This is a genomic window from Azomonas macrocytogenes, from assembly GCF_014191985.1.
Taxonomy (GTDB): domain Bacteria; phylum Pseudomonadota; class Gammaproteobacteria; order Pseudomonadales; family Pseudomonadaceae; genus Azomonas; species Azomonas macrocytogenes.
Genome location: NZ_JACHXI010000004.1, coordinates 1 through 57,671, shown reverse-complemented (window position 1 = coordinate 57,671; position 57,671 = coordinate 1). Strand labels below are relative to the sequence as shown.

At 59.4% G+C, this 57,671-nt stretch carries 41 protein-coding genes (1 of these 41 running past the window's edge); 12 read left to right on the top strand and 29 right to left on the bottom strand.

The genetic code is table 11. The features are described from left to right. From FHR87_RS05535 to glnE, 11 genes are all read right to left on the bottom strand, one after another. A protein-coding gene (locus FHR87_RS05535) for a capsular polysaccharide export protein, LipB/KpsS family (protein WP_338021223.1) crosses the window boundary here: on the bottom strand, positions 1–483 show its beginning. The gene continues 645 nt to the left of window position 1, outside the view; only the first 483 of its 1,128 coding nucleotides appear in the window; it begins with the start codon at positions 481–483; the stop codon falls past the left edge of the window. 42 nt (positions 484–525) lie between these two features. Continuing rightward, on the bottom strand, positions 526–1,791 hold the full coding sequence (locus FHR87_RS05530; RefSeq protein WP_221189745.1) for a capsule biosynthesis protein: 1,266 nt from the start codon (positions 1,789–1,791) through the stop codon (positions 526–528). 30 nt (positions 1,792–1,821) lie between these two features. Beyond that, on the bottom strand, positions 1,822–3,576 hold the full coding sequence (locus FHR87_RS05525; protein ID WP_183165726.1) for a carbamoyltransferase C-terminal domain-containing protein: 1,755 nt from the start codon (positions 3,574–3,576) through the stop codon (positions 1,822–1,824). A gap of 161 nt (positions 3,577–3,737) precedes the next feature. Continuing rightward, a complete protein-coding gene (locus tag FHR87_RS05520; protein WP_183165725.1) occupies positions 3,738–5,180 on the bottom strand; it encodes a lipopolysaccharide kinase InaA family protein in 1,443 nt (480 codons plus the stop codon). 33 nt (positions 5,181–5,213) lie between these two features. Further along, positions 5,214–5,948 (bottom strand): lipopolysaccharide kinase InaA family protein, encoded by a 735-nt coding sequence (locus tag FHR87_RS05515; protein ID WP_183165915.1) that lies wholly within the window; start codon positions 5,946–5,948, stop codon positions 5,214–5,216. Then, positions 5,945–6,751: a lipopolysaccharide core heptose(I) kinase RfaP gene (gene rfaP / locus FHR87_RS05510; protein ID WP_183165724.1), complete on the bottom strand. Its 807-nt coding sequence runs from the start codon at positions 6,749–6,751 to the stop codon at positions 5,945–5,947. The genes FHR87_RS05515 and rfaP overlap by 4 nt, the downstream gene beginning before the upstream one ends. Positions 6,752–6,881: 130 nt before the next feature. After that, positions 6,882–8,003 carry a glycosyltransferase family 4 protein gene (locus tag FHR87_RS05505; protein WP_183165723.1) on the bottom strand — a complete coding sequence of 374 codons (1,122 nt, stop codon included), beginning with the start codon at positions 8,001–8,003 and terminating at the stop codon, positions 6,882–6,884. 106 nt (positions 8,004–8,109) lie between these two features. Beyond that, on the bottom strand, positions 8,110–9,111 hold the full coding sequence (waaC, locus tag FHR87_RS05500) for a lipopolysaccharide heptosyltransferase I (RefSeq protein ID WP_183165722.1): 1,002 nt from the start codon (positions 9,109–9,111) through the stop codon (positions 8,110–8,112). Next, positions 9,112–10,146 carry a lipopolysaccharide heptosyltransferase II gene (gene waaF / locus FHR87_RS05495; RefSeq protein ID WP_183165721.1) on the bottom strand — a complete coding sequence of 345 codons (1,035 nt, stop codon included), beginning with the start codon at positions 10,144–10,146 and terminating at the stop codon, positions 9,112–9,114. Positions 10,147–10,226: 80 nt separating this feature from the next. Further along, the gene (gene ilvE / locus FHR87_RS05490; RefSeq protein ID WP_183165720.1) at positions 10,227–11,150 is read right to left on the bottom strand and encodes a branched-chain-amino-acid transaminase; all 924 of its coding nucleotides are present in this window, start codon (positions 11,148–11,150) and stop codon (positions 10,227–10,229) included. 49 nt (positions 11,151–11,199) lie between these two features. Next, entirely contained in the window at positions 11,200–14,130 is a 2,931-nt protein-coding gene (gene glnE, locus FHR87_RS05485) for a bifunctional [glutamate--ammonia ligase]-adenylyl-L-tyrosine phosphorylase/[glutamate--ammonia-ligase] adenylyltransferase (RefSeq protein WP_183165719.1), read from the bottom strand. Between the two features lie 252 nt (positions 14,131–14,382). Here glnE and aceE point away from each other — a divergent pair, with 252 nt between their 5' ends. The 4 genes from aceE to msrA all read left to right on the top strand — a co-directional run bounded on the left by aceE (position 14,383) and on the right by msrA (position 22,786). Continuing rightward, positions 14,383–17,034, top strand: coding sequence for a pyruvate dehydrogenase (acetyl-transferring), homodimeric type (gene aceE / locus FHR87_RS05480; RefSeq protein ID WP_183165718.1), 2,652 nt, complete (start codon positions 14,383–14,385; stop codon positions 17,032–17,034). An 11-nt stretch (positions 17,035–17,045) separates the two neighbouring features. Continuing rightward, the gene (aceF, locus tag FHR87_RS05475; RefSeq protein WP_183165717.1) at positions 17,046–19,037 is read left to right on the top strand and encodes a dihydrolipoyllysine-residue acetyltransferase; all 1,992 of its coding nucleotides are present in this window, start codon (positions 17,046–17,048) and stop codon (positions 19,035–19,037) included. Positions 19,038–19,335: 298 nt separating this feature from the next. After that, a complete protein-coding gene (locus FHR87_RS05470; RefSeq protein WP_338021222.1) occupies positions 19,336–21,972 on the top strand; it encodes a putative bifunctional diguanylate cyclase/phosphodiesterase in 2,637 nt (878 codons plus the stop codon). A gap of 166 nt (positions 21,973–22,138) precedes the next feature. Next, positions 22,139–22,786 (top strand): peptide-methionine (S)-S-oxide reductase MsrA, encoded by a 648-nt coding sequence (gene msrA / locus FHR87_RS05465; protein WP_183165716.1) that lies wholly within the window; start codon positions 22,139–22,141, stop codon positions 22,784–22,786. Between the two features lie 20 nt (positions 22,787–22,806). On the opposite strand, the gene FHR87_RS05460 is transcribed toward msrA, so the two are convergent. Then, positions 22,807–23,322: a glycine cleavage system transcriptional repressor gene (locus FHR87_RS05460; RefSeq protein WP_183165715.1), complete on the bottom strand. Its 516-nt coding sequence runs from the start codon at positions 23,320–23,322 to the stop codon at positions 22,807–22,809. Positions 23,323–23,658: 336 nt separating this feature from the next. Here FHR87_RS05460 and FHR87_RS05455 point away from each other — a divergent pair, with 336 nt between their 5' ends. From FHR87_RS05455 to FHR87_RS05445, 3 genes are all read left to right on the top strand, one after another. After that, positions 23,659–25,836 carry a malate synthase G gene (locus tag FHR87_RS05455; protein ID WP_183165714.1) on the top strand — a complete coding sequence of 726 codons (2,178 nt, stop codon included), beginning with the start codon at positions 23,659–23,661 and terminating at the stop codon, positions 25,834–25,836. Positions 25,837–26,046: 210 nt separating this feature from the next. After that, positions 26,047–27,984 (top strand): putative nucleotidyltransferase substrate binding domain-containing protein, encoded by a 1,938-nt coding sequence (locus FHR87_RS05450; protein ID WP_183165713.1) that lies wholly within the window; start codon positions 26,047–26,049, stop codon positions 27,982–27,984. Next, on the top strand, positions 27,981–28,691 hold the full coding sequence (locus FHR87_RS05445; RefSeq protein ID WP_183165712.1) for a 3'-5' exonuclease: 711 nt from the start codon (positions 27,981–27,983) through the stop codon (positions 28,689–28,691). The genes FHR87_RS05450 and FHR87_RS05445 overlap by 4 nt, the downstream gene beginning before the upstream one ends. Before the next feature lie 9 nt (positions 28,692–28,700). Here FHR87_RS05445 and rloA2 read toward each other — a convergent pair whose 3' ends face one another. Further along, positions 28,701–29,231 (bottom strand): retropepsin-like aspartic peptidase RloA2, encoded by a 531-nt coding sequence (rloA2, locus tag FHR87_RS05440; protein ID WP_183165711.1) that lies wholly within the window; start codon positions 29,229–29,231, stop codon positions 28,701–28,703. 150 nt (positions 29,232–29,381) lie between these two features. Between rloA2 and FHR87_RS05435 the strand changes: the two genes are divergently transcribed. Further along, positions 29,382–30,275 carry an acyltransferase gene (locus tag FHR87_RS05435; protein WP_183165710.1) on the top strand — a complete coding sequence of 298 codons (894 nt, stop codon included), beginning with the start codon at positions 29,382–29,384 and terminating at the stop codon, positions 30,273–30,275. Between the two features lie 13 nt (positions 30,276–30,288). Continuing rightward, positions 30,289–32,514 (top strand): YccS family putative transporter, encoded by a 2,226-nt coding sequence (gene yccS / locus FHR87_RS05430; RefSeq protein ID WP_183165709.1) that lies wholly within the window; start codon positions 30,289–30,291, stop codon positions 32,512–32,514. 906 nt (positions 32,515–33,420) lie between these two features. Here the strand turns inward: yccS and FHR87_RS05425 are convergent. The 12 genes from FHR87_RS05425 to FHR87_RS05370 form a co-directional block, all read right to left on the bottom strand. Next, positions 33,421–33,699 (bottom strand): DUF3509 domain-containing protein, encoded by a 279-nt coding sequence (locus FHR87_RS05425; protein ID WP_183165708.1) that lies wholly within the window; start codon positions 33,697–33,699, stop codon positions 33,421–33,423. Positions 33,700–34,186: 487 nt separating this feature from the next. After that, on the bottom strand, positions 34,187–35,014 hold the full coding sequence (locus tag FHR87_RS05420) for an NADPH-dependent oxidoreductase (protein ID WP_183165707.1): 828 nt from the start codon (positions 35,012–35,014) through the stop codon (positions 34,187–34,189). A 139-nt stretch (positions 35,015–35,153) separates the two neighbouring features. Next, a complete protein-coding gene (locus FHR87_RS05415; protein ID WP_183165706.1) occupies positions 35,154–36,266 on the bottom strand; it encodes an LLM class flavin-dependent oxidoreductase in 1,113 nt (370 codons plus the stop codon). Positions 36,267–36,498: 232 nt separating this feature from the next. Next, positions 36,499–37,488, bottom strand: coding sequence for an ABC transporter substrate-binding protein (locus FHR87_RS05410; RefSeq protein WP_183165705.1), 990 nt, complete (start codon positions 37,486–37,488; stop codon positions 36,499–36,501). Next, complete coding sequence (locus tag FHR87_RS05405) at positions 37,478–39,904, bottom strand: TonB-dependent receptor plug domain-containing protein (RefSeq protein ID WP_246335802.1); 2,427 nt, start codon at positions 39,902–39,904, stop codon at positions 37,478–37,480. Before FHR87_RS05405 ends, FHR87_RS05410 begins: the two co-directional genes overlap by 11 nt. Before the next feature lie 548 nt (positions 39,905–40,452). After that, on the bottom strand, positions 40,453–41,250 hold the full coding sequence (locus FHR87_RS05400) for a class II aldolase/adducin family protein (RefSeq protein WP_183165703.1): 798 nt from the start codon (positions 41,248–41,250) through the stop codon (positions 40,453–40,455). Positions 41,251–41,875: 625 nt separating this feature from the next. Then, positions 41,876–42,253 (bottom strand): 4Fe-4S dicluster domain-containing protein, encoded by a 378-nt coding sequence (locus tag FHR87_RS05395; protein WP_183165702.1) that lies wholly within the window; start codon positions 42,251–42,253, stop codon positions 41,876–41,878. Continuing rightward, positions 42,246–43,808 carry an FAD-dependent oxidoreductase gene (locus FHR87_RS05390; protein WP_183165701.1) on the bottom strand — a complete coding sequence of 521 codons (1,563 nt, stop codon included), beginning with the start codon at positions 43,806–43,808 and terminating at the stop codon, positions 42,246–42,248. Before FHR87_RS05390 ends, FHR87_RS05395 begins: the two co-directional genes overlap by 8 nt. Continuing rightward, the gene (locus tag FHR87_RS05385; RefSeq protein ID WP_183165700.1) at positions 43,801–44,043 is read right to left on the bottom strand and encodes a type 2 periplasmic-binding domain-containing protein; all 243 of its coding nucleotides are present in this window, start codon (positions 44,041–44,043) and stop codon (positions 43,801–43,803) included. The genes FHR87_RS05390 and FHR87_RS05385 overlap by 8 nt, the downstream gene beginning before the upstream one ends. Positions 44,044–44,386: 343 nt before the next feature. After that, positions 44,387–45,220 (bottom strand): class II aldolase/adducin family protein, encoded by an 834-nt coding sequence (locus FHR87_RS05380; RefSeq protein ID WP_183165699.1) that lies wholly within the window; start codon positions 45,218–45,220, stop codon positions 44,387–44,389. Positions 45,221–45,896: 676 nt separating this feature from the next. After that, a complete protein-coding gene (locus tag FHR87_RS05375; RefSeq protein ID WP_183165698.1) occupies positions 45,897–46,835 on the bottom strand; it encodes a D-isomer specific 2-hydroxyacid dehydrogenase family protein in 939 nt (312 codons plus the stop codon). Beyond that, positions 46,832–48,037: an acyl-CoA dehydrogenase family protein gene (locus tag FHR87_RS05370; RefSeq protein ID WP_183165697.1), complete on the bottom strand. Its 1,206-nt coding sequence runs from the start codon at positions 48,035–48,037 to the stop codon at positions 46,832–46,834. The genes FHR87_RS05375 and FHR87_RS05370 overlap by 4 nt, the downstream gene beginning before the upstream one ends. Positions 48,038–48,554: 517 nt before the next feature. Here FHR87_RS05370 and FHR87_RS05365 point away from each other — a divergent pair. Next, a complete protein-coding gene (locus FHR87_RS05365; protein ID WP_183165696.1) occupies positions 48,555–48,929 on the top strand; it encodes a response regulator in 375 nt (124 codons plus the stop codon). 89 nt (positions 48,930–49,018) lie between these two features. Here the strand turns inward: FHR87_RS05365 and fba are convergent, their stop codons facing one another. The 4 genes from fba to tkt all read right to left on the bottom strand — a co-directional run bounded on the left by fba (position 49,019) and on the right by tkt (position 55,130). Then, positions 49,019–50,083, bottom strand: coding sequence for a class II fructose-bisphosphate aldolase (gene fba, locus FHR87_RS05360; RefSeq protein WP_183165695.1), 1,065 nt, complete (start codon positions 50,081–50,083; stop codon positions 49,019–49,021). A 680-nt stretch (positions 50,084–50,763) separates the two neighbouring features. Further along, a complete protein-coding gene (locus FHR87_RS05355) occupies positions 50,764–51,924 on the bottom strand; it encodes a phosphoglycerate kinase (protein WP_183165694.1) in 1,161 nt (386 codons plus the stop codon). A gap of 47 nt (positions 51,925–51,971) precedes the next feature. Beyond that, positions 51,972–53,030, bottom strand: a complete 1,059-nt coding sequence (gene epd, locus FHR87_RS05350; protein WP_183165693.1) for an erythrose-4-phosphate dehydrogenase — start codon at positions 53,028–53,030, stop codon at positions 51,972–51,974. Positions 53,031–53,129: 99 nt separating this feature from the next. After that, a complete protein-coding gene (gene tkt, locus FHR87_RS05345) occupies positions 53,130–55,130 on the bottom strand; it encodes a transketolase (RefSeq protein ID WP_183165692.1) in 2,001 nt (666 codons plus the stop codon). A 217-nt stretch (positions 55,131–55,347) separates the two neighbouring features. On the opposite strand from tkt, the gene FHR87_RS05340 reads away from it, so the two are divergent. Both FHR87_RS05340 and metK read left to right on the top strand, forming a co-directional pair. Next, positions 55,348–56,367 carry an ArsR/SmtB family transcription factor gene (locus FHR87_RS05340; protein ID WP_183165691.1) on the top strand — a complete coding sequence of 340 codons (1,020 nt, stop codon included), beginning with the start codon at positions 55,348–55,350 and terminating at the stop codon, positions 56,365–56,367. Continuing rightward, complete coding sequence (gene metK / locus FHR87_RS05335) at positions 56,364–57,554, top strand: methionine adenosyltransferase (protein ID WP_183165690.1); 1,191 nt, start codon at positions 56,364–56,366, stop codon at positions 57,552–57,554. The genes FHR87_RS05340 and metK overlap by 4 nt, the downstream gene beginning before the upstream one ends. Positions 57,555–57,671 lie beyond the last annotated feature (117 nt).

Below are 57,671 nucleotides of genomic sequence, written 5' to 3'. Positions count from 1 at the left end.
GGCATAGCGACGATAGAACGCCGCTTCACGCGGTACCGAATTTTCGTAGTTGACGCCACGTGGATCGAGGGTCGTGGTATCGGGCAGCAGTCCGTTCTCGAAAAAGAATGTTCCAGTGTGTTCAGGCAGCAACGACAGCAGAATCCTGCACAGCCGGTTCGAACCGTTCCAGACGACAACGGCATCGGGCCGGCTGCGCTCCAGCAGCGCCTGGATTCGCAGCCCGGCAATCAGCATCTCCAGGCGCAACAGCCAGCGATAGATGAATCCCTGGTATTTACCCTTGACCCTGCGCTCCTGGCATTTCTCCTCGACCAGAAGCCGCCAGTCGATGCGGGAAATCACCCATGCCAGCCTGCCGACAGCGGGAAAAGGCATTTGCCTGGGAACCATGATCTGGCCGTCCAGCGAAGTCTCATCGAGCAACCGCTGGAAATACTCGACCTGGTGCCTGGCCAGGCAGAAAAACAGAAATTTCTTCACGCGCGCATCATTTCCTTAGCGATAGTTCACAGCCGCTCATTTTCACCCAATGCCAACGGCTTGAAGCGTGACGCCGGTACAACTGCGGCCAGCCAGAAGCTGCTCCAGCAGTGCGACCGTTTGCCCAAGCCCATTGGCACCGCTGGCAAGGTGATATTCGGAAAACGCCGCCGCTCGCTCCAGACTGGCCGGATAATCGCGCTGGATCGCTTCGATACGCTGGCGCAGCAGCGCCACATCCTGAATGCATTCGCCAAAGAACCGACTCTGGTTGAAAATATCCGGCTCGCCGCTGGCATTTACATGAATCACCGGGCGACGGGCAAGGGCCGCCTCTATGACAGCGTTGGACATGATATTGATCACCATGGATGAATTTTTTATTGCCTCGGCAAGACTGTAGCCAGGCGGCAGTACCTGCAGATTGCCGAGCGCCGCTGCCGCCTGTTGCCAGAACGTGCCGCGGCTGCGCGGATGCAACTTGACCAGGACCCGATAGTCCGGGTTCTGTTCAGCCCATTCGCCGAGTAGCGCATAGGTCCGACAATAGCCCACCTCCTTTTCCTTGTCCGGCCCCACGCCGAGAATCAGCAGCGTCCGCAATTGCGGATCAGCCGGCGGCAAGTCGAAGTTCTGGTCGATCAGATACGAGCCGCTCAGCACCACGGTCGAGGTGCCAAAACGAAGTTTTCGCTCAGCCAAAGCCTCCAGCGAGCTCTGGCCGAAAAGAAAATAATAGTCGTAGTCGTTCATGCCGAGCCGCCTGGAGCTCTCTACCGTGGTGGCATGGGCCAGATGTACCAGAAGGCATTGGCGCCGATTGAGTGCCAGACGCAAAAAGGGCGAGTAGAAACTGCCGTTGCGATCATTCAGCAGAATCTTCGGCGCGTAGCGCTCGACCAGCCACTGGGCATGGGCAGCCTGGAGGAAATAGCGGGTCGGCACCGGCTGCGGCGGACGCCTGAGCAAGCGTTCGGCCAGAATCGTATCCGGCTTCTGCAACGCCGTATCTTCCACCCGATGGCCACGCTCACGCAGCGCTGCAAGTAACGCCTGCTTGCGCTGCAGACGCACGACCTTGGGCGACATCTGCAACAGTAGAAAATCGCAGGATTGCGCATCGACCGCGCGGGCCAGCCGGAGCCTGGCATACATGCCGAAGTACCAGTCGACCAGCGCATCCCGGGCAAACCGCAAAGCACTGCCGACGAGCCCATGGCGTGCACGCAGGATGCGCCAGCGATAGCGATCCAGCCCATGCGCCCTGGCGGCCCAGGCAGCGGCCGTCTCCTGACGCAAGGCCGACATCACTTGCCTGCTACGCAGCAGGGACGAAGATCAAGTTGACTCATACCAGTCACTTCCCTCTTTCACCACCAGGATATCTTCCATGATCAGGTAGCGCAGATCCGAGCCAAAGAACATATCCAGGGCATCGGTCGGCGAGCAAATCATGGGTTCGCCGCGCCGGTTGAGCGAGGTATTCAGGGAAACCCCGTTGCCGGTAAGGTTTTCCAGCTCCGCCATCAGGTCGTACCAGCGTGGATTGTGCCGGCGCTCGAGCACCTGGGCGCGGGAGGTACCGTCCTCGTGGACGACTTCCGGTACCCGGCTTTTCCATGCTTCATGCACCTCGAAGGTGAAAGTCATGTAGGGCGAGGGATGATCGACCTTGAGCATCTGCGGCGCGACGGTATCGAGCATCGACGGGCAGAACGGCCGCCAGCGTTCGCGGAACTTGATCTGCTCGTTGATACGGTCGGCCACGCCGGGCACGCTGGGACAACCGATGATCGAACGACCGCCGAGCGCGCGCGGACCAAATTCCATACGCCCCTGGAACCAGGCCACCGGATTGCCGTCGACCATGATCCGGGCGATACGCTGGACGACATCGTCGATCTGCCGCCAGGCCGGCTGGTGTGGGTGCCGGGCGCAGGCCGCGATGACGTCTTCGTTGGTGTAGGACGGGCCGAGGTAGACATGCTCCAGCTTCTCCACCGGCACACCGCGCTGGTGCGAAACGTAGGCGGCGGCACCAACGGCCGTGCCGGCATCGCCGGAAGCCGGCTGGACGAACAATTCCTTGACCTCGGGCCGGGCAATGATCTTCTGATTGAGCTTGACGTTCAGCGCACAACCACCGGAAAAGGCGATCTTGCCGGTCTCGCGAATGATATCGCCTAGGTAGTGATACATCATTTCCAGCGCCAGTTTCTCGAACAGCGCCTGCATGCTGGCCGCGTAATGCACGTAGGGCTCGTCGGCGATATCACCCTCGCGCTTGGGGCCGAGCCATTCGATCAGCCTGGGCGAGAAGTAGTAACCCTTGCCCTTTTCCTTGTAACGCCGCAAACCGATGACATTGGCATATTCGGTATTGATGACCAGCTCGCCGTTCTCGAAGCTGGCCAGGCGCGAAAAATCGTAGCGCTCCGCGTCGCCATAGGGTGCCATGCCCATGACCTTGAACTCGCCATCCAGCATTTCAAAACCAAGGTATTCGGTAAGCGCACCGTACAGCCCGCCCAGCGAGTCAGGGTCGTAGAACTCCTTGATCTTGTGGATCTGCCCGTTTTCGCCCCAGCCAAAGAACGTGGTGGCATATTCGCCCTTGCCGTCGATACCGAGAATCGCGGTCTTTTCCTTGAAGCCTGAGCAGTGATAAGCGCTGGCAGCATGTGCCAAGTGGTGCTCGACCGGCTCGATAGTCACTTTTTTCAAGTCAAAACCAAGCTGTTGCAGGCACCATTCGATACGTTTGCGATAACGATGGTAGCGCCGATTGCCCATGAGCAACGCGTCCAGCGCACGATCCGGGGCATACCAGTAGCGCCTGGCGTAGTGCCAGCGGTCCTTGCGCAGCAGGCTGATCGGTGCGAAGGGAATGGCCACCACATCGACATCGGCAGGCTTGATGCCGGCTCGTTCCAGACAGAATTTGGCGGACTCGTAAGGCATGCGGTTCTTGGCATGCTTGTCACGCACGAAGCGCTCTTCTTCGGCAGCGGCGACAAGCTTGCCGTCAATGTACAGGGCTGCGGAGGGGTCATGGCTCAAGGCGCCGGAAAGGCCGAGGACGATCAGTGACACGGGGTTGCCTCTTCGTGGAGCTGGAAGCTCGAAGCTTGAAGGCTTGAAGCTGCAGCGGTCTGTTCGTGGGGGCCTGCCTGGTTGATTCGATCAGTCAATTTCGTTCGGCACCCGAGGCTCCGATACTGCGTTGCCGCCAGGCAGGCTCTTGTCTTGCCGCGTCATGCGGTTCTGGGTAAGCGTTCATCCAGCAGACGGTGCAAGACACTATCGGCCGGCCAATTGCGCAGAAATCGCGCCCGATCCCGCCGGTAAGCGTTGGCAAAACTGCGGTGCAAGGTGTGCCGACGCATGGCATCAAGATCGATCAGCGACCAACGCCCGTCTGCCGTATCGCCATCCCACAGCAGGTTGTGTCCCTTGAGATCGCCATGGCTGATCCGCTCGCGGATCAACGCGGCGAACAGGCGATCCAGGGCGACCAACAGATACTCCGGCGGCGAGCTATCCAGGTACGGCGCAAAAAGCGCGAGTATATCTTGCCCGGCCAGGTAATCGGTAACCAGAAAGGCTTCCTTGCGCAGGCCGTACCAGCGCCGCTCGAGCAGCGCCAGCGGCCTTGGCGTGGCAATGCCGAGAAGGTCGAGCCGGTGCGCCTCGCGCCAGCTGTGCCAGGCGCGGCTGGGCCGCCAGAAGCGCTTGAGCCAGTGCGCGAAGCTCTTGATGTTGTAGCGTTTGACGATCAGCGGTCGGCCATCCAGCACGACCCGGGCCACCGTGGCGGCGCCGCCGGTCTTGTAAATATGCCCGGCGGCAACGAACTTATCCGGCGCCTGCAGCAGTGGCTCGATAGCAGGCAAGGCTTCGCGCAGCACCGCTCGCAAGCCCATCGGTCCGCGCCGCACACTGAACAGACTGCACTCGCGGCCGACTTTCTTCAGATAGTCGCGCAAACGACGACGACGCACCTTGGTGGTTTCTTCGAGCAAGGCATCCAGCGCCAGCACCTGTTCGCAGCTTTCATGCAAGTAATGCTGGGCGAGCAATTCCTCGATGAAGGGTTCGACAGCAGCCGGCAGTTGAGCAAAGAAAACCCCAAGGTTTTCCTCGACCCGCTCACACGACAACGGCTTGCCGAGCGTTTCGGCACGGACACCGCCGCCATCGATCAAGTACAGCTTGCCGGCCAGGCGCATCAGGTTATCCAGGTGCAGATCCTCCTGCCACAGGCCTCGTGCATGCAACCGGGCAATCGCCTGCAAGGCATCACCGATGATGCTTCGCTGTGCCGCGCTCAGGATCGGTTGCGCTTGCACCTGGTGCCAGGCATCGCCCAGCCCCTGTGCGCCGGCCAGATAATCGAACAGCAGCCAGGCGGCACCTTCCTCCGGCTCATAGCCTTCGGCCAGCAGTTCCGGGGTCGGCAGATGTTGTCCAAGCAACAACTGCGCGCCTTCGTATTCGCGCCGATAATGTCTTTCGGCCTGGGCCCCGACCAGCAGCTTGGCCAGTACCGCTCGCCCTTGCCATTCGGCCGCAGCCACATAGCGGCGCCCCGGCAATACGCGCAGCCACTGGCGCAGCAGCAAGGTTCCCGCGCCCACATCGATGCTCAGCGGCAACTCTGGCGAGCGTCCCGCATGCCGCAGCTCAGAAAGCCGCATGTTCGAACTCCGGCGGAACGTTGCTCACTCTGTTCATTCCCGCCCCTCGAAATAGTCCAGAACCTGCCTGATTTTTTTTCTGTCGGCAGGTTGCGTCCGTGTCCGGCGCTGATAGTGCAGATAGAAACGCAGCCGCTGGGTTCGGCTCAGTCGATATTTGGCTACCTTGTCCAGGCAGGCCAGGTCCTTGATGATGCGTCGACGCAGAAATGGCCCGAACCAGAAAGCGCCGGTCGGGCAATCGATCATGAACAGCTCGGCGGCTGGATTCACCAGCAGGTTGCGCCATTTCAGATCGTTATGGGCAAAGCGATGCTCGTGCATGATCCGCGTCGCCCGGGCCAGTTGACGGCTGATGCACTCGACCCAGGCCGGATCGGCCAGGCGCGGATCGGCGCGCTTGGCCATCGTCCCCATGTCCGTGGAATTCTCGATCTCGCGCGTGATCATCGCGCCGCGCCGGAACGCGCCACCGGCGTACTCCATCCCCCAGGCCACCAACGGCGCAGTAGCTATGCCCCACTGCTGGAAACGCTGGAGATTCTGCCATTCGGCCTTGACCCTGGGGCGGCCGATATAGCGCCGCAGGCCCTTGCCCGCCGCCCAGTAGCGCTTGACGTAGTAGCGGATACCGTCGCGCTCCAGGCGAATCACCTCCGACAAGGGGCTGCTGGTCAGCCTTTCGCCTTGCAGGGTGAAGACCCGCTCCAGGTTACCGAAATCCGCCTCTAGCGCGGCATAAGCGGGATCGAGCGTCCAGCTCATCAGAGTGCATCCCCATAACGCAGCTTGCGGGCGTACAGCTTGTCCGCCTTGCGCTCCAGCCAGTCCAGCAAATGTGCCTCCTCATCCAGGACCCGGCGTAGCGGGCGCTGAAAATAATTTTTGAGAAATCTCAGCCTGTCGCGCCGGGTCAGGCCGATATCCAGCGCGGAAAAATACAGGGCTGCCAGATCCTTGTCGCGCCAGCGCCGGGGCGTTGCGGCGCGGGTCTGGGCACGATGCAGGTCGATCAGTGACAGACGTACACTCTTTGCGGTCACGGGATGATCGAGATGCAAGAGGAAATGGCAGATATAGCAGTCCCGATGATTGACGCCGGCCCGATGCATCGTGCCAGTCATGTGTGCCACTTCAGCGATCAGCGCACGCTTGAGACCCGGCGGCGGCGGCGCTTGTTTCCAGTTGAGACTGAAATCTTCCAAGCTGACGGTCGGCGCCAGCTCTTCGGTGATGAGGAAGGAATGCTGCGTTGCCGGATTACCGCCACGCTCACCGAAAGCCACGGCAGTCATGGTCGGCACTCCGGCCTCGTGCAGACGCTGGATGGCTCGCCACTCCTGGCCAGCCCCCAATACCGGCAACTTGGCAGTAAGCAGGTTCTTGACGATTTCGCCCCAGCCGATGCCGCGGTGGATCTTGACAAAATAACCACGTCCGGCGACTTCGACGCGCAGGGTGCGGCGGGCCTCCAGCTCGCGGAAGACCTGACCTTGCAGGCGTTCGACCTCGGCGAAGGGGTCCTGATCGGCCCAGAGGGTTTTGAAGGGGTCGGCGAGGAACAGCTTCATGGTTCGTTGTTCCTGAGATTGAACAGACGACTGCGTGGAACCGATACGCTTGCCTCGTTTGAAACGACAGGTTTCGTCCACCACCGGGAAAGCGCATCGGCCCACCACCCGGACCAATCCAAAAAAGAACTCACCCCCAATCCCCCACAATCACATCCGCCGCTCGCTCCGGCATCGAATACAGGTCTGCCGTCTCCGCATAGGCCAACCCATTCTGCCCCCAGACCGCACGAACCGTAGCGTCCTCCAGCATCTCCGCCAGCGCGGCATCCAGCCGCTCCTGAGCGAAAGGGCTCGGCAACACCCGCCCACAATTGGCTTCCTTTATATAACGGGCATAACCGCAGACATCGGTGACCAGCACCGGCAGTCCGGCGACCAGGGCTTCCAGCAGTACGGTGCCAGTGTTCTCGTTGTAGGCCGGATGAACCAGCAGATCCGCCCCCAGCAAAAAGCGCGGGATATCGTCGCGGCCCTTGAGGATCTGCACCTGCTCGCCCAGCCCCAGTGCCTTGATTTGCATCAGGAAAGGCTTGGGATCGTCCTGGCCGATGGCGATCAGGCGCGTGCGTATCTTCAAGCCCTGCGGCAATGCGGCAAGTGCCTTCAGGCTGCGATCGAGCCCTTTGGTCTTGAAACCCGAACCGATTTGTACCAGTAGCAGATCATCAGTACCCAGGCCGAATTCGGCCCGGAATCCCTCGCGGATTGCAGCGGCATCCGGTGGTGCACGACGGTCGAGGGCGATACCAGGCGGGAGCAGATGAAAGCGCTCGGCCGGGGTGCCGTAGTGCTTGGCGAACAAGGGCTGCTGCACTTCTGAAATCATCAGGATGCGCGTCTTGGCAGATGGTGCAAACACCGCACGCTCATACTCGGCGAAATGCCTGTAGCGGCCCAGCCGTCGATACAGCGGGTTGCGCAAGGTCTGCGCCTTGTCCTCGAAACAGGGATCGGCGGCGTAATAGACATCCAGGCCGGGCATCTTGTTGAAACCAACCACCCGATCCAGCGGGCGCTGCTGCAGATCGTGCTCGACCCAGGCGGTGAAGCGCTTGTAGCGGGTATGGTTGAACAGGGCCTTGACCGGCACGATCAGCACCTCGAAACCTGCCGGGATCTCGCCCTGCCAGCTCATGGTATAGACGCGAATGGAATGGCCACGTTGCTGGCATTGCAGGGCAATCCGCATGAAATCGCGTTGCAGGCCACCGAAAGGAAAATATTTATAGAGGATAAAAGCCAGACGCATCAGCTCTCCTGCCGATCAGGCTGCCATGTTCGATAGCCAGAACCGCAGCCCATGCAGAGGTCGATCATTACCTTGCCTGGACAGGCTGCGGGAAGCCGTGCGCGCATCAGGCAAGTTCCAGCGCTTGCAAAAGGGTGCCGAGCTCGTGAAAGACGTGCTCGGGCAGCAGATCCGCGAAGCACGGCTTGTCGCGGTCGCCCTTGCCGGCATCCGGACCGGTGGCGCGGAGATGGACTTGCGAGTGCCCGTAGGTACCCACTTTTTCCGGCAGCGTCGGGCCGTAGAGTGAAACGGTCGGCACATCCAACGCGGCGGCAAGATGCCCGAGGCCGGTATCCACCGCCACACAAGCCTGCGCGCCGGCGATGATCCTGGCGATGCCGGCCAGATTCAGCCGCGGCAGTACCGACACGCCGGCCAGTCCCCTGGCGATACGTTCGGCACGCGCTTTCTCGGCAGCATTGCCCCAGGGCAAGCGAACTTTCCTGCCGCTTGCAACGAGCCGTTCCGCCAACTCGCGCCAATACGGTTCCGGCCAGTGCTTACTGGCCCAGGTGGTACCGTGCAGGAACAGCAGATAAGGCTGTCGTTCGTGGACAGCCAGTTGCTCGCGATCCAGCCCGTAGTCGCCCATTGCGCCGGGAAGCGGATAGCCGAGCGCCTGGGCGAACAGTCCGCGCGTCCGCTCGATGGCATGCAAGCCCGGCGCGACCGAATAGGTGCGATCGTAGAACCGACTGGCCAGCGGCTCGCGGGCCGAGGTGCGGGAAAATCCAGCCACGGGAGCCTTGACGTAGCGGGTCAGCCAGGCGCTTTTCAACAGTCCCTGGGCATCGATCACCAGATCGTAGTTACCTTCGCGAAGCGCCGTCTTGCAGCGCGCCCACTCGCCGGAAAGCCACGTTTGCACTGGCTGTTTGCGCCAACGGCGGATCGCCACCGGAATGACTCGCGCTATCGCAGGATGCCAGGCGGGAATTTCGGCGAACCCCTCCTCCACCACCCAGTCGAAGCGAATGTCCGGCAGAGCCTGTGTCGCATCGGTCAAGGCCGGCAGGGTATGGATCACATCACCCATGGAGGATGTCTTGATCAGCAGGACGCGCACTCAGCGAACCTCGAGTGGTTGTGGCAGCAGGCGCTCCAGCGCCGCGGCCACGGCCTCGGGCTGCAGTTCCTGCAAGCAGTTGTAATGCCCGAAGCGACAGGTGCGCTCGAAGCAGGGGCTGCACTCCAGGCCCAAGCGGACGATTTCCACCTGCTCGGCCAGGGGTGGTGTGAAGCCTGGCGAAGTGGAGCCGTATACCGCCACCAGGGGGCGCTGCAAGGCAGCAGCGACATGCATTAGCCCGGAGTCATTGGATACCACTGCGTCGGCACAGGAAAGTAGATCAATGGCTTCGGCCAGACTGGTTTCGCCAGCCAGGTTGCAGGATTGCACGCGCCGTTCGGGGCTCAGCAAGCCACGGATCTCTTCACCGACCGGATGGTCGTTCTTCGAACCGAACAGCCAGACCTGCCAACCTTCGGCCAGCTTGCCTTCGGCAACCCTGGCGTAGTGGCGGGCCGGCCAGCGCTTGGCCTCGCCAAATTCCGCCCCGGGACAGAGCGCCAGCACCGGACGGTCCAGCTTCAGGGTGAAACGGGCCAGCGCCGCCTTGCGGCTGGCCGGGCTGACCTGCAGGTGCGGGCGAGGATAAGGCTTGGGCAAGTCGGTATCAGGCGCGAAAGCCAGCGCCATGAAGCGCTCGATCATCAACGGGTACTTCGTCTTGTCCAGAATCCGCAGATCGTTGAGCAGGCCGTAGCGCATCTCGCCACGCCAACCGGTGCGCCGGGGAATGCCAGCCAGGAAGGGCACCAGCGCTGACTTCAGCGAGTTGGGCAGGAGGATCGCCTGGTCATAGCGGCCTTTGAGACTTCGGGCGATAGTGTGCCGCAAGGTCAGATCCAGCACGCCGTGCCCGAGCGGGAAGTCGATGGCCGCGCGCACCTCGGGCATACGCTCGAGAATCGGTCGGCTCCAGGCTGGCGCCAGTACATCGATGGCGCAATCCGGATAACGCTGCCTGAGGCAGGTGAACAGGGTCTGCGCCATCACCATGTCGCCGACCCAGCTGGGACCAATGATCAGAATATTCATAAGGCTGCAGGTTGCAGGTTGCCGGGCTGCAAGGGAAAACGGCACGAACCGCCTGTCGCTTGCAGCCTGAGGCCTGCCGCCTATTTCACCAAGGTCCGCCACTCCGGATGCGCTTCGGTCCTGCCGCTGACCAGGTCGAAGTAGGCTTTTTGCAATTTCTCGGTCACCGGGCCACGGCGGCCTGCACCGATCGCACGACCGTCGACTTCACGGATGGGGGTAACTTCAGCCGCCGTGCCGGTAAAGAAGGCTTCGTCAGCGATATAGACCTCATCGCGGGTGATGCGCTTCTCGACCACCTTGATGCCCAGCTCGGCAGCGAGGGTCAGCACGCTGTTGCGTGTAATGCCGTTGAGGCATGCGGTGACTTCCGGGGTGTAGATCACTCCACTCTTGATGATGAAGATGTTCTCGCCGGAGCCTTCGGCGACATAGCCTTCCGGATCGAGCATCAGCGCTTCGTCGGCACCGCCGGAAATCGCTTCCTGCAGGGCCAGCATGGAGTTGATGTAGGCACCGTTGGACTTGGCGCGGGTCATGCTGATGTTGACATGATGGCGGGTGAAGGAACTGGTGCGTACCTTGATGCCCTGCTCCAGCGCTTCGTCGCCCATGTAGGCGCCCCAATGCCAGGCGGCGACGATCACATGTACCTTCAGGCCAGTGGCGCGCAGGCCCATGCCTTCGGACCCGTAGAACACCATCGGGCGGATATAGGCGCTGGCCAGGTCGTTCTCGCGTACGGCGGTACGAGTCGCCTCGTTGATCTCGTCCTTGGTGAACGGGATCTTCATATTCATGATGTGCGCCGAATCGAACAGGCGGTCGGTGTGCGCCTGCAGACGGAAGATCGCTGTGCCGGCCGGAGTCTCATAGGCACGCACACCTTCGAACACGCCCATGCCGTAATGCAGGGTGTGGGTCAATACATGGGTGGTCGCATCGCGCCACTGCACCAGTTCACCGTCATACCAGATGACGCCATCGCGGTCGGCCATCGACATCTTGCCAGCTCCTCAGAACTTCATTTATGCCAGGTTAACGCCTGGGGTTTCAAAAAAGCCCCAGTTCGCGCCAGATGCGCATGACCGCCTGGCGCTCGTCATGGAATCGGTCACCACTCACCACTCCAGACTGCTTCTGCAGTGACAGCCGATGGGCAGCAATGCGGTAGGCCTTGTAAGCCTCTTGCAGCAGCCGAACCTCGGTGCCAGACAACAGCCCAGTCTGCGCCAGGCCGTCGAGGATGCGGATATTGTCGGTATGGCGTAGCAGCTCGGGATAACGGTGCGACCACGCCAGGACGGCATATTGCACCATAAATTCGATATCCACGATACCACCGGCATCATGCTTGAGATCGAAGCGCTCCTGCGCCGAGAACGCCTTGCCGGCAGTACCTGCGGCAGTGCTTCTGGTGCCCAGGTTCGCGCGCATCCGGGCCCGCATTTCACTCACGTCGACACGCAACGTCTGTAGATCGCGCGCGCGCCCGAGCACGGCACCGCGAACGCGTAGGAACTCCCGCGCCAGGCGCGGGCAACCGGACAATGGCCGAGCCCGCACCAGTGCTTGATGCTCCCAGGTCCAGGCATCCCGGGATTGATAATGTTCATAGGCGGTCATCGAACTGACCAACAACCCTGCCGCACCGGATGGACGCAGGCGCATATCCACCTCGTAGAGCCTGCCGGACGCCGTTTGCGTGCTCAGCAGATGGATCATGCGCTGCCCCAGACGAATGAAGAATTGCGCACTGTCGATCAGTTTGATGCCATCGGTTTCCGACCCCGGTTCGCCATTGTGGATGAACACCAGATCCAGGTCTGACTCATGACCAAGCTCAATACCACCGACCTTGCCGTAACCAAGCACCAGAAAGCCCGGATCGCATGGACTGCCATCGCTGCAGCGGGGCTGCCCGTAGCGTGCCACCAGTTGTCGCCAGGCCAGCGCCAGGACCTGCTCGAGAATCGCCTCGGCCAGCCAGGTCAGGTAATCGCTGACCTTCATCAGCGGCAAGGTACCGACGATTTCCGAGACGGCCACACGCAGACGATGCGCCTGTTTGAAGCGCCGCAGGGTTTCCATCTGCTGCTCCAGGTCGTCCTCGGGCAGGCGCAGCAAGAGTCCGTTCAACTCATAGGCCAGCTCTGCCGCTGCCGGCGGGTTATACAGACGCTTGGCATCCAGCAACTCATCGAGCAGCACGGGAAAACGCGTGATTTGCTCGGCAATCCAGGCACTGGCGCCACATAAACTCAGCAACCGGCGCAGGGCTGCACGATTTTCCAGGAGCAGCACGATATAGCGCGAACGCCTGGCAATCCCCTCGACCAACGGCAACACGCGCACCAGCACCTGATCGGGCTCGCTCTGCTCGGCAATCGCCAGCAACATGCAGGGCATGAAGATATCCAGCCGCTCGCGACCCAGTACCTGCATGCCGCGTACCTGGGCGCTGTCGCGCAACGTACACAGACGCTGCCAGGCACTTTCGGCATCCCTGAAACCGGCCTGCTGCAGGCGCGGCAATACGGCGGTCTCGGTCCAGTTTTCACACCAGAGCGCCCGCCATTCGGCAACGCCTGGTTCACTCCAGCCTACGGCAGGCTTGGTAATCAAGCGTTGGAAATGCTTGTCGATACGTTCACGCCAGAACGCCAGTTGCTCGCAGAACGCCGTCCAGTCAGCACAGCCCAGCATGCAGGCGACCCTGGCGCGATCCGCTTCGCCATGCGGCAACGTATGGGTCTGTCGATCGGCAATCGCCTGCAACGCATGTTCGACGTAGCGCAGGAAGCGATAACCGTCGGCGAGCTCGGCGACCACGGAGCGCCGCAGGTAACCATGCTGCCGCAGCGTTGTCAGTACATCGAGCAACGCCCGCTGCTGCAGAGCCGGGTCATAGCCGCCGTGAATCAACTGGAACACCTGGGCAATGAATTCCACTTCGCGAATACCGCCGCCACCCAGCTTGATATTCTCGGCCAACCCCTTGCGCTGGACCTCGAACTGGATCAGCCGCTTCATCTCGCGCAGCGATTCGATGGCAGAAAAATCTAGGTAGCGGCGATAGACAAAAGGCTGGAGCATCTGCAGCAAGGCATCGCTGGCCTGCTGGTCGCCACTGACCACCCGCGCCTTGATCAGCGCGTAGCGTTCCCAGTCACGCCCGTGCTCCCGGTAATATTCGTCCAACGCCGCAAAACTGAACGCCAGCGCGCCCGAAGCGCCGTATGGCCGCAACCGCATGTCCACGCGGAACACGAAACCATCGATAGTCACCGCATCCAGCACCTTGATCAGGCGCTGTCCCAGGCGAATGAAAAAAGTCTGGTTATCCAGCGTGCGGCTCGCCCCCACCGTCTCCCCGCGCTGTGGAAAAGCGAAGATCAGATCGACATCCGAGGAAAGATTCAGCTCGAAGGCACCCAGCTTGCCCATGCCGAGAATCACCATGCGCTGGGGCTGACCGTCCTGCCCAAGCGGCGTGCCGTATAACGTGCACAGGCGCGGATACAACCACTGGCAAGCCTGATCGATGCAACTGTCAGCCAGCGCGGAAAGATCCCGGCAGGTTTCGATCAGATCGGCCTGGCGATTCAGATCGCGCCAGACAATCCGCACCTGATGGAGATTGCGGAAATCGCGCAGGATACGCATCAACTCCGCCTCGTCATCGCAGCCCTGGAGCCTCGCCTGCAAATCCGCAGCGATTTCGCCAGGTGCAAGCGAGCGCTCCAGAATCTTGCGCTCGAGCAGTTCCGCCAGAATCCAGGGGCATCGATCAAGCTGGACAACAACGAAGTCACTACACGCGCAAACCCGCGCCAACGCTTGCTGCCGCGCCTGCGGCCACGTCGCGGGCAACAGTGCTTCGCAGTCCGGCGAAGCGTCCCGGGCACGAGACAAAATTTCCGTGCCGCGCCGCGCCAAAGGCAGCAGCAAGTCAGGCAGAACGGGCAGTTGCGGCAGATTCATGGACACCCCTCGAAATCCCTCCAGCCCCTGACTGGAGTGCATTACAACGACGCGGACATGGCCAGGGGAAATCGCCGCGAGTGTAGCCGAGCCACGAAAATTTGCCTGGAGGGGCTGAAAGCAAGATGGTTTTGTAGTAAAACTACAGAGCTGGCCACCCGCCGGCCCTATCAAGAACATGAGCGCCCGACCCACAAAGTCGGAACGAATCAGGCAACCGATTCCGGAAGCCTTAATGCCCTGGAGCAAGCCATGCAAGACCTCGATCCCGTCGAAACACAGGAATGGCTGGACGCCCTCGAGTCCGTTCTCGGTAATGAAGGAGAAGAACGGGCCCACTATTTATTGACCCGGATAAGCGAACTGGCAACTCGTAGCGGCACGCCATTGCCCTACGCGATCACTACGCCCTACCGCAATACCATCCCGGTTACCCATGAAGCCCGCATGCCCGGCGACCTGTTCATGGAGCGGCGTATCCGCTCGCTGGTTCGCTGGAACGCGCTGGCCATGGTCATGCGGACCAACCTCAAGGATTCGAGCCTGGGCGGACACATCTCCAGCTTCGCTTCCAGTGCCACACTGTACGACATCGGTTTCAACTACTTCTTCCAGGCACCAACGGAAGAACATGGCGGCGACCTGATCTTCTTCCAGGGCCACGCAGCTCCTGGCGTCTACGCCCGTGCCTTCCTCGAAGGCCGCATCGACGAAGACCAGATGACCAACTTCCGCCGGGAAGTGGACGGCCAGGGTCTTTCCTCCTATCCGCACCCCTGGCTGATGCCGGATTTCTGGCAATTCCCCACCGTCTCCATGGGTCTCGGCCCGATCCAGGCCATCTACCAGGCCCGCTTCATGAAGTATCTGGAGCACCGTGGCTATATCCCGGCCGGCAAGCAGAAGGTCTGGTGCTTCATGGGCGACGGCGAGAGCGACGAGCCGGAATCCCTGGGTGCCATCGCCCTGGCCGGACGCGAGAACCTGGACAACCTGATCTTCGTGGTCAACTGCAACCTGCAGCGTCTGGACGGCCCGGTACGCGGCAACGGCAAGATCATCCAGGAACTCGAAGGCGTGTTCCGCGGCGCCGACTGGAATGTCGTCAAGGTCGTCTGGGGCCGCATGTGGGACCCCTTGTTCGCCAAGGACAATGACGGTCTGCTGCAAGCCCGCATGGACGAAGTGGTCGACGGCGACTACCAGAACTACAAGGCCAAGGACGGTGCTTTCGTTCGCGAGCACTTCTTCGGCGCCCGTCCCGAGTTGCAGGAACTGGTCAAGGATCTGTCCGACGACGAGATCTGGAAGCTCAACCGTGGTGGCCACGATCCGTTCAAGGTCTATGCGGCCTACCACAAGGCGATCCACGACAACGGCGGCCAGCCGACCGTGATCCTGGCCAAGACCATCAAGGGCTACGGCACTGGCGCTGGCGAGGCACAGAACATCGCCCACAACGTCAAGAAAGTGGATATCGACAGCCTGAAGAAATTCCGCGACCGCTTCGATATCCCGATCAAGGACGAGGACCTGGAAAGCCTGCCGTTCTATCGTCCGGACGCAGATAGCGCAGAGATGAAATACCTGCTGGAGCGCCGCAAGTCGCTCGGCGGCTTCGTACCGCAGCGGCGGGCCAAGAGCATCAGCATCCCGACTCCACCGCTGGAGACCCTCAAGGCCATTCTCGACGGTTCCGGCGACCGTGAAATCTCCACCACTATGGCCTTTGTCCGGGTGCTGTCGCAGCTGGTCAAGGACAAGGAGCTCGGCCCTCGCATCGTACCGATCGTCCCTGACGAAGCGCGTACCTTCGGTATGGAAGGCATGTTCCGCCAGTTGGGTATCTACTCCGCTGCCGGCCAGCTGTACGAGCCGGTCGACAAAGATCAGGTGATGTTCTACCGCGAGGACAAGAAAGGCCAGATCCTCGAAGAAGGCATCAACGAAGCCGGCGCCATGTCCAGCTGGATCGCTGCTGCTACCTCCTACAGCACGCACAACCAGCCGATGCTGCCGTTCTACGTGTTCTACTCGATGTTCGGCTTCCAGCGGATCGGCGACCTGGCCTGGGCCTCTGGCGACAGCCGTGCCCGCGGCTTCCTGATCGGCGGCACCGCCGGCCGGACCTCGCTCAACGGTGAAGGACTGCAGCACGAAGATGGCCACAGCCACATTCTGGCCTCGACCATCCCTAACTGTCGTACCTACGATCCGACCTATGGCTACGAGCTGGCCGTGATCATCCGCGATGGCATTCGCCAGATGACCGAAGAGCAGAAGGATATCTTCTACTACATTACCGTGATGAACGAAGCCTACACCCAGCCGGCCATGCCGGAAGGTGTCGAGGAAGGCATCATCAAGGGCATGTACCTGCTCGAAGACGACAAGCGCGACGCTGCTCATCACGTACAACTGCTGGGTTGCGGCACCATCCTGCGTGAAGTTCGCGAAGCAGCGAAGATCCTGCGCGAGGACTACGGTATCGCTGCCCATGTCTGGAGCGTACCGAGCTTCAACGAACTGCGCCGCGATGGTCTGGCCGTCGAGCGCTGGAACCGCCTGCATCCATCCGAGAAGCCAAAGCAGACCTATGTCGAGCAATGCCTCTCCGGTCGTCAGGGCCCGGTCGTCGCCTCTACCGACTACATGAAGCTGCTCGCCGAGCAGATTCGCCAGTGGGTTCCGAGCCGCGAGTACAAAGTCCTCGGCACCGACGGCTTCGGCCGCAGCGACAGCCGCGACCAGTTGCGCCACTTCTTCGAGGTGGATCGCAAATGGGTCGTGCTCGCCGCTCTGGAAGCACTGGTTGACCGTGGTGATCTGGAAGCCAAGGTTCTGGGCGAGGCGATCACCCGCTTCGGCATCGACCCTGACAAGACCAACCCCCTGGACTGCTGAGGAGACGCACCATGAGTGAAGTGATACGCGTACCCGATATCGGCAGCGGCGAAGGCCAGGTCATCGAGCTGTTCGTCAAGGTCGGCGACAGCATCGAAGCCGATCAGAGTCTGCTGACCCTCGAGTCGGACAAGGCCAGCATGGAAATTCCCGCGCCCAAGGCCGGCGTGGTGAAGAGCCTGAAAGTAAAGATCGGTGATCGCCTGAAAGAAGGTGACGAGATCCTGGAGCTGGAAGTCGCAGGCGCAGCCAAGGAGTCCGCTCCGGCAGCCAAGCCTGAGTCCACACAGGAACCTGAAGCCAAACCGGCCCCGGCTGCGGAAAAACCCGCACAGGGCGCTGGCAAGTCAGTCAGCCAGGAAGTCCATGTCCCCGACATTGGTTCCGACGGCAAGGTCAAGGTCATCGAGCTGTACGTCAAGGCCGGCGACAAGATCGAAGCCGACCAGAGCCTGCTGACCCTCGAGTCGGACAAGGCCAGCATGGAAATCCCCTCGCCCGCCGCCGGTGTGGTGGAGAGTGTGGCCATCAAGCTGAACGACGAGGTCGGCACTGGCGATCTGATTCTGGTCCTCAAGACCGAAGGCGCTGCGTCTGCAGCCGAGCCCAAGGCCGAGAAGGCTGCAGCGCCCTCTGCAGCACCCGTCGAGGAAGAGGACGAAGCCGATGACGTCGGCGAGGAAAAAAGCCTGGAAGTCCATGTCCCGGATATCGGCTCCGACGGCAAGGTCAAGGTCATCGAGCTGTACGTCAAGGCCGGCGATAGCATCGAAGCCGACCAGAGCCTGCTGACCCTCGAGTCGGACAAGGCCAGCATGGAAATCCCTTCGCCCGCCGCCGGTGTGGTGGAGAGTGTGGCCATCAAGCTGAACGACGAGGTCGGTACTGGCGACCTGATCCTGGTGCTCAAGACCAAGGGCTCTGCGCCCAAGTCCGGGAAGAAGGCAGCCAAGCCGGCGACAGACGAGAGAGGCCCGCAGACGCCGGCCGAACCGGCTGTTGCAGCGACTCCGGCCGAAGCCGACCGCCGTCCTGCCCCGACCGCCAAGAGCGAGAACCCGACCCCGGCCGGCGCACCAAGCCGTAGCGGCGCCAAAGTGCATGCCGGTCCGGCTGTGCGCATGCTGGCTCGCGAACTGGGTGTCGATCTGGGTACTGTCTCAGCTACCGGACCGAAAGGGCGCATCCTCAAGGAAGACGTGCAGAACTACGTCAAGAGCGTACTGCAACAAGGTAAGGTGCAGGGTGCCGGTGCCAGTGGCGGTGCGGGAATTCCGCCAGTACCGGCAGTGGACTTCAGCAAGTTCGGTGAAATCGAAGAAGTCCCGATGACCCGTCTGATGCAGGTTGGCGCCACCAACCTGCATCGCAGCTGGCTGAACGTGCCACACGTGACTCAATTCGAGTCGGCCGACATCACCGAGATGGAAGCTTTCCGTGTGTCGCAGAAAGGAGCGGCGGAAAAGGCTGGCGTCAAGCTGACCGTGCTGCCAATCCTGCTCAAGGCTTGCGCCCATCTGCTGAAAGAGCTGCCGGAGTTCAACAGCTCCCTGGCTCCTAGCGGTACAGCAGTGATCCGCAAGAAGTACGTGCACATCGGCTTTGCCGTGGATACGCCGGATGGCCTGCTGGTTCCGGTACTGCGCAACGTCGACCAGAAGAGCCTGCTGCAACTGGCAGCTGAAGCCGCCGAGCTGGCGGAAAAAGCGCGCAGCAAGAAACTGTCGCCCGATGCCATGCAAGGTGCCTGCTTCACCATCTCCAGTCTCGGCCATATTGGCGGTACCGGCTTCACGCCGATCGTCAATGCACCGGAAGTGGCGATCCTGGGGGTCTCCAAGGCCACCACGCAGCCAGTCTGGGATGGCAAGGCTTTCCAGCCGCGCCTGATGCTGCCGTTGTCGCTTTCCTACGATCACCGCGTAATCAACGGAGCCGTAGCAGCACGCTTCACCAAGCGGCTTTCCGACCTGCTGGCCGATATCCGGACGCTGCTTCTCTGACGCAGCGATCAAGGTAGAAAAGCTGGAAAAAACAAGAACCCCGCCTATGGCGGGGTTTTTGTCTCTTACTCCGTGAAAATGTGGCACAGACGATATAAACCACCGGATACAGCCACACACAAAGGTGGTACAAAGTAAGCGCTGGATATCCGCCGCATGGACAGGGATCAAGCCTGAAGGCTATAGCGACGTAGACCGAACGGTCGAATACCGTTGCAAGTCAGCCCGAGCTAATAAAAATCACCTAACAGGCCGATAACCAGACCGGACGCCCTCCCAAATCTACCGGTCGAAGAATGTGGACAATAACCACTCGCTAAAAAATTCAGCCGATGCCAGCGCGGCAAAAGCAACCTCGCTACCCACCCCCGCACAGCTCGGTATGCTGCGCTTCGAGCGCTTGAGCGACCCGAGCTGGACCCTGCTTTATCTCGATCCGGGCTGTGAAGGGCAGCTCGGTCTGGCCGCCAACGATCTGTGCTCATCGACTGGTTTCCCGTATGCCAGGCTGATGGAGCCGGCAGCACGCCCTCGACTGCATGAAGAACTCCTGGCGCAACTAACCAGAAATGGCGGCAACTACCGAATCCGCTATCGCCTGCATATGGCTGAGCGTACGTTCGATGTACTGGAAACCGGTGAATACTATCAACAGCATGGTCAGGAGCTGCTACGCGGTTATCTACTGATCTGCGAGCCCCGGGAAGATGACAACGAAATATCTTCGCCCCTGGTGAAAGAATATCTGCAGTTGCTCGCCCGTTTGCGTGCGCAGCAGGATTTGCTTGCCAAGCTCGCGACCCATCGCTACGGCGCCAAGCCCTTGCAGGAAGCGGCTGAGCTGATTACCGAGGCGGCCTGTGCCATCTATGCAGTGAGCTATGGCAGTGTCTGGATGATCGAAGACACCACGTTCAAGCCCGTTACCCAGTTCAAGCAGGGAAGCGGCACCGTCACCGCTCTGGAGGATTTCGATTCGCTACCCTACCCTCGCTATATCCATGCATTGCATGGCGAACGGGTAATCGACGCGTACGATGCCCGGAACGATTTGCGCACGTACGAGCTGGCCGAGTATTTCAAGTCGCGTGGCGTGGTATCCCTGCTCGAGGCGGGCATCCACACCGATGGCGAACTGGTTGGCGTCCTGCGCCTGGAGCATACCGGCGAGAATCGCCAATGGCAGATGGATGAAATCGCCTTTGCCGGCGAACTGGCCGACCACATTGGCCAGGCCATGCTCAATCACCAGCGACTCGATGCCATCCACTCGCTGCACCTGTTTCAGCGTGCGGTAGAACAAGCCTCGAGCGCCTGCCTGCTGCTGGATCGCGACGGTCGGATCAAATATGTAAACCCCAGTTTCACCGCCATTACCCAATACACAAGCGAGGAAGCACTGGGTCGCAATATTGCGAAACTCCCGGTCCTGGAAGACATCGATGGCATTTTGCGCGATACCCGAACGGCGCTGGCTCATAACAGCAGTTGGCAAGGCGAATTCCGTGGCAGGCGCAAGAACCTGATTCCCTACTGGGGGCACCTGTCGGTTTCCAAGGTATTGGACAGCAACCGGCGCCTGAGCAATTACGTGGTCATCTACGAAGACGTTACCGAAAACAAACTGGCCCAACAGCGAATCGAGCGCCTGGCCTATACCGATAATCTTACCGGGCTGGCCAACCGTACCTGTTTCATCCAGACCCTGGAAAAACGCTTCAACAATGGCGATGCTCCCAACCTGATGCTGTTGCTGGTGGATATCGATAACTTCAAACGCATCAACGACAGCCTGGGCCATCGTATCGGTGACAAGCTGCTGGTCAAGCTCGCCCGCCGGCTGATCAATATGTTCGAGACCCGTGGCCTGGTATCGCGCTTTGCCAGCAACGAATTCGCCATCCTGCTCGACGACCAGGACCAGGAAAGCGGCCGACATCTGGCCCGACAAATCCTGGATATCCTGGACAAACCGTTGTATATCGACGGCCAGTTGATCAGCATCAGTGGATCGGCCGGGCTGGCCTGCGCACCGCAGCACGGCCTGGATCCGCAGACTTTGATGAAGCATGCCGGGCTGGCATTGCACAAGGCCAAGGCCAATGGCAAGAATCAGCTACAGACCTTCATCACTACGCTGAATGCCGAAGCGGATTTTCGCCTATTCCTGGAGAACAGCCTGCGGCGTGCCTTGGTACAGGAAGAGCTGGAGCTGTTCTACCAACCCAAAGTATGCCTGCACACCGGCAAGCTGCTGGGACTCGAAGCCTTGCTGCGCTGGAGGAACCCAGAAAAAGGCATGATCCAGCCCAGCCACTTCATCAGCGTGGCCGAAGAAACCGGGTTGATCATTCCTATCGGCAAGTGGGCGGCGCGCCAGGCGTGCCGTATGGGCAAGCAGCTTGCCGAGCAGGGCATAAGCGATCTACATATTGCAATCAACCTATCCTCTCGACAGTTTGCCGACCCGAGCCTGGTCGCGTCTCTGGCTGACATCCTTGCGGAGGAGCAACTGCCTCCCCAGCGCCTGGAGCTGGAATTGACCGAAAGTCTGCTATTGGATGCGACCGAGGAGACTCACCAGCAACTCAATGAACTCAAAGCAATGGGGCTGACCCTGGCGATGGATGACTTCGGCACCGGTTATTCATCATTGAGTTACCTGAAGAAATTCCCCATCGATGTGATCAAGATCGACCGTAGCTTCATCAAGGATATTCCCGACAGCGAAGACGATATGGAAATCACCTCAGCCGTGATCGCCATGGCGCACAACCTCAAGCTCAAGGTCGTCGCCGAAGGGATCGAAACCAGCCAGCAACTGGCTTTCCTGCGCCGCCAACACTGTGATATCGGCCAGGGTTACCTGTTCGACAGGCCCATTCCCAGCCAACAGTTGGTCGAAAGGCTGCGCCGTTATTTGCGCAAACCTTGAAGCACAATGGCCATATCCAGCCCTGGAATATTCGGTAAACCCCTGTTTCCATCTCCTGGCTCCTGTCCGGTGACAAGGCGAAGACCCGCCTTTCGTCCAGCCTGCCGAAACACTTGCAGCCCCCCATCGTCTACTGCTCCAGCCCCTATCGAAAACGAGGTGCCCCATGTTTCTGCGTTCGCATACTCCCGTTCATAAACAGGCCTTACCTACTGCCGAGCAGGCCTTGCCGGGCCGCGCCACGCCGCTGGCCGTACCGGCGGCTCACCATGTCAATGGCAACCCGCTGCAAGGCCCCATCCCGACGGGAATGCAACAGGCCGTATTCGGTATGGGCTGCTTCTGGGGTGCGGAACGCCGCTTCTGGCAGCAACCGGGCGTCTGGAGTACGGCCGTCGGTTATGCCGGCGGGCATACGCCGAATCCGACCTACGATGAGGTTTGCTCCGGCCTGACCGGTCATGCAGAAGTGGTGCTGGTCGTATTCGATCCACGGATCGTCGAGTATTCGGGGCTCCTGAAAGTCTTCTGGGAAGCCCATGATCCAACTCAGGGCATGCGCCAGGGTAACGATCTGGGCACTCAATATCGTTCGGTCATCTACTGCAGCAATGCCGATCAACTGGAGCAGGCCCGGGCCAGTCGTGCACACTTCCAGGCCGGTCTGGAGCAGGCCGGCTATGGCCCGATCACTACGGAAATCGCCGAAGCGCCGCTGTTTTATTATGCCGAGCCTTATCACCAGCAGTATCTGGCGAAGAACCCCGACGGCTATTGCGGGCTGGGTGGAACCGGAGTCTGCCTGCCGGCCTGAAACCACCACCGAGGCGGGAATCAGTCGGCAGGCACCTGCAACTCGACCATCAACTCATCAGCCAGGGTTTCCAGATGCTCGCGCAGGTTCGGCAACGATAGCTCCGCCGGAACCGCCAACCGGGCCTCGGCATGGAATAACAGCTCGTTGCTCATTGGCGCCGGCGCTACCCATGTGTCCAGCTCGTCCAGGTTGATGCCCTCCTCGACCAGCAAGCGGGTAATGTCGCGGACGATACCGGGCCTGTCGTTACCGATCAGCCGCAACAGAACCTCTCGCGTATCACGCGCGATTTCGGCGGTACTGTTCGCGACCTGCACACGAATACCCTGGCGCTGCAGATCCTGCAACGCCAGCACCAAGACCTGTAAAGAGGTTTCGGGAACAGCAATCCGCAAAATACCGGCGAACTGGCCGGCCATTCTCGACATCCGGCTATCTAGCCAGTTGCCGCCATGTGTGGCGACACACTGGGCGATGGATTCGACCAGCCCGGGCTGGTCTCTGGCAATGATGGTTACGACCAGATTTTCCATGTGGCTATCCTCGGTTGCGCGTAGTACCCACTACGAATGTATATAGAACAACCACCACGCCTTAACGATCCAACTTGCTCGGGATTGAGTAGCATGAGGACGATGAGATATTCCCGGAATGGTCTTCGGGCTTGCTCTGATGATTATGTAGTGTTAAAAAACCATAACTACAAAAAATAATCCAACTCGCAGTAAGCCAATGAACTGCTGGAATCCATGCTGCAACCGGCACGGGGCTTCGTTCGACAGCCCGCCACCAACGAACGTCGGTTCTGCAGCCATTCAAGGCCTGCCTGTCAGGCAGGTCCGTCAAGTTGACACAGAGGAAGTCAAGCAATGACTGAGCGCGTTCAAGTCGGTGGCCTGCAGGTCGCCAAGGTCCTGTACGACTTCGTGAACAACGAAGCCATTCCCGGTACTGGCGTGTCCACCGAAGCCTTCTGGAATGGTGCTGCCGGCATCATCCACGAGCTGGCACCGAAAAACCGCACCCTGCTGGCCAAGCGCGACGAAATCCAGGCCAGCATTGATGCCTGGCATCAGGCTCGTGCCGGGCAGGTTCACGAAGCGGATGCCTACAAGATCTTCCTGCAGGAGATCGGCTACCTGCAGCCGGAAGCGGAAGACTTCAAGATTTCCACGGAAAACGTGGACGACGAGGTTGCCCGCCTGGCCGGCCCGCAACTGGTGGTGCCGGTCATGAACGCGCGCTTTGCCCTGAATGCCGCCAATGCACGCTGGGGCTCGCTCTACGACGCTCTGTACGGGACCGATGTCATTCCCGAAGAGGAAGGCGCAGCACGCGGAACGAGTTACAACGAAATCCGTGGGGCCAAGGTCATTGCCTTCGGCCGCCGCTTCCTTGATCGTGCAACACCACTGGAGGGTACTCAATACGAAGACGTTGTCGGCTATCGTATCGAAAACGGCGAACTGATCGCCGCCCTGGCCAGTGGCGCAACCACTAACCTGCAGAATCCGAGCCAGTTGGTCGGCTACCGAGGCGATGCTGCAGCGCCCACAGCCATCCTGCTCAGGCACAACGGCCTGCACATCGAATTGCAGATCGACCGTGGCAGCCTGATCGGCAAGAACGACCCTGCCGGCGTCAAGGACATCGTGCTGGAATCCGCGCTGACTACCATCATGGACTGCGAAGATTCCGTGGCGGCCGTCGATGCCGACGACAAGGTGGAGGTCTATCGCAACTGGCTGGGCTTGATGAAGGGAACCCTGACCGAGGAGGTCACCAAGGGCAGCAAGAGCTTCATCCGCGAGATGAATCCCGACCGCATCTACACAGCCGCAGCCGGTGGCGAACTGGTCCTGCATGGCCGTGCCCTGCTGTTCGTGCGCAACGTAGGCCATCTGATGACCAACGACGCGATCCTCGACAAGGATGGCAACGAAGTGCCGGAAGGCATCCTGGATGCGCTGATCACCAGTCTGGCTGCCCTTCATGATCTCAAGGGCAATACCAGCCGCAAGAACAGCCGCACCGGCTCGATCTACATCGTCAAACCCAAGATGCACGGCCCGGAGGAAGTGGCATTCACCAACGAACTGTTCCTGCGTGTCGAAAATGCACTCGGCCTGCCGAACAATACCCTGAAAGTCGGCATCATGGACGAGGAGCGCCGCACCACGGTCAACCTCAAAGCCTGCATCAAGGCTGCTCGCGAGCGCGTCGTATTCATCAATACCGGCTTTCTCGACCGTACCGGCGACGAAATCCATACCTCCATGGAAGCCGGTCCGATGATCCGCAAGGGCGCCATGAAAAACGCCGCCTGGATCAAGGCCTACGAGAACTGGAACGTGGATGTCGGCCTGACTACCGGCCTGCCGGGACGAGCACAGATCGGCAAAGGCATGTGGGCGATGCCGGACCTGATGGCCGACATGCTCGAACAGAAGATCGCCCATCCGCAGGCTGGTGCCAATACTGCCTGGGTGCCCTCGCCGACCGCTGCCACCCTGCATGCCCTGCACTACCACAAGGTCGATGTCTTTGCCCGCCAGATCGAACTGAGTCGACGCGGCCATGCCTCGCTGGACGATATCCTCAGTATCCCGCTGGTGACTGAGCTCGACTGGAGCGAGAAGGATATCCAGCAGGAACTGGACAATAACGCGCAGGGTATCCTGGGCTACGTGGTCCGCTGGGTCGAACAGGGCGTAGGCTGCTCCAAGGTGCCCGACATCAACGACATCGCCCTGATGGAGGACCGCGCCACGCTGCGTATTTCCAGCCAGCACATCGCCAACTGGCTGCGCCACGGCGTGTGTACCACCGAACAGGTCATGGAAACCCTCAAGCGCATGGCAGCGGTGGTGGACCGGCAGAATGTGGACGACCCGCTATACCGACCGATGGCTCCGAATTTCGACGACAGTATCGCCTTCCAGGCTGCCGTCGAACTGGTGATCGACGGTCCTCGTCAGCCCAATGGCTATACCGAGCCGGTATTGCACCGTCGGCGCCGTGAATTCAAGGCAAAGAACGGCTTGTAATCGCTGCCCCCTTTATTGCTGCAATGGCCGTCTCCTTGGTGGGACGGCTTTTTTTATCTCGATGCTTCGGTGAATCAGGTTACCTGTCTGATCTATATGCATCCCGGACTACGCGTCTCGGACAGAATGTCTCATATAGACTTACGTACAATGGGCTCTCGGAGGATGCACAGACACCATTACCCTCAGTGACCACTCGGAACCGTAGCCATGAGCAAAGCCGATGTTTTCGCCAAGGCCGGTAAGACGGCGGTTCTGCAGAACATCCATGGCACCATGGAATTCCTGCGAAAATTCCCCCCGTTCAACCAGATGGAGAATGCCCATCTGGCCTATCTGGTCGAAAACTGCCACCTGCGCTTCTACGCTGCCGAGGAAACCATCGTCGCACCCGAGAATGGTGTGGTTCAGTACTTCTATATCGTCAAGCAGGGGCGCGTTTATGGCGAACGCTCCGCCAGCGATACGCACGGTGCCAGATCGACCTTCGAAATAACCGCAGGCGAATGCTTCCCCATGGCAGCCCTGCTCGGCGAACGCGCCACGCGTACCGCACACCTGGCCTCCGAGGACACCTTCTGCCTGGTGCTCGGCAAGCCAGCCTTCGCCAAGCTCATCGCCTTGTCCGAACCCTTGCGTGACTTCGCCATACGTGGCGTCAGCAGCTTGCTGGACCAAGTCAACCAGCAGGTACAACGACGCGCCGTGGAAAGCCTCGGCGAACAGTATTCGCTGGATACCCGCCTGGGTGACCTGGCACTCCTGCAACCCGTTTTCTGCCTGCCGTCGATGCCGCTCAATCGGGCTGTCCACCTGATGAACGAGCAGCATGTCGGCAGCGTGGTGATGGTCGATACCGAACTGCATCCACTGGGCATTTTCACCCTGCGCGACCTGCGTCGGGTGATCGCCTCAGGAATCGACGACCTGACCCAGCCGATTGCCCGCTTCATGACCCAGCAGCCCTTCTACCTGCCACCGGATGCCAGTGCGTTCGATGCGGCCATCGCCATGACCGAACGCCATATCGCCCACGTCTGCGTGGTGGAGAACGGCCGGCTGCGCGGCGTGATCTCCGAGCGCGATCTGTTCTCCCTGCAGCGGGTGGATCTGGTACACCTGGCCCAGACTATCCGCCATGCCAGCCGGCTCGACATGCTGGCCGGGATGCGTATCCAGATCCGCCAATTGGTGGATAACATGCTGGCCCACGGTGCCTCCTCGACCCAGGTCACGCATATCGTCACACTCCTGAACGATCACACCGTGGCGCGGGTCATCGAGTTGGCCATCGAGGATATGGGCGATCCAGGGGTGCCCTTCACCTGGCTGTGCTTCGGCAGCGAAGGACGTTGCGAGCAGACCCTGTATACCGATCAGGACAATGGCATCCTCTTCGAGGCGCAAGATCCCGATGAAACGGCCCGCATCCGTGGCAAGCTACTGCCGCTGGCTGAGCGGATCAATCTGGATCTGGCGCAATGCGGCTTCTCATTGTGCAAAGGCAAGATCATGGCGGGCAATCCGGAAATGTGCCTGTCGCGCCAAGAATGGTCACGCCGCTTTCAATCATTCATCCTCGACTCGACTCCAGAGCACCTGCTCGGCAGCACCATATTCTTCGATCTGCGCGTAGTCTGGGGACCGACCGATGGCTGCGAGCAGTTGCGCCGCGAGCTACTCGAACAGATCGAGGAACAGACCCTGTTCCAGCGCCTGATGGCCGAGAATGCCTTGCGGCACCGTCCTCCGGCAGGGCGTTTCCGCGACTTCGTCGTCTCCCGCAAAGGCAACGACAAAACCCCTACGCTCGATCTGAAAAAAGAAGGTCTGACGCCCTTTGTGGACGGCGCGCGCCTGCTTGCCCTGGCCAACGGGATCGAAGCCACCAATACCCAGGAACGCCTGCGGCAACTGATCGAGGCCGGAATCGTCGACGCCAAGGACGGCTCCGCCTATGAAGAAGCCTATCAATTCATCCAGCAGACCCGCATGGAACAGCATCAGCAGCAGGCACGCGAGCAACTGCCTTATTCCAACCGGCTGGACCCGGACACTCTCAATCATCTGGACCGGCGCATCCTGCGCGAATCCTTTCGCCAGGCACAACGCCTGCAGGCCAGCCTGGCCTTGCGCTACCATTTATGAAGCTGTTCCGGTTCGGGTTGGGCAGCAGTTCAAAGCTGGAGCCGCGTCAGCAGGAACGACTGCAGGCACTGCGCCGATTACAGCCACTGTCGGATTGCCGACTGGCCGACGGACGTTTTGTAGTGGTTGATTTGGAAACTACAGGGCTCAATCTCCGCCGCGATCAGGTGATCTCCATCGGTGCCGTGGTCATCGAGAACAGCGCCATCGATTTCAGCCAGATGTTCGAACGGACCCTATATCGCGAACGCATCAAGATCAGCGCAAGTATCCTGATCCATGGCATCGCCCCCAGCGAACTGGCGACCGGCAGCGATCCGGTCGAAGCGCTGTTGGATTTCATGGAATTTGTCGGCGAAAGCCCGCTGTTGGCCTTTCACGCCGGCTTCGATCAGCGCATGTTGCTGCGCGCCCTGCGCGAAAGCCTCGCTTACCGCATGCCACATGCATTCTTCGATGTCGCCGAGATCGCTCCGCTGCTCCGGCCCGAGGCGAATCTGCGCAACGCGGGCCTGGACGACTGGGTCGGGTATTTCGCCCTGCATGTACTGCAACGCCACAATGCCAGTGCCGATGCCATGGCCACCGCCGAGCTCGGCCTGATCCTGCTCAAGCTGGCTCACCGCCAGGGTATCGAGACCCTGGCCCAACTCGAACAGCGCCTCAATGGCTGGCGTCGCACCCAGCAGCCGCAGCATTCGCTGTAGCGCGATAGCTCAGCAGTCAGGCCGACCAGCGGTGTATTTACGCGAGGGATCGATGGCGCCGTCCAGTTTGTCGATAGCCTGCGCCCCGATCAGCAACGGGTAACGGAAGTGCGACCGATCAGCCAGGTTGACCTCAATCATGCGCTGGTGGTCACCGATGCAGAGCTGCATCTCGATCACCGGTCGCTTCGCTGAATTCTGGCTGCGCTCCTCTTCTTCGTCATCGACATCCTGCTCTTCATTGCGCGCCTTGATTCGGCTGACCCGCACCAGGCGATGCTCATAGAGCGTATCGTCAGCGCCATCCATCGCCAGGCGGAAACGTACCCACTTCTCGCCATCGCGCTCGAAACGTTTGATGTCGCGCGCGGAAAGCGAAGCGGTCATGGCTCCTGTATCCATCTTCGCCCTGAGCGTCTTGCCAAGTTCATCCAGGTGAATGTATTCGTAGCGGCCATAAATGGTGGGCTCGGGTTCGGCAGCGAACACCGAACAGGAAAGCAAGGCCAGCAGGCCCAGGGAAGGCAGGACACGACTCAAGATTGACTCCTGAAGCTTTTCGAAAAGATATGCATGCGACCGGAACACACCGTTCGGGTTCGGCTTCCAGCGCGGTCAGCAACAACCGACCAAAGCAAGGCAGCCAAGCCTTGGTATCATGCCCTTGCGTGACGTTTCATGGGAGTTTTCATGCGCCACTTGGTCATCGGTATCACCACCTCTGTGCTACTTCTGTTCAATACGCTGCTGGCATTCGTGCCGATACTGCTACTGGGGCTGCTCAAGCTACTCCCCTGGCGCCCCCTGCAGGACTGCTGCTCCCGTGGCATAACCTGGCTGGCAGAAGCCTGGGCGGCCATCAATAACCGGGGGCTCGATTTTTTCGTACCGACCGTCTGGGATATCCGCAACCCGGGTAACCTGCGCCGCGATGCCTCTTACCTGATTATCAGCAATCACCAGTCCTGGGTCGATATTCCTGCCCTGATGCGGGTGTTCAACCGCAAGACGCCCTACTTCAAGTTCTTCCTGAAAAAAGAGCTGATCTGGGTGCCCCTTCTCGGGCTGGCCTTCTGGGCGCTGGATTATCCGTTCATGAAGCGTTACTCCAAGGCCTTTCTCGAAAAACACCCGCATATGCAAGGCAAGGATCTGGAAATAACTCGCCGTGCCTGCGAGAAATTCAGGAACCAGCCGGTTGCCGTAGTCAATTATCTGGAAGGCACACGCTTTACCGCCGCCAAGCATGCGCAGCAGAATTCGCCCTATCGTCATTTGCTCAAGCCCAAGGCCGGTGGTGTAGCGTTTGTATTCGGTATTCTGGGGAAACAGCTTGACTCCATTCTCGATGTCACGGTGGTTTATCCTGACGAACGCGTCCCTGGATTCTGGGAGTTGCTCAGCGGCCAGGTGCAACGTGTCATCATCGATATACAACCGCGTGAACTCGACCCCAGGCTGGCAGGAGGCGATTATCAGAGCGACCCGGATTTCCGCCGCGCCGTGCAAGACTGGGTAAGTCATCTCTGGCAGGAAAAGGATGCCCGCATCGAACGACTGCGGCGCGAAAATCCATCCCGGTAAAAGGCTTCGAAGCATGCCACTCACGTCCTATAGCCAATACTTGCGCCGCTTGTGGTCCCTGGAAAAATTCGGCTACAGCCTGCGCGTTACCATCGCCCTGGCCAGCACCATGGGACTGTGCTGGTATCTCGACCGGCCTTCGATGATCATCTCACTGTTTCTCGGCATCATCGCCAGCGCCCTGGCGGAAACCGACGATAACTGGATCGGCCGGCTCAATGCGCTGTTGGTCACTCTGCTGTGTTTCAGCATCGCGGCGGCATCGGTGCAACTGCTGTTCCCCTACCCGGTACTGTTTGCCACGGGCATGGCACTCTCGGCCTTTTCGCTGGTGATGCTGGGCTCAATCAGCGAACGCTATGCCACCATTGCCTCAGCCACGTTGATTCTCTCGGTCTACAGCATGATCTCGATGGATCAGCGTGGCGGCAGCGGAACACTGCCCCACGACACGCTCGCCTATTGGCACGATCCGCTGTTGCTGCTGGCCGGAGCCATCTGGTACGGCCTGCTTTCGATCATCTGGAGTGCGATCTTCACCCATCAACCGGTACAGCACAGCCTGGCCGGGATCTATCGTGAGCTGGCCCGCTATTTTCGCCTGAAGGCCGACCTGTTCGAACCCTATCACCGAACGGATATCGAAGAACGGCGCCTGGCTCTGGCGAGGCAGAACGGCCAGATCGTGGCGGCCCTGAACGTCGCCAAGGACACGCTGCTGCACCGCAAGGGCTATGTGCAGGCTGGCGGACCGATGAGTCATTACTACCGGTTGTACTTTCTCGCCCAGGATCTGCACGAACGCGTCACCTCATCGCACTATCCCTACCAGGCGCTCTCGGACACCTTTTTCCACAGCGACGTATTGTTTCGCTGCCAGCGCTTGCTGCGCCTGCAATCCAAAGCGTGCCTGGCACTGGCCGATGCCATCATCATGCAGCTGCCGTTCCGCTACGGCGAAGCCACCACCCAGGCGATGGGCGATCTGCATGCCTCGCTGGACTACCTGCAACAGCAGCACAAGCCAGCCTGGCGTCGTCTGTTGCGTTCCCTGTATGCCCTGGCCAGTAATCTGGAAACCGTGCAAACCCAGCTGACCGGCGCCAGCGATCCCAAGCTCGATGACAAGAAGCAGGACAACAGCCTGCGCGACCTGACGCCGAAATCGCTACGCGAGGCATTCAACCGCCTGCTGGCGCAATTCACGCCAACGTCGCTGCTGTTCCGGCACGCCTTGCGTATGGCCGCGGCCCTGCTCTGCGGCTATGTCGTACTGCACGCGATACACCCCAAGCAGGGCTACTGGATTCTGCTGACCACCGTATTCGTCTGCCAGCCCAACTACGGCGCGACACGCATCAAGCTGGTCAAGCGCGTGACCGGCACCGCGCTCGGACTGGTCGCCGGCTGGGGCTTGTTCGCCCTGTTTCCCGAACAGGAAATACAGGCGACTTTTGCCGTACTGGCCGGCATCATCTTCTTCATCACCCGCAGCACGCATTACACGCTGTCCACCGCCGCGATCACCCTGATGATCCTGTTCTGCTTCAATCAGACCGGCGACGGCTATGCACTGATCTGGCCGCGTCTGTTCGATACGCTGCTCGGCAGCCTGATTGCCGTGGCAGCAGTGTTCCTGATCCTGCCGGACTGGCAAGACAGGAATCTCAACCAGGTATACGCCAGGACCCTGAGCTGCAGCAGCGCCTATCTGCGCAAGATCATGAGCCAATACGATACCGGCAAAGATGACGACCTGGAGTACCGGGTCATCCGGCGTAACGCCCACAATGCCGATGCAGCGCTGTCGAAGACACTCTCGAACATGCTTCTGGAACCAGGGCACTTCCGCAAGGACGCCGAGGCCGGCTTCCGCTTCCTGACCCTCTCGCACACCTTGCTCAACTATCTGTCCGGGCTGGGCTCGCATCGCGCGACGCTACCGGACGATGCGACCGACGAAATGCTGGAAAAGGCCGCCGAACGCCTGGCCTGCAGCCTGGATGAACTGGCTGAAGCCCTGCGCCAGAACCAGCCGATCACCCTTCACAACGAAGAAGACGAAGCACTGGCCCAGCAGCTCGAACAAACGCCAGAGGAGATGGACGAGGGGCATCGCCTGGTGCAAATCCAATTGGGCTTGATCTGCCGGCAACTGGCCTCGCTGCGCAGCCTTTCCCAGCATTTGGTCAAACCACAAGGTGACACACCCGTGGCGACGGCAGCCACCACGGTATAGAAAGCAGGCAGCTTACTCCGGACCCGGAGTAAGCCGCGACCGATCCGGCAGTCACGGTGCAACAGGCAGGAAAAGTGCCGGACAGGCCGCAGGCTTCAGGGAACCTGCATGATTGACCTAAGAGCCTGCTCACGATTTCGCGAGCTAGAGCTAAACGGTGGCGAAAACGGCTGAGGAAGCGGAGTTTACGGGTGGTAAATGAGCATTCCGAAGCCGGTTTCAACGCCGTTTGGCCGACGCACAGCAGATCGTGAACAGGCTCTAACGAACGGTCCCGCTCTTATCGCCAGAGTGCGGTCCCTCCATGGTACCGGAACCGGGTTCTGCCGGTGGCACGGAGGAAGGCTCGACCGGTGCGGCAGGAGCTGCTGGCTGATGGGTAGACGGCGCAGGTGGGGGAACTTCGTCGGTATGATCTTCTGGACCGCAACCAGCCAGTAATAGGCCAAGAACGGCCGGAGCGAGATAAACAAAACGCATGATTGAACCTCCTTACAAAATAGGGCACCAGATACACCGGTGCATCTTGGAATACTGGCAAACCCCGATACCTTTAAATCGACCGAAATAACGCCAAAGAGTGCCTCTGCTTTGTTCTGGCAAACATTTCGCGATGCTCTGACAACCCAGGCTGACGCCAAGCCGGACCACATTCGGGAAGGGGATATGTGCAGCAAGCAATCCATGCGAACCACGCTTGTAGTACGCAAGAACCACGAAATTTCCAGAAAAACAGCTGACGGGTCATGCCGAAATCGTAGAAGACCTCCAGCCGATCATGCGGCTCGTCTCTTCTTTCTAATTGCGGGCAAGCAGATCGATATACCGCATCTGAACTTCTCTACTTACCCGACAGTCAAGAAGCGGGTAATACACTGAATAAAGGGAGTTTGCCGTGCAATCAGTCTACGCGTATTCGTATTTCGGCAAGGCTACCCTGCTTTGGCTTTGCAAATGAGCAATAGCTGGAGACGTACCTGCTTCCAGGGCCAAGTCGCGGCGGATCGAACTTACCAGCCACTCCAGTTGCAGGTGAGATTGCGCCTGGCCACGAGACAATGCGCGCCGGAGCACATCCTGGCCATCGGCATTGAGGGTTACCAATACACCGCCATCCGGACGAGCGACGGTAGCTACGTCGAATTCCGGAAAAGCGGTAGCAAGAAAATCCTGAGCAAGAGACATTCTATTTCTCCAAATGGTTTGTCACGCTGCGCACAGTAAGGAGCAGCCTTCGTGCCAAGCCAATATGAAAAATAAAATTTAAATAAATCATATGATTATGCAAAAAAGCAAAAGCCGGCATCGTGCAAAAAGCAATAATGGCCTGCTTTGTACATGCAATCTGCCAGAACTGAACGCCGAGAACCATCCCCCGCCGACCCGACCACCGAAGCGAATAGCCGCACCAGATATTGCATCCTATCCATGACATCTTCATGAAATAGCTCAGACTCACCAACCTGTCATTCTTTAATGGCGAGATTGCGAGAAACCAGCCGCTACTTTTCTGAATTTAGCGCCCACGATGGCAAAGTCTCGAATATGGAGAAACCGCCACACCCTCTGAGCGCTAGTTATGAATGGCCCCTTCAGCCCGTTCAAAGACTTTGGGATTTGCTTGTGCGGACCTACGGACCTACTGAGCAAAAACCTTGAAAAAGCCTGGTTTTCAGAGCAGATCGAACTGCTGCTCCTTGAGCACTTGCCCGATACGCTCCCGACCATGCAGGGCCGCGACCTTGTTCAAGCGTTGGAACGTCTGGCTGCTCCAATTGGCGCTGGCCAGGCCCTGCTGCTGGTAGAAGGCCGCGATACTTCGGTCATAGTCCTGAATCGACTGCGCCTCTGTCGCCGGGGCCGAATAGGTCTCCCGGTGCAAGACTACCGCCTGAGGCAAGCGCGGCTTGATGGCGGTCGGCTTATCGGGGTCAGGGTAGCCCACGGTCAGGCCGAAGACGGGATACACCAGAGGCGGCAGGTGCAGTTCCTCGATAACCTCGCGCAGGTTGTTGCGCAGAGCACCGATATAGACGGTTCCCAGCCCCAGGGACTCCGCTGCCACCACGGCGTTCTGGGCAGCCAGGGCCGCATCGACACTGCCCACCAGGAAACTGTCCAGGTAGCCAAGCGCTTGCAGTTCGACCCCTTGCTGATCCGCCTGGCGTTGGATTCGGGAGAAGTCCGCCAGCCATACCAGGAACAGCGGCGCCTGGCGGATATGTGTCTGGTTACCCGCCAGCGCTGCCAGCCGGGCCTTGCGCTCAGGGTCTTCAACGGCCAGCAGGCTCCAGGGTTGCAGATTGGAGGAGCTGGCAGCCGATTGCGCCGCCGCCAGCAGGGTTTCCAGCGTGTTATCCGGCAATGGCTTGTCGAGGTAGGCACGGACGCTACGGTGACTGAACAAAGCCGTAGTGATGGCATTGGTAATGACGGCGGGACGCGTTTCTGCCGCCAAGCCATAGCGTTGTTGCAAGAGATCGATTGCTGCTGTGGACATGTCTACCTCTCCTGTTGATCAACTGTCATTGCGTATGGGAATGCTGTTTGCGAAGTTTCAGGCACAGAAAAAGCCGGGGCCTGGAAGTAATCCAGTGCGCTGGATGCAGCGCAATCGGGGTGGCAATTGATGACACGCCCTAGCTGGCCAAGCTGGTTTTGGCGTTTTCCTGTTGCGCGACCAGGGCGCGGATGCGCGGCAGTAGCTCCTGGCCGTACTCGACAGCGTCGCGCAGCGGATCGAAGCCGCGAAACAGGAAGGTGGTGACGCCGATGTTGTAATAGTCCAGCGCCGCCTCGGCCACTTGATCCGGCGTTCCGACCAGCGAGGTGGAATTCCCCGCAGCACTGGTCAAGCCAGCGATTTCGGTCCACAGACGCTTGTCATGCACGCGTTTCTGGCGGGAGAAATCCACCAGCCGCTCGGAACCCACATTGGTTTTCGCACCCTCCTTGAAACGCCGCCAGCCCTCCGGCTGATTGACCTGTTGCCTGGCGTTTTCCAGGATGCGCTCGGCCCGTGCCCAGGCTTCCTGCTCGGTGGCGCCGAGGATCGGGCGCAGCGATAGACTGAAGCGAATGTGCTTCTCACGGCCATATTTGGCGGCAGCCCTGCGCACCGTGGCGATGCGTTGACGGATATCCTCGATCGGCTCGCCCCACATCATGTACACATCGGCATGTTTGGCCGCCGCTTCCACTGCAGCATCAGAGGCGCCGGAGAAAAAGATCGGGATATGCGGCTTCTGGAGTGGCTTGACCTGGGTCAGGTTGTCTTCGATGCGGTAATACTTGCCCTGATGGTCGAAGGGTGCTTCGCTGGTCCAGGTTTTCTTGAGCACGTCCAGGTATTCATCAGTGCGCCGGTAACGCTCGTCCTTGTCGGCAACGGACTCTCCATCGCGCTGCAAGTCGCCGCTGTCACCGCCGGTGATCACGTTGATCGAAGCGCGTCCCCCGCTCAACTGATCCAGCGTAGCGAACTGACGGGCGGCGAAGGTCGGTGCCTGGAAACCGGGGCGGTGGGCGACCAGCAGCCCCAGTCGACTGGTATGGGCCGCCGCATAGCTGGCCAATACCAGTGAATCGGGGGCACTGGTGTTCACCGCCAGCAATGCCTTGTCGAAACCACCGTATTCCTGGGCCTGAGCGAAGGCCTTGACGAAGGCCACGTCGACCTGCTGCGAACTGCGTGGCGCCAGCGATTCGCTGCCTTCCTGCGGACCGATGAAACCGATGAATTCCAAGCTCATTTCGTGTTCTCCCAATCAGTGTGGAAAGCCTGTGCTACGGCGAGGGTGTTTTGCAGAGCCACGGATGATGCTAGGAAAAAACCCCAGTACATGCAAAAACTTCATGGAAATATACATATAATATTTAATTTTTTTATAACCAATACAAATAGGTATGGGCCATGCTCGATAGCCTGATACTGGTCCAGAAGCCACCATTGCTAACCCATCCCGCCGATGTTCTGGAGGGTGTCTATGGCCAGAGATCCTTGACCCACAAAGGCGCCACATTCAGCCGCCCTTGCAATACGCCGGTCTCGTGAAACAGGTCCGCCACGGCCTGCTGGGAGGCGATGGCTGTGTCGTCCACCGGCCCCAGGCGAAAGGGCTCGCTCTGGGCGCGGAACTGGTCGAGAAACAGCGCGGCATCGATACCGGTGATCGCCGCGCTCTTCTTCGCCCATTGCTCCGGGTGGCTCTGCACCCAATCCCAGACACACTGTTCCTGGCCCAGGTAATCCTTTATGGCGGCGACTTTGCGCGGGTCGTCCAGGGCATCACTGCGCGCGGCGATGACATAATTCCCGGACAGGTAGCCCTGGGCGGTTTTGAGGATGCGTGCACCGGTCCTGGCCAGGGCAATCTGGATATGGATGCCATAGATGACCCAGGCGTCCAGTTGTCCGCTCTGAAACGCCGAGAAGCCATCCTGCGGGGTCAGTCCCACCGGATCGATATCGGCAAAGCTCAGGCTACGCTCCTTGAGCGCCTTGATCAGGAAATAGTGCGAGGTAGTCGAGCGCACGAAACCGACGCGCTTGCCTTTGAGCTCGGCCACGTCACTGACCCGGGAACCGTTGGGCACCAGGAACACCTGATTATTGACATCACCACGCAGCACGGCGATCAGCTTGATTGGCGTCTGGCTCTGAATGGCGAAGATCGGTGGAATTTCGCTCATGCTGCCGATATCCAGGCTGCCGCTGGCCAGGGCTTCGACGATCAAATTGCCGCCGGCCAGCTCGGCGTATTTGACCCGATAAGGGCCGGGCTCGATACCAGCCTCCTTGAAGAACGAAGGCGCCATGCCCTTGTAGGTACCAACGCCCAGTTGCAGGCCGGACAGATTGCCGGACGCTACCGGAGAGCCCCGGGCCGGACGGGCCAGCCAGCCGGTGGCCAACGCCAGGCTACCGACGATCAGGAATCGGCGCCGGGTGAATGCACGCTGCTCAATAGTCATAAGCCACCTTCGCGTACCAGAAACCGCCCCCCGGATGAAATGGCGGATAGCCATAGCGACTCAGGCCATTGCTGTTATAGATCGCATGCTTGTCGGGGTGGACATTGAAAAGATTGTTGGCACCCAGGCTCAGGACGACGTTATCGGTAGCGTTATAGGAAACGTCCAGGTCGGTGATCCATTTGGCGCTGAAAGAGCGATCCCCAGAAGGGTTGTTGGCGATCGTTTTGACCTTGCCATAGCGCGTGTGCCGAAGGTCGATGACAACATCCCGGATGGCCCAGTTGGCGCCTAGAATCCACTTGGTCTTCGGAGAAGCATCCGTCAGTTCGCCTTTGCGGGCACGACCAATCAGGTTGATACCCGAGCCGGCCAGTACCCCCGGGCTGTCTACGCTGTCCTCGATCGTGGTCTTGTTCCAGTTGAAGGCAGCACTCCAGCGCACGCCGCCGAACGCCCCGAAATCGGTGAAGTGATCGGCCACCAAGTCAAGGCCACGCGTCTTGGTATCGAACGCATTGGTATAGAAGTTCGTCCAGGTAGTCGGATCCTCGCCTACTGATTCGAGAATGTTCGATACCACCCCGCTGCCCGTTTCATAGATATTTTCGGTAAGGATGATGCGATCCTTGATATAGATGAGATAGGCATCGAGCGTGACACTGGTCCTGGGCGCCGGGCGCCAGGTGAAGCCCAGCCCGTAGTTGACTGCATCTTCGGAATCCAGCTTCTTGGCGCCCATGGCCTGGGCCAACCTGGCCGAAGGAGCCACCAGGCGGGTCCGGGCAGGAACAATATTGCCATCGTTATCCATTGCCACACGGTTATCCGCCATGGTGTAGCCTTGCTGGGTCAAGGAGGGTGCGCGGAATCCTGTACCGGCGGAGCCGCGAATGCTGAAAGTATCGGTGAGCTCATAGCGCGAGCTGAGCTTTACGTTGAAGGTGCTGTCCGTATCGTCGCTGTAATGTTCAAAACGTCCGGCAAGGCCGAGGTAAAACTTATCAGTCGGATCAAAACCCAGGTCGAAATAGCCAGACCAGACATTGCGCGACAGCTTCACTTCATCCTCTGGCGTGATAACCAGAACCGCCTGGGCACCGACTGCCGTCTGCGGGCCATAAGCCAGATACAACGGGTTCGGCGAACCATCAGCCAGCAGTTCCGGATATTTATAGGGTCCTATGGTGTAGGCTTTGTCGTTCCCGGCGATGGTTTTAAAGCGCTCCCAGCGGTGCTCAGCGCCAACCGATGCCTGCAGCTTGCCGAACGCACCGGCAAAGGCACGGGTGATATCCAGGTTGTTGGCCGCCTGGTCGAATTTCAGGGTCGCCAGGTGATCGAAGGTGGTCGGCGATTCCGGTCCGTAGGTCGGGTTGAGGGTGCGATGGCTGGAATGCTGGACCTTGTTGCGCCCGTAAGTGTTGCTGAAATCCCAATTCCATTGGCTTAGCTGGCCTTTGACCCCTACCAGAAACTGATAATCGGTGTCGCGCAAATTGTTCAGCGGGACGTAGCCTCCCGGGAACAGTTCCGGTATCGAGGCATTGCCGTTGGCCAAGCGCATCCAGTTGTTGACCTGGGATTTGCGGATCCCGTAGGTCGCGTTGGAGTAGACGCGGGTATTGTTGGTCAGGGCGAATTCGGTGTTGTAACCGAGGTTCCAGGCACGGATGCGGGGATCGCCGTTGCGGACGGCCTTCCGGTTCCAGTTGGCGTTCTGCGCATCATCGAAGAACGCCCGATAATCCTTGGCTGCCTTATCGTTAAAATCGGCGTCGGCGCGTTTACGGGCGTCAAAGAACAGGTGAAGGAAGCCATCGTCGCCCAGCTCGAAACCATGATCGCCTTCGAACTTCAGGGTTTCGCCTTCGCGGGAATAGAGCATGCCGTAGCTGGCCCCCACATGCCCGCCCTGCGACGAGGACTTGAGGATAATGTTAATCACCCCCGCCACCGCATCCGAGCCATACTGAGCGGCAGCGCCATCGCGCAGGACCTCGATGCGCTCCACCGCGCTGACCGGGATCATGTCGATATCGACGTAGTTGGCCCCACTGTTATTGACCCCACCCCGGGCCGGAATGGCACTCATGTGCCGACGCTTGCCGTTCACCAGCACCAGCGTATACGCGGGGCCCAGGCTACGGTTGCTGAGCGAGCGCTGTACCGAGTTGTAACCTGCATAATTGCTGTCGAAGTTGAACGATGGCAACAGCTTGGAAAGGGCTTCCGACAACTCCGCCCGGCCGCCGGCTTTGAGAATCTGGTCACTGGTAATGATATCGATCGGCGTGGGACTGTCGGTTACAGTACGTTGCCGTTCGCGAGTTTCGGGGGAAGAGGTGGAATATGACGTGACAGTATCCAGGCGGGTCTCGCCTTCAGACTGAGTTTGCGCATGGGCCTCGGACAATAAGCCAGTAGAAGCCAGTAAAAAATACCCTAGGCACACAGAGCATTTGATCTGTGGCGACCCTGACAGAGCGTCTGGCAAAACATCATGCTCTCGCCGTTTATTGAGTTTGATAACCTGCATTTTCTCCCCTTTTAGACAAAAGCCGGCCCTTGGCTTGATAAAAAACCATTGGCGTCGAAGTGGATTTATTTCGCTTGGCAATATAAGAGTGTTATTGAGGAGTTATATATATTTCCTTTATGGCTTTATTTCGTTGTACCGATCATGGGCAAAGTATTTATCTTCTTGCGCAAAGTTAAATACGCGCCAGTCTTTACACTTGATGGCAACTAAACATCTAAAAGTTAAAGTATCGGTGTTTATATTTTTCCAGAGAGGCCGGAACCCTGTTGGCCATCGGAAGGCAAGGAATAAAAGCCCTTGTCGACCCGTTTCCGCACCTCTACGGCATGCGGGAAAATGGCACCTTCGACGAACAACTCGTCGCTGCCCTGCAGTGCTTCCGCATCTCAACGGCGTTGTTGATCCGGCGTTCGAGCCGGCGCTCAGTTCTTATAAGCCGTACCTTGCCGGTCGAGTTGCCGAATCAAGGCATCCCAATGGCGAGCTATACCGGAGTGCCCACCGTCGGAAAACACCTCGGCCTGGCGCCGCACCTTATCGATGGCCTCCTGCGAAGCAAGCAACAAGTCGGCATTGCCCCCGGCCTGGGCCGCAACCTGGATGTTGCAGGCGTACTCCAGCCCATGTAACAGCCGAAAGGCATGCTCCACACTGGTTCCTCCCGTCAGCAGGCCGTGGTTACGCAGGATCAGCACATTGCTCTGCCCGAGGTTGGCGATCAGCCGTTCCTGTTCATCCAGGTCCAGGACTACGCCCTCATAGGTGTGGTAGGCCACCCGGCCATAGTAGGTCAGAGCGTGCTGGGACAAGGGCAGCAGGCCGCCTTTCTGCGCCGAAACAGCAGCACCGTCGCGGGTATGAGTGTGCAGGACGGCTCGCAGGTCGGGGCGAGCCCGGTGGATGGCACTGTGAATCACATAACCTGCCTGGTTGATGCCAAGGCCTAGTGGGTCATCGATGATGGTGCCGTCGATATCCACCTTGACCAGATTCGAAGCGGTGATTTCATCGAACAGCAACCCGAAGCCATTGATCAGGAAATGCTCCTCGGCGCCGGGCACACGAACGGAAAAATGCGTGTAGATATGATCCGTCCAGCGAAACAGGGCCGCCAGCCGGTAGGCCGCCGCCAGCTTGACACGAACGTCCCACTCTTCTGGGAAAACCTGCGGCCGTGCACAAGAACGGAGTGTGGCGATGTGATGAGTCAGTGCGCTCATGCTGATCCTCGGTTGTTTTACTGTTGGGTTTTTTGAAAAAGAACGGCGACACGGTAATGCGTAGTAGCGCTCGCTATGAAGGGCTGCCGGGCAGGTGCGGACAACGGATCGGGACGTGGAAAATCGCAGGGATGTACTGGAAGGTTCATGGACCGCTCCGTTGACAACAGGGATTCGAATGCGCAGCGGCTGGCAGAAGCATGCTGGACATCCAGAGTGCCTCCACCTTGTAAAGTGGTCGGTCTGTTAAAACCGTATTCGCATGATTTATCTGTGTAAAAGTCTTTTTAGCTATATACAAATATTTATTTTTTTAATTTTTAGCAATTGTAAATATGCAAAAAAATGATATTAACCAGAGCTGAACGTTTCTCGTGACACCGGCAGAAACGAACCGGCAACGGCGTTGAAAACCTGATACGAAGCGCAAAGAGAAAAGCCGTGCCGCCACCAAGCCACAACGCAAGGTCTGAGTTGTCGCCAAGACTGGTGGTCTTGGCAAGGACGGCAGGATCAAAGGCAAACGACCGCAGAGGGATCGACTGAAGACGTTATCCAGCCGTGAACAGGCTCTCAGCCGTTTTCGCCACCGTTTAGCTCTAGTCCGCGAATCGTGGACAGGTTCTCAGGTTTTCCCTTCGTCTACGGCATGCTTGAACGCTGCCTGAGCCACCGCAGCACGAGCAAACACCTGCTCCATCAGGTGGTGCTTGTTCTCATGGGTGTCTGCCCATTCATCCCAGCCGGAGTCCCGACGGAACTGTCCGAGCAACCCGGAGGCCCGCAGTTGCCGTTCATCCACCGCCACGCGCCGGTCGCAGTCCGGCGCCACGTAGATGGCGTCTTCCTTGCAATAAAGCTCGCACATAAAGCAGCTCTGGCAATCCTCCCGCCGGGCAATTTCCGGGGTGCCGTTGAACACCTGATCCAGAACGTTCATGGGGCATGCCTTGACGCATAGACCGCAAGCGTTGCAGCGGTCGCTGAGAATGACTTCAATCATGTACGGCCTCCTTTTCCAGGCGTGTCCAGAGCTGTTCGAGCCCACCTACCAGCAGGCGGCTTGCGAATGCGGGGTTGGTTTCGGGGAAATCCACACGCTGCTGCTGGCCGCGACTCTCCTCGCGATCCAATGCCGCCCGGTAGCACCAGCGAGCGGTGGCAGTCAGCGCGGCCGCTTCCCGGTTCTTCTGGATATCCGGGCCGGCAATACCCGCGCCGAGCGCAGTCCAGGTCCGCTCCAGTTGGTCGAGAGAGTCGCGTAGCTTGGGGCCGGTGCGGAAAATGTTCTTGTCGTAGGGGAGTATTTCCGCCTGTACGGCGGCAACGGCCTCGTGTGCGCTGATTTGCGCTCGGCCAGCGCCTCCCAGGCCGCTCCGGGCCGAGCCGTGTACCGGCTCCCTGTCCCGGCGGCCCTGGGTTTTCGCCAGTTGGGCGACAGCCCGCCCGGACCAACACCCCGAGGACAAAGCCCAGGCTGCGTTGATCGCACCGCCGCCACTGATGGCGCCGGCGACTCGCTCGCGGGTCGCCACATCGCCGGTCGCATACAGCCCCGGCACACCGGTCTCGCACTGGGCACCGACGATGCAAATGCCACCGATACCACGGATCGTCCCTTCCGCATGCAGGGTGATTTCGAAACGCTCCCGGTATGGGTCGGTGCCCCTGCGAGCAAACGAGACGGGCACGTTGGGCGAGATGCTCGCCAGGTCACGCCGGATATCCTCGGGTACCCGGCGCAACGAACAGTAGACCGGCCCTTTGAGCAGCTCGGCGGCAAGGCGGCGATCCATATGGGGTTCGAAGAAACTGATATCCAGTTCCCGGCCATCCGCATCGAAATAGTCGGCGAAAGTGTAGATCATGGTACGTGTGATGCTGGTATGAGCCTGGGCCACGCAGTACAGACTGGAGAATTCCATGCCTGAAAAGGCTGCCCCCAGTTCAGCCGCCATCAGGTGGCCGTCGCCGGTGTTGGTGTGGCTGCCCAACAGGCCGGAAAGGAAGGTGGTGCCGCCGGTTGCCAGGATTACCCCAGCGGCGCGTACCTCAAGCTGGCGGTGCGCTTGCCGCTGGTAGAGCCGGGCTCCGGCCACCGCACCGTCGGTGTGGCGCAGCAGCTCGACGGCCGGGCTCTGGTCGAGGATGCGCACCCCCAGATCCACGCATTGGCGACGCAGGGCACGCAGGTACTCGGGGCCGCGCAGACCACGGTAGTACTTGCTGCCATCAGCCTCGCTGTGGAAGCCGTAGTAACCCTCCAGGGTCGGCAATTGTTCCCAGGTCTCGGCCATGATGCGATGCATCCACTTTCGTTCGGCGAGGCCGAAGCGACTGAGCGCCTCACGCTTGTCGATGGCCGCTTCACGCTGTTCCGGTGCCACCCACCAGTGCCCCGGACCACTGGTAGCGGCGACGCCGCTGGTGCCACAATAGCCTTTATCGGCGAGTACCACCGCCGCGCCTTTGCGAGCGGCGGCGATAGCCGCCCAAGTGCCGGCCAGGCCGCCACCGATTACCAGCACATCGGTACTCAAGGTTTCGCGATCATTCATGAGAAGTACTCTTGGCAGGTTGAAAGTAGCCCGGCAGCAGGCCGTCGACAGCCCGTACCGGGCGGGTGACGATGCCTTCTTCGCGATAGGTGTCGGCGATGTCCTGCAACGTGGCGATATCCGCCGCGCCGATGGCCTCGACCGAGAAGCGGGCACCGGCGTTGGCCTGTTGACAGATTTCAGCGGCGATGCCAGTGACTCTTGCCTGGGCAGCTACGGACTTCGCAGGAGACATGACTGCTTTCAATAAAACTCATCGAAATAGTCAGAGCACTTGGATAAAACCCGGTATTGATATGGCGTTGACTATTCATAATTACTCATAACATCCTGTATTAAGTAAAAACGTTATCCAGCCATAAAGTTGGCTCCATGGTATGAATAGAATTTTCAATTAAACACTGAAACTTTCACTCAATCGGAAGTTGTATCCTGCACGCACTTTAGAACCCTGCTTTAAACAAGGAACAGAAACTTTTTCTTGAGAATTAACGTTGATAGTTTCATCATAGATAGTCCCCAGTACAACTTCACTCATTAGATCGAGCAAGAATCGCGACGAAACCGGTCCCCTCCTGCTATTCAAGAAAATCTGGCTCTTCGCGGATGATCCGATCCCACTGCGGGAGAAAGCTCAGCGTCTCGAATGCCTCATTGCCCAGTATTTCCGTACGCCTGGCGACCTCATGCTCGATTCGCCTTGGCGTGCCTGCGGCTTCGGCCAGCAGTTGTGCCTGGGCCGCGTTATCGAAGGCAAGATAGCGCCAGACGGCCGCTTCCACGCTGGCACCCACGGTCAGAAAGCCGTGATTTTGCAGAATGAGAGCCTTGTTGCGCGGGCCGAGGGCCTTGGCGATCTTTTTGCCTTCGGAGGCGTCCAGCACCACGCCATTGAATTCTGCAAAAAGTGAATGGCTTTCGTAAAAGGCGCAGGAGTCCTGGGTCAGAGGATCCAACAGGCGCCCCAGAGTCGACCAGGCCTTGCCGTAAGTGGAATGGGTGTGCGCCGCGGCAATCACATCCGGCCGGGCCTTGTGCAGTTCCGAGTGGATCGCGAAGGCGGCCTGGTTGAGATAGCCGTCACCTTCGACAATGTCCCCCTCGTGATTGACCAGAATCAGATCGGAAACCCGGATATGACCGAAGTAGACACCATGCGGGTTGACCCAGAAGCGATCACTGTGCTCCGGATCGCGCACGGTAATGTGCCCCGCGCCGCCATAGTCGTAGCCATGGCGAGCGAAAATCCTGAATGCGGCGGCCAGCCGCTGTTTGCGGTACAGGCGCTCCTCGGCCGGCGTGTGAGCACTGGCGGGTACGCTCCAGCGGTTCGGCTTGGCCGGGTTGCGTGGCAAGTCGTAGATCGATGGGCGTGGCAGATTACTGTGCAGTGGCGCGAGCTTGGCGTTCATGGCGGTTCTCATCGACGGAGTGGTTTTGAAAGGAATGTCCCGGGACGGCGCGGCGATGTCCAAATGGCTGGATAATTGGCCGCGAAGGATGGCTTTGGGCGCTGCCCGCAAGCGGGGATGTATTCGTTGAGGTTGGAGCGCAGACCGACACAAAACGGGGTAGCTTGCTGGGTAGAATCACCTACCAGATCAGCTCGCCGATGCCGAACCAGAGGATGAACAGCGGCACGGACAAGGCAGGAGCCTGTGACGCCCACTGGGCTGAAGTCGGGTCCGGAAGAGCAAGGGACAGTTGGCATTTCGAATTCCGTAGTCTTTGCAACTTATTATCGAGGTCTGGATCTCCTCCACCTGGTTGGGGTCGGTTTGAACTGAAATTACACATATATAAAAAATAAAAGAAAGGCTTTTTAGTTATATGTTAATTATGCATATTTATCATCAACAATAAGAATAAATATGCATTTTAATCATCAATAGAACACTGAAACTCTCACCACAGCCGCTCGGCCTGTTTGACGAGATTGCACTCAAACGGTATCACGCAGGCGTTTCATCACGCGCACAACACTGCTCGACAGCACACATAGGGCGACAGACTGTGATCGCTCGCCATGACGCTTCGATCTTGGCAGCCCAGTTCAGCAATACCGATGGCTGAGGCTGGAGACAGGTATCAGTAACCGCGGGCGATGTTCACGGAATTGAGCAATTGCCGTCCCGACTTGAAGCGTTCGAGGTTGTCGAGGAACAGGGCCGCGATATTTCGCTGGCTGTCCGTCGATACGGAAGAGGTATGCGGGGATATCCGCACGCGGGGATGGAAATAGAGCCAGTGCCCTTCCGGCAAGGGTTCCGGATCCGTGACATCAAGAGTCGCCAGGCGCAGACGGCCGGAGTCCAGCGCTTCCCGCAGGGCTTCCTGATCCAGCAGCCCGCCATGGGCGATATTGATCAGATGCTGACCTGACTTGGAGTGGCTGAGGACATCGCGGCCAACCAGATACTGTGTGGCGGCCGTCAAGGGTACAGCAATGACCAGATGATCCGAGCGCTCGGCCAGTTCACGGATATCCTTTGCCGACTCGACGCCTGGATGATCGATGGTCCGATTGTCCCTGCCCAGCGCCAGGACGTGGATATCCAGTGCCCTGGCCTTGTCCGCCAGGCATTGTCCAATCGAGCCGAAGCCCAGGATGCCCAAAGTGGTGCCCCTGACCGGGCTCAAGTGAGTGAACGACCATCGGGCATCCCGAACCCAGATATCCGGCAGATGCTTGGCAGCGGAAAAAATCGCCGCCAGTACGAATTCAGCAATGCTGTGAGACGCCGTCCCTCTGGCAGTGGTCACGCGCGGCACGGTAAAGAGCCAATCAGGATACGCATCGATTCCGGACGAAACCAACTGGATCCACTCCAGTTGGAAGGGCCATCCCGACGGCGGCTCGGGCATGGAAACACCGCGGACATTGATCGGCCGGACGATGAATGCTCTGGTGTCCGGCGGGATATCCGGCAATCCTTGCACCGCGACAAGCCGGTCGTTCGGCAAGCGTGCCTGAAGAAAGTCATTCGCCTCAGGGTCGAGTTGGCTGGCGATGGTAATTCTGCTCATGTGGCTGATCCTGCAGCCGCACCGAACGCACTCCTGCCAACACTGCCGAAGACCACATCATCCTGGGGTGTATGTACCCTGGCGCAGAGCACATCGCGGTAATGCCGCTCCAGCGGATACTTGCGCGAAAGGCCCGGATTGCCGACGGCCTCGACCGCCAGCTCGACGGCGCGGATCGCATTGCTAGTAGCCAGTTGCTTGATCTGCCCGGCGTGCGCGGCAGAAACATGCCCGGCAGCGGCCGACTCGAGCAGGTTGCGGTTGGCGAATAGCAGCGTATCGATACGCCCGACGGTTTCCTGAAAACGCGGCAGGCTGGCCAATGTCGCCCCCAGGTTGGACGGTTTGCGCTCCTGCAGCCAGGCAACCAGCCAGTCCCTGGCAGCCTGGGCCACGCCGTCATAGAGTGAAGACAGCAGAACGGCCATCCACAGGGCGCCTTCGGCATCGAACTCTGGCGTAGGTGCGCTCCAAGGGCTGACGCTGACGGCATGCTCGAGAGGCACCCGCACATCGCTGAACTCGACTTCATGGCTGCAAGTGGCACGCATGCCCAGATGATCCCAGTCCTCGATAATACGGATGCCAGGAGTGTCTTTGTGCACCAACCAGGCGCCGACAAGCGGGTCCGGATCGTCGCTGCGCGCCCAGACCAGGTACCAGGTGACACCAAAACTGCCAGTGGAGTAGATCTTGCTGCCGTTGATCAGCCAACCCTCGGCAGTGCGCCGAGCCAGAGTGCCGGGGAGCCCGCCGCGCGCAGGGGTACCCAGTTCGGGTTCGACGCGAAAGGCATTGATCAGCGCGCCATCGCGCACCGCCTCGTCGGCGAGACGCCGACGCAGATGCTCGGGCCAGCGCGTATTACGTTGCAGGCGATACTGGTGCAGATACTGCATCGCCAGGATCAGTGCAGTGGAAGGTTCGCCCTTGGCAACCGCCGAGATGACTTTGCGCGCCTCGTCCAGCCCTCCACCGCCGCCACCCACTGCCTGGGGGATGGTCAAGGCCAGCAGACCATGCTCATGCAGTCGGCGGAAATTTTCCGCCGGGAAAGCTCCGGAACGATCATAGTCGCCGGCGCTTTCGGAAAAGATCTGGGTAAGTTCATCCAGGATGACATCGAGGTTCGCCTGGAAACCAGTGACGGGCTTGCCGTCCGGCAGGCTTGAAAGGCGGGCTTGCGGCGCTGAAAGACTCATGGGCTACTCTGCTGCTTCCGGTTCGCGGTAGAAAATCAAAATCGAGCGTTGACACCGCTCTGGCGGCACTCGGACAAGACCGTATTCGCATGAGTCGTTTCTGTAAAAGGCTTTGTAGCTATAAGCAAATCATGCATTTTTATTATTATGATCAATCGCAACATGCAACATAAGAATATTAAGACTCGGGCGACCTCCTCTCTCCGGCAAGCTGATCCTCCCAAAGCACAACTGTCCGGATTGAGCATCCAACCGTACCAATAGCAGTCGGCCGGCATGCAGCTGCGCTTACGCAGGCTGCACTTGGCCACCACTCGAGGCAATGGCCAGCGATCAGCGCACATTTTCGAAGGAAGAGTGAGAAAACCATCTCATTAAACACTCGACGGGCTGTATGAAACTTGCCGAAAGAGGTTTGATCCAATGATCGGCTTGCAAGCGATGGCTATACGAGCGCCAACCAAATACCCAACGCACATCCTGAAACATTCGTAGAAAGGTTGAGAAATCATCAATCATGACGTCAGCATTCAAAGTCGTCCTCATCGTCGAAGACGAGCCGCATATCCTCAATCTGCTTTCCGACTATCTAGCCGACGAAGGCTATCAGGTCCTGGAAGCGGAAAACTCCAGCCGGGCATTTGAAATACTGGCAACCAAACCGCAGCTCGACCTGCTGGTAACCGATTACAACCTGCCGGATGGTATCTCCGGCGTGATGATCGCCGAGCCGGCCCTCAAACTCCGTCCCGATCTCAAGATCATTTTCATCAGTGGCTATCCGATCGAGATTTTCGAGAGCGGCAGTCCGGTAACCCGCTTGGCGCCGGTTCTGTCCAAGCCTTTCTCGCTCGATATGCTGCATAACGAAATCCAGCAATTACTGGATTGAACAGAAATATTCCGGTAGTACCATGATTTTCAGGTGTAAAAAAAGCGGAGCAGACCAGCCACCCCGCGTTTGAGTACGAACAAGCGGATTCAGTTGACCTTTGGATCCAGTTCGCCCTTGCCATAACGCACGAACATGGCCTCCAGCGAGAGCGGTTTGATCTTCGATGCATTGCCGGCGGTACCAAAAGCTTCATAACGGGCAATGCAGACATCGCGCATAGCCGTTACGGTCTTGGCCAGATATTTGCGCGGATCGAATTCGCTGCGGTTCTTCGCCATGAATTCACGGATGGCCCCCGTGGACGCCAGACGCAGATCGGTATCGATGTTGATCTTGCGTACGCCGTGCTTGATACCTTCGACGATTTCCTCGACGGGCACACCGTAGGTTTCCTTGATATCACCACCGTTCTCGTTGATGATTTTCAGCCACTCCTGCGGGACGGACGAAGATCCGTGCATCACCAGATGAGTATCCGGGATGCGCGCATGAATCTCCTTGATACGCTGGATCGACAAGGTATCGCCAGTCGGTGGCTTGCTGAACTTGTAGGCACCGTGGCTGGTACCAATGGCAATCGCCAGGGCATCGACCTTGGTGGCCTGGACGAAGCGCGCAGCCTCTTCCGGATCGGTCAGCAACTGGCTGTGATCCAGCGTGCCCTCGGCACCGACACCGTCTTCCTCGCCAGCCATGCCGGTTTCCAGACTGCCCAGACAGCCCAATTCGCCTTCGACGGAGACGCCACAGGCATGGGCAAAGGCCACTGTCTGCTGGGTCACTCGCACGTTGTAGTCGTAATCAGAAGGTGTCTTGCCGTCTTCCTTGAGCGAACCATCCATCATGACCGAAGAAAAGCCCAGTTGGATCGAGCGCTGACAGATATCCGGACTGGTGCCGTGATCCTGATGCATGACCAGGGGAATATGCGGAAACTCCTCAACCGCAGCCAGAATCAGGTGACGCAGAAAAGGCGCACCGGCATATTTACGAGCACCGGCGGAGGCCTGGACGATCACCGGAGAATCGGTCTTGTCAGCCGCTTCCATGATGGCGCGCATCTGCTCAAGGTTGTTGACGTTGAAAGCCGGCACGCCATAGCCGAATTCGGCGGCGTGATCGAGCAACTGGCGCATGCTGATGAGTGCCATGTTTTTCCTGTCTCCCGGTTAAGGACATATTATCGGTAAAGCCTGCCGCAGGGATCGAAGCCTTTCAAGCACCACACTGCATCGGCACAGCATTGTAGTAGCAGGCGCATGAATTGCTACCTGCCGCCTCCTGGGTCCAGCCCCCGACACCAACCAGTAAAGCGACCGGCAGGAGCGGCAACCGCTACCACGGCTATAGGAAAGTGGCGGCGCCCGCAGGTTCCTTGGGCGAGCACGGAATATTTCCAGGCCACCGATCTTTCGGCAAAGATTCATTCGGAAATAAATGCACAGCAGTAGCAGCAAGCCGGCTCGGTCCCTGGGACACCTTACCGGCAACGCTGCTGACCCAGTTGACTACCTGTAGCAGTGGGATCACCAGTGCTCAGGACAGCTACGCGCTGATCGTTCTGGGCAGTGGGCCCAACCGCTGGCGGCGGAGAAAAAACTTCGCATGTCGAACGCCCGGCACAGCCTGTCACCCAACAGCAAACCAAGGCAAAAAAAATCAGGCGCATACCAAGCACCTCTCCACGATCCTGAGCTTTCGGCTAAGACCACGAATTCGCCTGATTGGTTGCCCAAGCCACGAAAAGTCGGAGCAGGACAGAAAATTCCGGCCTGGTCGGAAACACTGCAGCGGCAGGAACGACAGGCAATCCGTCCCTGCCAGCAAGAAATCAGAGTGCGCGCTGTTGCAAGACTTCAACGGCCGGCAATGTCTTGCCTTCGACGAATTCGAGGAAGGCTCCACCGCCGGTAGAAATATAGGAAATCTTTTCACCAACGCCATACTTGTCGATTGCCGCCAGGGTATCGCCGCCACCGGCAATGGAAAACCCGGAGCTTTCGGCAATCGCTTCGGCCAGGGCCTTGGTACCACCACCGAACTGCTCGAACTCGAATACGCCGACCGGACCGTTCCAAAGGATGGTCTTGCAGGATTTCAGCAGCTCGGCAAATTGCGCCGCAGTCTGCGGACCAATGTCGAGGATCATGTCATCGTCGGCAACATCGGCAACGGCTTTAACCGTCGCCTCGGCCGTCTCGGCAAACTCCTTGGCCACCACCACATCTACCGGCAATGGCACGTTGACCTTGGCAGCGATGGCCTTGGCGGTATCGACCAGATCGGCTTCGTACAGGGACTTGCCGACCTTGTAACCGGCAGCAGCCAGGAAGGTATTGGCGATGCCGCCGCCAACGATCAAGCGATCACAAATCTGTGCCAGAGAGTTGAGTACGTCCAGCTTGGTGGAAACCTTGGAACCGGCAACGATTGCCGCCATCGGACGGGCTGGGTTGCTCAGCGCCTGCCCCAGCGCCTCCAACTCGGCAGCCAGCAAAGGACCGGCACAGGCAACCTTGGCGAACTTGGCAACACCATGGGTCGAACCTTCGGCCCGGTGGGCAGTACCGAAGGCATCCATGACGAACACATCGCACAATGCAGCGTATTTCTGTGCCAGTTCGTCGGTGTTCTTTTTCTCACCCTTGTTGAAGCGTACATTCTCGAAGAGCACCAGCTCGCCGGGCTTGATGTTGATGCCGTCCAGGTATTGCCTGATTAGTGGAACCTCTCGCCCCAAGGCCTTGCTCAGGTAGTCGGCCACCGGCTTGAGGCTGTTTTCTTCGGAAAATTCGCCTTCGGTCGGACGCCCCAGGTGCGAGCAGACCATCACTGCTGCACCTCTTTCCAGCGCGGTATGCAGGGTGGGCAAGGCCGCCAGGATGCGTGCATCGCTTGTCACCACCCCATCTTTCACCGGCACATTGAGGTCTTCACGAATCAGGACGCGCTTGCCGTTGAGATCGAGGTCGGTCATCTTCAAAATATTCATAGATCCTTCCTTAAAATTCCCCAGTCGAAATGCAACGACTACCTAGATCAATTCCGCTCGGCAGCGCTGTGTGCGACGCTCAGATAGTGCTCGGCTACATCGAGCATGCGGTTGGCGAATCCCCATTCGTTGTCGAACCAGGCCAGCACGTTGACCAGCCGGGGCCCGGACACCTGAGTCAAGCTGCCATCGACGATGGCTGAATGCGGGTCATGATTGAAATCGCAACTGGCATGCGGCAACTCGGTATAAGCCAGCAACCCCTTGAGCGGCCCAGCCGCTGCGGCTTCGCGTAGAATCCGATTGATCTCCCGTGCATCGGTATCGCGGGCAACCTGCAAGGTGATATCCAGGCAGGACACATTTACCGTCGGCACCCGCACCGCTTTGGCCTGAATCCTTCCGGAGAGTTCCGGCAGCAGCCGCTCGATACCTCGCGCAAGCCCTGTCGAAACCGGAATCACCGACTGGAAGGCCGAACGAGTACGACGCAGATCTTCGTGGTGATAGGCATCGATCACCGGCTGATCGTTCATCGCTGAATGAATAGTGGTGATGGAGACGTACTCCAGGCCGAGCGCATCATCGAGCAGCCTGAGCAACGGCACGCTGCAATTGGTCGTACAGGAAGCATTGGAAACCAGCCGTTCGCGCCCAGTCAGGCCATGCTGGTTGATCCCCATGACCACCGTCGCATCAATATCCGCCTCACTGGCCATGGGCTGGGAAAATAGCACTCGCGGGACGCCGGCATGCAAAAAACGCAAGCCATCGGCCCGCGTGTGGTAGACACCGGAGCACTCCAGCAGCAGATCGATACCCAGTGCGCGCCAATCGATGGCTTCCGGCGTGGCCTGGCGTAGTACCGCCACCCGGCGCCCATTCAGACGCAAGCAATCTCCTTCGACGCCCACCTGTCCCGGAAAGCGACCATGGGTCGAATCGAAACGGGTCAGGTATTCCAGGCTGGCGATGTCGGCCAGATCGTTCAAGGCGACGATATCGAAGGAAAATGCCGCACCGCGCTCATGAAAGGCGCGCAATACGCAACGGCCAATACGGCCGTAGCCGTTCAGGGCGATGCGGTAGGGAAGGTTCGATGGCATGAGGGAAGCTCGTTCCGTGACAAGTCGGAAGTGGCAGGGCCGGGAGCTGAAGACGACACAGACCGCTTGTACTTCCAGCTCCAGGCTTCCAACTGTTATTTAGCCGTTGGCTCTCAGCAACTCTTGCGCTGTCGCCACGATATTATCAACCGTAAAGCCAAAATGTTCGAACAGTTGCCCGGCCGGCGCGGATTCGCCAAAGGTGGTCATGCCGATGACGCGACCGTCGAGGCCGACGTATTTGTACCAGTAATCGGCATGCGCCGCCTCGATGGCGATACGTGCACCTGTACGCGGCAGCACCTGTTGCCGGTAGGCCGCGCTCTGGGCTTCGAACACGCTGGTACAGGGCATGGAAACCACGCGCACGCGGCGCCCCATCTCGCTCAAGCGCATGCTGGCCTGCATGGCCAGGCCGACTTCCGACCCGGTGGCAATCAGGATCAGCTCCGGCTCTCCCATACAATCCTTGAGAATATAGCCACCCCGCGAAATGGCCGCTTCGGTCTCGTCGTCACGCAGATGGAAAGGCAGGTTCTGCCGAGAAAAAACCAGCGCCGATGGACCATCTCTCCGCTCTACCGCATGCTTCCAGGCCACGGCGGCCTCCATGGTATCGGCTGGCCGCCAGGTATCCAGACCGGGGGTCAGGCGCAGATTGGCCAGTTGCTCGATCGGCTGATGGGTCGGGCCGTCCTCGCCAAGGCCGATGGAATCGTGAGTGAAAATATAGATCACCCGCAGCTTCATCAGGGCGGACATACGGATTGCGTTGCGCGCGTACTCCATGAAGACCAGGAAGGTGGCTCCATAAGGAATCAGGCCGCCATGCAAGGCGATGCCGTTCATTATTGCGCTCATGCCGAACTCGCGTACGCCGTAGTACAGGTAATTGCCGGTGGCATCTTCCTGCACGACCGGCTTGCAACCCTTCCACAGGGTCAGGTTGGAGCCGGTAAGGTCTGCCGAGCCGCCGAACAACTCGGGCAACAGTGGGCCAAAAGCATTCAGGCAATTCTGGCTGGCCTTGCGGCTGGCGATGCTCTCACCTTTCTGAGCCACCTCGCGCACGAAAGCCGAAGCCTTTTCCGCGAAGTCCTCCGGCAGCTCGCCGGCCATGCGGCGCTTGAGCTCGACAGCCAGCTCAGGATGAGTCTTGGCATAGGCGGCGAAACGCCGATCCCAGTCGCCTTCGACCTTGCTGCCAGCTTCTTTGGCGTCCCACTCGGCATAAATGTCGGCCGGAACCTCGAACGGTGGATGCTGCCAGCCCAGGTTGGCGCGGGTCAAGGCCACTTCCTCCACGCCCAGGGCCGCCCCGTGGCAGTCTTCCTTCCCCTGCTTGTTCGGCGAGCCGAAGCCAATGACAGTCTTGCAACAGATCAGGGTTGGCTGGTCGCTCTTGCGAGCGGTATCGATGGCGGTCTTGACCTCATCGGCATCATGTCCATCGACATTGCGGATCACCTGCCAGCCGTAGGCCTCGAAGCGAGCCGGCGTATCATCGGTGAACCAACCATGGACTTCACCATCGATGGAAATACCATTATCGTCATAGAAGGCGATCAACTTACTCAAGCCGAGAGTGCCGGCCAGTGAACAGACTTCATGGGAAATACCTTCCATCATGCAGCCATCACCCAGGAAGACGTAGGTGTAATGATCGATGATCTCGTGTCCCACGCGGTTGAACTGCTCAGCCATGACCTTTTCCGCCAGCGCCATGCCGACGGCGTTGGCGATGCCCTGGCCGAGCGGACCGGTAGTCGTCTCGACACCAACCGTATGACCGTACTCGGGATGCCCCGGCGTCTTGCTATGCAACTGGCGGAAATCCTGTAGATCCTCGATCGACAGGGCATAACCGGTCAAATGCAGCAGGGCGTAGCTCAGCATGGAACCATGCCCATTGGACAGCACGAAGCGGTCGCGATCGATCCACTGCGGATTGTGCGGATTGTGCTTGAGATAATCTCGCCAGAGCACCTCGGCGATATCTGCCATACCCATCGGAGCACCCGGGTGGCCGCTGTTGGCTTTCTGCACGGCATCCATGCTCAAGGCACGGATGGCATTGGCTCGCTCACGACGGCTGGGCATCGCTGAAATCTCCTAGGGGGGCTGAATCGAAAAGGACACATCTTCGCTCAGTCAGCTATCGGCGAGCAATGTCGGATAGTTGTAGAGTGCTCCGAAAAGAAGTTTTCCATGTCATGGGTAAAGGAATAGCCTTCTACGCCCCAACCGGCAACAGCAATATCAATATTTTTTGATATTGCTGTTGCTGAATGAAAAATGCGCGATTAGACTGCGCCCCATGAATTTGCGTGCCCCTCAGCTCCACTTCGACGAACGCGACCAGCTCGCCACCCTGTGCAAGGCCAGTGGCGATCCATTGCGCCTGAACGTGCTGCGGGTACTGGCCAGCGACTCCTTTGGCGTATTGGAGCTGGCCCAGATCTTCGCCATTGGCCAATCCGGCATCAGCCATCACCTCAAGGTGCTGGCGCAGGCCGGACTGGTGGCAACACGCCGGGAAGGCAATGCGATCTTTTATCGACGGGCGCTGGCAGCCAGTGAAATGCCAGCCAGCACTTTGCACGCTGCCTTGCTGGAAGCAATCGACCGTTTGCAGTTGCCGGCAGACGTACAGAGCCGGATTGCCGACGTGCATGCTCGCCGCAATGCCGCCAGCGAGGACTTCTTCGCGCGTATGGCCGGCAGCTTCCAGGCCCGCCAGGATCTGATTGCCGGCCTGCCGCAATACTGCGACAGCCTGCTGGCGCTGCTCGATGCACTGAGCATTGATCCAACCACAACGGCACTGGAGGTCGGCCCGGGCGACGGCGGCTTTCTCCCCGAACTGGCGCGCCGCTTCGGGCAGGTCACCGCCGTGGACAACAGCCCGGCGATGCTGGAGCTGGCGCGCCAGCAATGCGAAAAACTGGGCCTGGAGAATGTCCGACTGGAGCTCGCCGATGCCTTGCTGGATGACTGTGCCACCGCCGATTGTGTGATCCTGAACATGGTCTTGCACCACCTGGCCGCGCCTGGCGAGGCGATGAAGCAGTTGGCGCGCCTGGTCAATCCGGGCGGCAGTTTGCTGATCACCGAGCTGTGCAGCCACAACCAGAACTGGGCCAGGGAAGCGTGCGGCGATCTCTGGCTCGGCTTCGAACAGGACGATCTGGCCCGCTGGGCCATCGCTGCCGGGCTGGTGCCCGGCGAAAGTCTTTACATTGGCTTGAAGAACGGTTTTCAGATCCAGGCCCGGCATTTTTCCCGACCGCCGCTGACGACCCTCTCACTCACCGGTAATTTAGGAACCGCCAGATGAGCGAATACTCGATTTTCACTTCCGAATCCGTGTCCGAAGGGCATCCGGACAAGATCGCCGACCAGATCTCCGATGCGGTCCTGGACGCCATCCTCGTTGAGGACAAACAGGCCCGCGTTGCCTGCGAGACCCTGGTCAAGACGGGTGTGGCCATCATCGCCGGCGAGGTCAGCACCTCCGCCTGGATCGACCTTGAACAACTGGTCCGCGACGTGATTGTCGATATCGGCTACACCAGCTCAGACGTCGGCTTCGACGGTGCTACCTGCGGGATTCTCAATATCATTGGCAAGCAGTCAGTGGACATCGCCCAGGGTGTGGACCGCAGTAAACCCGAGGACCAGGGCGCCGGCGATCAGGGTCTGATGTTCGGCTATGCCAGCAACGAGACCGACGTACTGATGCCTGCACCGATCTGCTTCTCCCACCGTCTGGTGGAGCGCCAGGCCGAAGCGCGTAAGTCGGGTCTCTTGCCCTGGCTACGTCCGGATGCGAAATCCCAGGTCACCTGCCGCTACGAGAACGGCAAAGTGGTCGGCATCGACGCCGTGGTGCTGTCCACCCAGCACAACCCTGAGGTGAAGTACAGCGACCTGCGCGAGGCGGTGATGGAATTGGTCGTCAAGCACACCCTACCGGCCGAGTTGCTGCACAAGGGTACCCAGTTCCATATCAATCCGACCGGCCAGTTCATCATTGGCGGGCCGGTAGGTGACTGTGGCCTGACCGGCCGCAAGATCATCGTCGATTCCTATGGTGGCATGGCCCGTCATGGTGGCGGCGCCTTCTCCGGCAAGGATCCGTCGAAAGTCGACCGCTCGGCCGCCTATGCCGGTCGCTACGTGGCCAAGAACATCGTTTCCGCCGGCCTCGCCGACCGCTGCGAAATCCAGGTGTCCTACGCCATCGGCGTGGCCCAGCCGACGTCCATTTCGATCAATACCTTCGGTACCGGCAGAATCAGCGACGAGCGCATCGTGCAACTGGTCCGCGAATATTTCGACCTGCGCCCCTATGCGATTACCACAATGCTTGACCTGCTGCACCCGATGTATAAGGCCACTGCGGCCTACGGCCACTTCGGTCGTCATCCGCAACAGGTGACGGTAGGCGACGATACCTTCACCACCTTTACCTGGGAGCGTACCGACAAAGCCGAAGCCTTGCGTACTGCCGCCGGCCTGTAATAGCTGTTCACAGGCGTTCTGGCTAGGGTCTGTTGACGTTTCACATGGGGAGCCATAGAAACCCACAGGCCATGGCTACCATGCTCTCGTAATTTCGCTTCAGCTTGTCGTAGCGGA

What these genes read in the sequence shown, in the direction of transcription:
- FHR87_RS05365 (WP_183165696.1), top strand. Translation starts at nt 48,555, where the DNA reads ATGACGTCAGCATTCAAAGTCGTCCTCATCGTCGAAGACGAGCCGCAT.
- aceF (WP_183165717.1), top strand. Translation starts at nt 17,046, where the DNA reads ATGAGTGAAGTGATACGCGTACCCGATATCGGCAGCGGCGAAGGCCAG.
- FHR87_RS05435 (WP_183165710.1), top strand. Translation starts at nt 29,382, where the DNA reads ATGCGCCACTTGGTCATCGGTATCACCACCTCTGTGCTACTTCTGTTC.
- FHR87_RS05505 (WP_183165723.1), bottom strand. Translation starts at nt 8,003, where the DNA reads ATGCGTCTGGCTTTTATCCTCTATAAATATTTTCCTTTCGGTGGCCTG.
- waaF (WP_183165721.1), bottom strand. Translation starts at nt 10,146, where the DNA reads ATGAATATTCTGATCATTGGTCCCAGCTGGGTCGGCGACATGGTGATG.
- fba (WP_183165695.1), bottom strand. Translation starts at nt 50,083, where the DNA reads ATGGCACTCATCAGCATGCGCCAGTTGCTCGATCACGCCGCCGAATTC.
- FHR87_RS05415 (WP_183165706.1), bottom strand. Translation starts at nt 36,266, where the DNA reads ATGAGCTTGGAATTCATCGGTTTCATCGGTCCGCAGGAAGGCAGCGAA.
- FHR87_RS05355 (WP_183165694.1), bottom strand. Translation starts at nt 51,924, where the DNA reads ATGAATATTTTGAAGATGACCGACCTCGATCTCAACGGCAAGCGCGTC.
- FHR87_RS05400 (WP_183165703.1), bottom strand. Translation starts at nt 41,250, where the DNA reads ATGAGCGCACTGACTCATCACATCGCCACACTCCGTTCTTGTGCACGG.
- epd (WP_183165693.1), bottom strand. Translation starts at nt 53,030, where the DNA reads ATGCCATCGAACCTTCCCTACCGCATCGCCCTGAACGGCTACGGCCGT.
- FHR87_RS05420 (WP_183165707.1), bottom strand. Translation starts at nt 35,014, where the DNA reads ATGTCCACAGCAGCAATCGATCTCTTGCAACAACGCTATGGCTTGGCG.
- glnE (WP_183165719.1), bottom strand. Translation starts at nt 14,130, where the DNA reads ATGAATCTGCCGCAACTGCCCGTTCTGCCTGACTTGCTGCTGCCTTTG.
- rfaP (WP_183165724.1), bottom strand. Translation starts at nt 6,751, where the DNA reads ATGAAGCTGTTCCTCGCCGACCCCTTCAAAACCCTCTGGGCCGATCAG.
- aceE (WP_183165718.1), top strand. Translation starts at nt 14,383, where the DNA reads ATGCAAGACCTCGATCCCGTCGAAACACAGGAATGGCTGGACGCCCTC.
- FHR87_RS05370 (WP_183165697.1), bottom strand. Translation starts at nt 48,037, where the DNA reads ATGAGTCTTTCAGCGCCGCAAGCCCGCCTTTCAAGCCTGCCGGACGGC.
- FHR87_RS05450 (WP_183165713.1), top strand. Translation starts at nt 26,047, where the DNA reads ATGAGCAAAGCCGATGTTTTCGCCAAGGCCGGTAAGACGGCGGTTCTG.
- metK (WP_183165690.1), top strand. Translation starts at nt 56,364, where the DNA reads ATGAGCGAATACTCGATTTTCACTTCCGAATCCGTGTCCGAAGGGCAT.
- tkt (WP_183165692.1), bottom strand. Translation starts at nt 55,130, where the DNA reads ATGCCCAGCCGTCGTGAGCGAGCCAATGCCATCCGTGCCTTGAGCATG.
- FHR87_RS05340 (WP_183165691.1), top strand. Translation starts at nt 55,348, where the DNA reads ATGAATTTGCGTGCCCCTCAGCTCCACTTCGACGAACGCGACCAGCTC.
- FHR87_RS05395 (WP_183165702.1), bottom strand. Translation starts at nt 42,253, where the DNA reads ATGATTGAAGTCATTCTCAGCGACCGCTGCAACGCTTGCGGTCTATGC.
- FHR87_RS05375 (WP_183165698.1), bottom strand. Translation starts at nt 46,835, where the DNA reads ATGAGCAGAATTACCATCGCCAGCCAACTCGACCCTGAGGCGAATGAC.
- FHR87_RS05460 (WP_183165715.1), bottom strand. Translation starts at nt 23,322, where the DNA reads ATGGAAAATCTGGTCGTAACCATCATTGCCAGAGACCAGCCCGGGCTG.
- FHR87_RS05380 (WP_183165699.1), bottom strand. Translation starts at nt 45,220, where the DNA reads ATGAACGCCAAGCTCGCGCCACTGCACAGTAATCTGCCACGCCCATCG.
- FHR87_RS05445 (WP_183165712.1), top strand. Translation starts at nt 27,981, where the DNA reads ATGAAGCTGTTCCGGTTCGGGTTGGGCAGCAGTTCAAAGCTGGAGCCG.
- FHR87_RS05520 (WP_183165725.1), bottom strand. Translation starts at nt 5,180, where the DNA reads ATGCGGCTTTCTGAGCTGCGGCATGCGGGACGCTCGCCAGAGTTGCCG.
- ilvE (WP_183165720.1), bottom strand. Translation starts at nt 11,150, where the DNA reads ATGTCGATGGCCGACCGCGATGGCGTCATCTGGTATGACGGTGAACTG.
- yccS (WP_183165709.1), top strand. Translation starts at nt 30,289, where the DNA reads ATGCCACTCACGTCCTATAGCCAATACTTGCGCCGCTTGTGGTCCCTG.
- FHR87_RS05385 (WP_183165700.1), bottom strand. Translation starts at nt 44,043, where the DNA reads ATGTCTCCTGCGAAGTCCGTAGCTGCCCAGGCAAGAGTCACTGGCATC.
- FHR87_RS05410 (WP_183165705.1), bottom strand. Translation starts at nt 37,488, where the DNA reads ATGACTATTGAGCAGCGTGCATTCACCCGGCGCCGATTCCTGATCGTC.
- FHR87_RS05455 (WP_183165714.1), top strand. Translation starts at nt 23,659, where the DNA reads ATGACTGAGCGCGTTCAAGTCGGTGGCCTGCAGGTCGCCAAGGTCCTG.
- msrA (WP_183165716.1), top strand. Translation starts at nt 22,139, where the DNA reads ATGTTTCTGCGTTCGCATACTCCCGTTCATAAACAGGCCTTACCTACT.
- FHR87_RS05530 (WP_221189745.1), bottom strand. Translation starts at nt 1,791, where the DNA reads ATGTCGGCCTTGCGTCAGGAGACGGCCGCTGCCTGGGCCGCCAGGGCG.
- FHR87_RS05390 (WP_183165701.1), bottom strand. Translation starts at nt 43,808, where the DNA reads ATGAATGATCGCGAAACCTTGAGTACCGATGTGCTGGTAATCGGTGGC.
- FHR87_RS05425 (WP_183165708.1), bottom strand. Translation starts at nt 33,699, where the DNA reads ATGTCTCTTGCTCAGGATTTTCTTGCTACCGCTTTTCCGGAATTCGAC.